Annotated in this window: 45 protein-coding genes (2 of these 45 cut by a window edge); 14 read left to right on the top strand and 31 right to left on the bottom strand. The window is 64.4% G+C overall.

Going from position 1 to position 57,671, the window contains the following annotated elements; all coding sequences use genetic code 11:
- On the bottom strand, nt 1-16,766 hold the 5' portion of the coding sequence (locus ACO056_RS10425) for a beta strand repeat-containing protein (RefSeq protein WP_421846405.1). Its footprint begins 493 nt before the window's first position; only the first 16,766 of its 17,259 coding nucleotides appear in the window; the start codon lies at nt 16,764-16,766; its stop codon lies beyond the left edge, outside the window.
- Between the two features lie 555 nt (nt 16,767-17,321).
- Nucleotides 17,322-18,440: a zinc-binding alcohol dehydrogenase family protein gene (locus tag ACO056_RS10420; RefSeq protein ID WP_421846403.1), complete on the bottom strand. Its 1,119-nt coding sequence runs from the start codon at nt 18,438-18,440 to the stop codon at nt 17,322-17,324.
- A gap of 112 nt (nt 18,441-18,552) precedes the next feature.
- On the opposite strand from ACO056_RS10420, the gene ACO056_RS10415 reads away from it, so the two are divergent.
- On the top strand, nt 18,553-19,461 hold the full coding sequence (locus tag ACO056_RS10415; protein WP_421846401.1) for an AraC family transcriptional regulator: 909 nt from the start codon (nt 18,553-18,555) through the stop codon (nt 19,459-19,461).
- A gap of 66 nt (nt 19,462-19,527) precedes the next feature.
- Here ACO056_RS10415 and ACO056_RS10410 read toward each other — a convergent pair whose 3' ends face one another.
- On the bottom strand, nt 19,528-20,100 hold the full coding sequence (locus ACO056_RS10410) for a TetR/AcrR family transcriptional regulator (RefSeq protein WP_421846399.1): 573 nt from the start codon (nt 20,098-20,100) through the stop codon (nt 19,528-19,530).
- Nucleotides 20,101-20,230: 130 nt separating this feature from the next.
- On the opposite strand from ACO056_RS10410, the gene ACO056_RS10405 reads away from it, so the two are divergent.
- A complete protein-coding gene (locus ACO056_RS10405; protein WP_421846397.1) occupies nt 20,231-21,307 on the top strand; it encodes an aldo/keto reductase in 1,077 nt (358 codons plus the stop codon).
- Nucleotides 21,308-21,321: 14 nt separating this feature from the next.
- Here ACO056_RS10405 and ACO056_RS10400 read toward each other — a convergent pair whose 3' ends face one another.
- The 11 genes from ACO056_RS10400 to ACO056_RS10350 form a co-directional block, all read right to left on the bottom strand.
- Complete coding sequence (locus ACO056_RS10400) at nt 21,322-21,912, bottom strand: NADPH-dependent FMN reductase (RefSeq protein ID WP_421846395.1); 591 nt, start codon at nt 21,910-21,912, stop codon at nt 21,322-21,324.
- 91 nt (nt 21,913-22,003) lie between these two features.
- Nucleotides 22,004-23,206: an MFS transporter gene (locus ACO056_RS10395; protein WP_421846393.1), complete on the bottom strand. Its 1,203-nt coding sequence runs from the start codon at nt 23,204-23,206 to the stop codon at nt 22,004-22,006.
- Nucleotides 23,207-23,243: 37 nt separating this feature from the next.
- Nucleotides 23,244-23,750 (bottom strand): ester cyclase, encoded by a 507-nt coding sequence (locus ACO056_RS10390; RefSeq protein WP_421846391.1) that lies wholly within the window; start codon nt 23,748-23,750, stop codon nt 23,244-23,246.
- A gap of 10 nt (nt 23,751-23,760) precedes the next feature.
- Entirely contained in the window at nt 23,761-24,672 is a 912-nt protein-coding gene (locus ACO056_RS10385) for a hypothetical protein (RefSeq protein ID WP_421846389.1), read from the bottom strand.
- Nucleotides 24,673-24,700: 28 nt separating this feature from the next.
- On the bottom strand, nt 24,701-25,111 hold the full coding sequence (locus tag ACO056_RS10380; RefSeq protein WP_421846387.1) for a hypothetical protein: 411 nt from the start codon (nt 25,109-25,111) through the stop codon (nt 24,701-24,703).
- Between the two features lie 56 nt (nt 25,112-25,167).
- Nucleotides 25,168-25,569, bottom strand: a complete 402-nt coding sequence (locus ACO056_RS10375) for a nuclear transport factor 2 family protein (RefSeq protein WP_421846385.1) — start codon at nt 25,567-25,569, stop codon at nt 25,168-25,170.
- A 43-nt stretch (nt 25,570-25,612) separates the two neighbouring features.
- Nucleotides 25,613-26,374, bottom strand: a complete 762-nt coding sequence (locus tag ACO056_RS10370; RefSeq protein ID WP_421846383.1) for an alpha/beta hydrolase — start codon at nt 26,372-26,374, stop codon at nt 25,613-25,615.
- A gap of 35 nt (nt 26,375-26,409) precedes the next feature.
- Entirely contained in the window at nt 26,410-27,162 is a 753-nt protein-coding gene (locus ACO056_RS10365; protein WP_421846381.1) for an SDR family oxidoreductase, read from the bottom strand.
- The gene (locus ACO056_RS10360; protein ID WP_421846379.1) at nt 27,159-27,578 is read right to left on the bottom strand and encodes a hypothetical protein; all 420 of its coding nucleotides are present in this window, start codon (nt 27,576-27,578) and stop codon (nt 27,159-27,161) included. The genes ACO056_RS10365 and ACO056_RS10360 overlap by 4 nt, the downstream gene beginning before the upstream one ends.
- A 1-nt stretch (nt 27,579) precedes the next feature.
- A complete protein-coding gene (locus tag ACO056_RS10355; RefSeq protein WP_421846377.1) occupies nt 27,580-28,725 on the bottom strand; it encodes an alkene reductase in 1,146 nt (381 codons plus the stop codon).
- A gap of 131 nt (nt 28,726-28,856) precedes the next feature.
- Complete coding sequence (locus ACO056_RS10350) at nt 28,857-29,558, bottom strand: alpha/beta hydrolase (protein ID WP_421846375.1); 702 nt, start codon at nt 29,556-29,558, stop codon at nt 28,857-28,859.
- Nucleotides 29,559-29,834: 276 nt separating this feature from the next.
- Between ACO056_RS10350 and ACO056_RS10345 the strand changes: the two genes are divergently transcribed.
- Complete coding sequence (locus ACO056_RS10345; protein WP_421846373.1) at nt 29,835-32,870, top strand: sensor histidine kinase; 3,036 nt, start codon at nt 29,835-29,837, stop codon at nt 32,868-32,870.
- 29 nt (nt 32,871-32,899) lie between these two features.
- On the top strand, nt 32,900-33,502 hold the full coding sequence (locus tag ACO056_RS10340; RefSeq protein ID WP_421846371.1) for a response regulator: 603 nt from the start codon (nt 32,900-32,902) through the stop codon (nt 33,500-33,502).
- Between the two features lie 308 nt (nt 33,503-33,810).
- Here the strand turns inward: ACO056_RS10340 and ACO056_RS10335 are convergent, their stop codons facing one another.
- From ACO056_RS10335 to ACO056_RS10305, 7 genes are all read right to left on the bottom strand, one after another.
- Entirely contained in the window at nt 33,811-35,280 is a 1,470-nt protein-coding gene (locus tag ACO056_RS10335; protein ID WP_421846369.1) for a YncE family protein, read from the bottom strand.
- Between the two features lies 1 nt (nt 35,281).
- Nucleotides 35,282-35,716, bottom strand: coding sequence for a CopM family metallochaperone (copM, locus tag ACO056_RS10330; RefSeq protein WP_421846367.1), 435 nt, complete (start codon nt 35,714-35,716; stop codon nt 35,282-35,284).
- Entirely contained in the window at nt 35,716-36,315 is a 600-nt protein-coding gene (wrbA, locus tag ACO056_RS10325; protein ID WP_421846365.1) for an NAD(P)H:quinone oxidoreductase, read from the bottom strand. Before wrbA ends, copM begins: the two co-directional genes overlap by 1 nt.
- 131 nt (nt 36,316-36,446) lie before the next feature.
- A complete protein-coding gene (locus ACO056_RS10320; protein ID WP_421846363.1) occupies nt 36,447-37,751 on the bottom strand; it encodes a carbohydrate porin in 1,305 nt (434 codons plus the stop codon).
- A complete protein-coding gene (locus ACO056_RS10315) occupies nt 37,748-39,118 on the bottom strand; it encodes a c-type cytochrome (protein ID WP_421846361.1) in 1,371 nt (456 codons plus the stop codon). Before ACO056_RS10315 ends, ACO056_RS10320 begins: the two co-directional genes overlap by 4 nt.
- Nucleotides 39,118-40,770 carry a GMC family oxidoreductase gene (locus ACO056_RS10310; protein WP_421846359.1) on the bottom strand — a complete coding sequence of 551 codons (1,653 nt, stop codon included), beginning with the start codon at nt 40,768-40,770 and terminating at the stop codon, nt 39,118-39,120. Before ACO056_RS10310 ends, ACO056_RS10315 begins: the two co-directional genes overlap by 1 nt.
- Nucleotides 40,767-41,330, bottom strand: a complete 564-nt coding sequence (locus ACO056_RS10305) for a sugar dehydrogenase complex small subunit (protein WP_421846357.1) — start codon at nt 41,328-41,330, stop codon at nt 40,767-40,769. The genes ACO056_RS10310 and ACO056_RS10305 overlap by 4 nt, the downstream gene beginning before the upstream one ends.
- Nucleotides 41,331-41,559: 229 nt before the next feature.
- Between ACO056_RS10305 and ACO056_RS10300 the strand changes: the two genes are divergently transcribed.
- On the top strand, nt 41,560-42,900 hold the full coding sequence (locus tag ACO056_RS10300) for a carbohydrate porin (protein WP_421846355.1): 1,341 nt from the start codon (nt 41,560-41,562) through the stop codon (nt 42,898-42,900).
- Between the two features lie 24 nt (nt 42,901-42,924).
- On the opposite strand, the gene ACO056_RS10295 is transcribed toward ACO056_RS10300, so the two are convergent.
- The 8 genes from ACO056_RS10295 to ACO056_RS10260 all read right to left on the bottom strand — a co-directional run bounded on the left by ACO056_RS10295 (nt 42,925) and on the right by ACO056_RS10260 (nt 47,876).
- Nucleotides 42,925-44,019 carry a HoxN/HupN/NixA family nickel/cobalt transporter gene (locus ACO056_RS10295; protein WP_421846353.1) on the bottom strand — a complete coding sequence of 365 codons (1,095 nt, stop codon included), beginning with the start codon at nt 44,017-44,019 and terminating at the stop codon, nt 42,925-42,927.
- A complete protein-coding gene (locus ACO056_RS10290; protein WP_421846351.1) occupies nt 43,977-44,384 on the bottom strand; it encodes a DUF302 domain-containing protein in 408 nt (135 codons plus the stop codon). Before ACO056_RS10290 ends, ACO056_RS10295 begins: the two co-directional genes overlap by 43 nt.
- Complete coding sequence (locus tag ACO056_RS10285; RefSeq protein WP_421846349.1) at nt 44,381-45,088, bottom strand: aquaporin; 708 nt, start codon at nt 45,086-45,088, stop codon at nt 44,381-44,383. The genes ACO056_RS10290 and ACO056_RS10285 overlap by 4 nt, the downstream gene beginning before the upstream one ends.
- Nucleotides 45,085-45,420 carry a hypothetical protein gene (locus tag ACO056_RS10280; protein ID WP_421846347.1) on the bottom strand — a complete coding sequence of 112 codons (336 nt, stop codon included), beginning with the start codon at nt 45,418-45,420 and terminating at the stop codon, nt 45,085-45,087. Before ACO056_RS10280 ends, ACO056_RS10285 begins: the two co-directional genes overlap by 4 nt.
- Entirely contained in the window at nt 45,420-46,073 is a 654-nt protein-coding gene (gene nthA, locus ACO056_RS10275) for a nitrile hydratase subunit alpha (protein WP_421846345.1), read from the bottom strand. The genes ACO056_RS10280 and nthA overlap by 1 nt, the downstream gene beginning before the upstream one ends.
- Entirely contained in the window at nt 46,070-46,402 is a 333-nt protein-coding gene (locus ACO056_RS10270) for an SH3-like domain-containing protein (protein ID WP_421846343.1), read from the bottom strand. The genes nthA and ACO056_RS10270 overlap by 4 nt, the downstream gene beginning before the upstream one ends.
- Nucleotides 46,403-46,575: 173 nt before the next feature.
- On the bottom strand, nt 46,576-47,598 hold the full coding sequence (locus ACO056_RS10265) for a dicarboxylate transporter/tellurite-resistance protein TehA (protein WP_421846341.1): 1,023 nt from the start codon (nt 47,596-47,598) through the stop codon (nt 46,576-46,578).
- Nucleotides 47,598-47,876 carry a hypothetical protein gene (locus ACO056_RS10260; protein WP_421846339.1) on the bottom strand — a complete coding sequence of 93 codons (279 nt, stop codon included), beginning with the start codon at nt 47,874-47,876 and terminating at the stop codon, nt 47,598-47,600. The genes ACO056_RS10265 and ACO056_RS10260 overlap by 1 nt, the downstream gene beginning before the upstream one ends.
- 137 nt (nt 47,877-48,013) lie before the next feature.
- On the opposite strand from ACO056_RS10260, the gene ACO056_RS10255 reads away from it, so the two are divergent.
- From ACO056_RS10255 to ACO056_RS10225, 7 genes are all read left to right on the top strand, one after another.
- Nucleotides 48,014-48,919 (top strand): MBL fold metallo-hydrolase, encoded by a 906-nt coding sequence (locus ACO056_RS10255; protein ID WP_421846337.1) that lies wholly within the window; start codon nt 48,014-48,016, stop codon nt 48,917-48,919.
- 117 nt (nt 48,920-49,036) lie between these two features.
- Complete coding sequence (locus tag ACO056_RS10250) at nt 49,037-50,005, top strand: alpha/beta fold hydrolase (protein WP_421846335.1); 969 nt, start codon at nt 49,037-49,039, stop codon at nt 50,003-50,005.
- A 40-nt stretch (nt 50,006-50,045) separates the two neighbouring features.
- Nucleotides 50,046-50,867, top strand: coding sequence for an alpha/beta fold hydrolase (locus tag ACO056_RS10245; protein WP_421846333.1), 822 nt, complete (start codon nt 50,046-50,048; stop codon nt 50,865-50,867).
- 21 nt (nt 50,868-50,888) lie between these two features.
- On the top strand, nt 50,889-51,611 hold the full coding sequence (locus ACO056_RS10240) for a dienelactone hydrolase family protein (RefSeq protein ID WP_421846331.1): 723 nt from the start codon (nt 50,889-50,891) through the stop codon (nt 51,609-51,611).
- A gap of 46 nt (nt 51,612-51,657) precedes the next feature.
- Complete coding sequence (locus ACO056_RS10235; protein ID WP_421846329.1) at nt 51,658-51,993, top strand: putative quinol monooxygenase; 336 nt, start codon at nt 51,658-51,660, stop codon at nt 51,991-51,993.
- A 140-nt stretch (nt 51,994-52,133) separates the two neighbouring features.
- Complete coding sequence (locus ACO056_RS10230; RefSeq protein WP_421846327.1) at nt 52,134-52,889, top strand: SDR family oxidoreductase; 756 nt, start codon at nt 52,134-52,136, stop codon at nt 52,887-52,889.
- A gap of 110 nt (nt 52,890-52,999) precedes the next feature.
- A complete protein-coding gene (locus ACO056_RS10225) occupies nt 53,000-53,521 on the top strand; it encodes a cytochrome P460 family protein (protein ID WP_421846325.1) in 522 nt (173 codons plus the stop codon).
- Between the two features lie 28 nt (nt 53,522-53,549).
- On the opposite strand, the gene ACO056_RS10220 is transcribed toward ACO056_RS10225, so the two are convergent.
- Nucleotides 53,550-54,110 (bottom strand): ferritin-like domain-containing protein, encoded by a 561-nt coding sequence (locus ACO056_RS10220; RefSeq protein WP_421846323.1) that lies wholly within the window; start codon nt 54,108-54,110, stop codon nt 53,550-53,552.
- Between the two features lie 226 nt (nt 54,111-54,336).
- Here ACO056_RS10220 and ACO056_RS10215 point away from each other — a divergent pair, with 226 nt between their 5' ends.
- Both ACO056_RS10215 and ACO056_RS10210 read left to right on the top strand, forming a co-directional pair.
- The gene (locus ACO056_RS10215; RefSeq protein WP_421846321.1) at nt 54,337-55,314 is read left to right on the top strand and encodes a helix-turn-helix domain-containing protein; all 978 of its coding nucleotides are present in this window, start codon (nt 54,337-54,339) and stop codon (nt 55,312-55,314) included.
- A 50-nt stretch (nt 55,315-55,364) separates the two neighbouring features.
- Complete coding sequence (locus tag ACO056_RS10210) at nt 55,365-56,351, top strand: alpha/beta fold hydrolase (RefSeq protein WP_421846319.1); 987 nt, start codon at nt 55,365-55,367, stop codon at nt 56,349-56,351.
- Between the two features lie 89 nt (nt 56,352-56,440).
- Here ACO056_RS10210 and ACO056_RS10205 read toward each other — a convergent pair whose 3' ends face one another.
- Nucleotides 56,441-57,671: the 3' portion of an MFS transporter gene (locus tag ACO056_RS10205; RefSeq protein WP_421846317.1), read on the bottom strand. Its footprint extends 20 nt past the window's final position; the window shows 1,231 of its 1,251 coding nt (coding positions 21-1,251); its start codon lies off the right edge, out of view — the gene reads right to left on this strand; the stop codon is at nt 56,441-56,443.

Below are 57,671 nucleotides of genomic sequence, written 5' to 3'. Positions count from 1 at the left end.
CTTCCGTCAGCGCCCAGCCCTGCTGCCGTGCGCAGCGCCGCAGCATGGACGCCCGGCCCTCCGATCTGCACCGGACCGCCAAAATCGATGTTTCCGTCTAGCGAGACAAGCGAGGCACCGCGCGCAAAGAGCCTTCCCAGCACGATATCGCCCGGGGCGCGGACCGCCAACGCACCGCCATCGATCGTGCCGAGCCGCACACCGCCTTCTGTCGCCACGATCCGGGTATCGATCCCGCGGATAATCGAGGACGGAGCGAATGCGACGCTCGCGCCGGTGACCGTGAGGACGCTGTCCGAAGTTCCGCTGATCACGACATTGTCGCCCAGCGCCACCTCGCCGCCCGCAACGAGCGCCGAGGCCGTATGGCCCGGGGGCGAGCGCAATGTGATCGAATGCGAAAGTTCGAGATCGCCGGTTGCGGTCACATGCAGCGAGTCTGCCGTGACCGTGCTCTCGAGCGTCACGTCGCCGTCTGCCACGATCACGAGGTTGCTGGTGTCGATGGCGCCGTCGACACCAGTCGTCTTGCCCATCATCGTGATCGAGGAGGCCTTCATCGTGCCTGCGACATCAACGTTGCCGTTGGCCGAGACAAGCGCAAGTGCGCCGCCGAGAATGTCGTGGGTGAACACGCCGGTATTGCCCTTCAGCGTGAAGGGCGCAGCAGCGTTCGCGCTCCCGATGAGGCTCCGGTCGATGGTTATCGAGCCTTGGGTCGATTCCACGGTGCCGCCGCCAGCAGCCAACGCTCCGAACTCGATAGTGCGCCCGGTGGTGAAGTTGAACGCGCCGCCGACGGTGAGGTTGAGCCTCGACAAGTCCATCAGGCATGCTGCCGGGCCGGGATCGGTGGCGCAGGAAGCCGGCGTTGCAATACCGCTCGCGCCCACGGTCACCGTTTGCCCGATGGCGAAGGGGCCAGCGGTCACGATAGTGGCGGTGCCGCCTACCGTGATCGGGCTTTCGAGATCGACCAGCCCGGTGCTGCCTCCAACCTTGCCGATATCGATGCTGCCGCGCGCGCCGATGAGCGAGCTTGTTCCGCCGCCAATCCGCACCGGACTGCGCAGATCGAGCCAGGCCGAGCCGCCAGCTTGTCCATTGGGCGCGGGGCCGGTGCCGATGGCCCCTGCTGGCAGGACAAGCTGGAAACCGATCGTCTGGGTGCCCAATCCGCTGAAACCATTGAACTGCAGCTGCGAGATTGCGGACACCGGGATCGAAGAGCCGTTCTTGACGAAACGCAAGCCGCCGGGCCCGTTGAGTACAAGGCTGGCGCCGGTCGGCAGCTGGGTAATCTTGATGTAGGCGGGCGTCACAGGACTGATCACCGCCGTGCCGAGCAGCTCGGCCGCGGTAAAGATATGCTGGCCGCCGCCATCGAAGCTGAAGGTCGCCGCAGGCATGGCTGTCGGCGCGGCAGCAAAGTCATACCCTGCGGCCAGAATGTCGAGCTGCGGAGTCTGGATGTCAAAGCGCGCAGGCAGCCCCGCTGCGGTGATCCCGGTCCCGCCAATGTCGCCCGCCGCGCGCAGTCGCACCAGCCCGGCAACGATCCGTCCGTTGCGGTTCTCGCTGGCAAGGCTGTAGGGAACCGCCCCCACGAGCAGCGAGCCCAAGGGATTGTCGAGCGCGAAAGTGCGGCCCGCAAACACATCGCCGACAGTGAGATCCTGGCCATTCATATAGGCCAGCCCTGCACTGAAATCGCTTGAGCCAATGGTCGCCGGTGCGCGCTTGAACAGCAGCGCATTGCCCGCTGCACGCACCACTTCGAGCGACTGCGCATCAACTCCGATCGCGCTGCCATCCGCCGATTGCAGATTTCCGTTCGAGGCTTCGAGCCGGATCAGCCCGCCCATGATCACAGCACGGCCAGCGGGGTCCGTGACGTTCTGGCGCGACAGACTGCCGTTCACGAACGTTCGGCCAGTAAGCTGCACGGCACCCTGGGTCACACCGGTGATGGCATTGGCGGTAAGGCGGATGCGGCTATCGCAGCCCGAAAGCGGCACGGCGGGATTGCTGTTGCAATCGTTTCGCCGCGCACCGGTCACCGGCTTGAGGCTGACGATCGAGCCGATGGTCATCGTGCCGACATCGGTCAGGAAGATGTCGCCCGAAAGCTGGTCTGCATTAGCGGCGGTCCAGGTGGTGCTGCGCGAGACGTAGTTGGTTGCGGCAAAGGCATTGACCACGCCGCTTACGTCGAGCGGCAAAGGCTGGTCATGACGGCTGATGAAGGTGACCTGCGTGGCCGGCGAGCCGGTGACGCTGGCAACAAGATCGCCGGGTCCGGCAGAGGCGAGATAGGCCGCAGCAAGCTGCTTCTGAAGCGGATCGGTGATCGGCTTGCCAGCCGCATCGACTAGACCCGCGCTGGTAAAGCGGAAAGCTTTGGGTGCCTCGAAGTTGCCGATCGAATTGCCAGCAACCAATGTAAGGCTGCGCGCGGTGATGACCGCCTTGCGCGTCTCGAACTGGGTATCGGCGACGGGGACGAACGCAGTCGAGGGTACCTGGAAATCAAGCTGCGTCTGCTGCCAGGTCGCCCCGTCGGTGCGCGCGGCAAGGAAGGCCGGCGCAAAGGCCAGCGTATCGATGCTCGTGCGCGAAGGCGGAAGCGCACCGAATTCCTGCAGCAGGACGGCTTTCGCATCGGCGGTCTGCGCGCCTGCGTAGGCCGCGAAGCTGCCGGCGCTCACCTTGCTGTCGATGAAGGCAAGCTGCGCAGCATCGGTCGAAATCCCGGCGAGCGTGGGCAGCGTACCGCCAAGCAGCGGCTTTATTCTGGTGGTGAGGCTATCGACGTAGGCCTGAAGACCGCGCTGGACGTCTGCCGGAGTCGGCTGGGCAATGGGGGTGATCGCAGTCGCGCCAGCCGCGGGCTTGAGCGCGTTGGTCTGCGATTGCAGCGCACTTACCGCCAAAGCGGCGAGCGCGCTGCCCGGTGCGACCGTGGCGGTCGCTGAGAGCGTGACCTTGCCGCTCGCATCGATCTGGACGCCCTGGCTGCGCAACTGATCGACCAGTTGCAGCTTGCCAAGCGCATCGGCCTCTGCCGCCGACCGGCCCTGCGCCTGCACCAGTGCGGATATGGCCGCTGCCTTGTCTGCGCTGCCCGAAAGGTTTGGAAGGCGGGTGCCGACAAGCGCGATCACGCTGTTGGCATATGTCTGCAGCGCACTCGTTACGTCGGCAGTGCTGAGTCCGCTGCGCCCGGTGAGCGTGGCAGCAAAGGCCGCCGCCGTCTTGCCGGTATCCTTCAGCGGGTCATAAACGAGCGTCCCGTCCCGCCCGATGGCGACGCCGGCCGCGGAAAGTGCGTTGAGCTTGTCGATCCGCGCCGCGATATCGGTGGCCTCGCTGGTGGGCAGGCCGGCCGAACGAATGATCGTGTCATAGGCGGTGCGGGCCTGATTGCGCAGTGCGTCGGTGATCGAGGCGAGCCGCGCCGGATCGGTCCCGCTGCAGGCCGCGCCGCTGCAACTGGCGCTCGGCGCAAGTTGGAGCGCCTGTGCCGCTGCAAGGAAACGCGCGAGCTTGTCCTGGTTGACGATCGTCGTTGTATCGAGCGCAACGATTGAGCCGGGCGCGCGGATTTGCACATCGCGGGTCGATACGATGGCACCAAGCCGCAGAACATTGGCAAGGTCCGTTGCATCGTGGTGCATCGCACCCTGCACGGTGATATCACCGCCCGCGTTGATCCACAGGCCGCCCTCGCCCACCTCGACGGTGAGCGCGGGTTTGAGCAGGGGATCGCTGCCACTGCCCGAATAGGGATTGAACCCGCCGACCGATCCGGCGGAAGTGAGATCGATTTCCTTTGCCGCGATATTCGGGCCAAGCCCGTCAAGCCCGACCAGCCCTGTGCCCGAAGTGATGACCACCTTGCCGCTGGCGCCGACGGCCGCAAGCACCACGGCATCAAGATCGCCTGCAGTCGCGGTCGACGAATTGAGCTTCAGATAGACATCGCCATTGCTCGTCTGCGCGCTCACGGTTCCGCCCAGAGACTTGCCGAGGCCTGTAACCGGATCGCCCAATGTCGAGCCGGCGACTGTCACGGCGAGTGGCTGGTCAGCCGAACCGATCGAGCCGGTCAGGCCATTGGACTCGCAATTCGAAGGCGAGGTCGAGTTCGCACAGCCACGGAAGCCGTGCGCGTAAACCAGCCCGCTCGGGGTGCCGAGGATGCTCTGCGCCGAAGTGATCGCAACATCGCCGCCGCCGTAGGTAATCCGCCCGCCGACTACGACGCTGCCCTGCGTGGACACGACATTGACCCCGCTCTGGCCGTGTCCCTGATCGAACAGGATGTTGATCGGATACGTCGCGCGCACCGCAGTGGTCAGCGTGACGTTGATTGTCTTGGGAAGCTCCCAGGTGAAGTTCTCGTCATAGTTCTGGCCAGGCGCGGCCGAGAATTGCGTGGTATCGTTGATCTTGTCGGTAACGACGCCGCTGACCATCTGGACAAAGTCCGGCGTGCTGCCGCCTAGCGCGGCCAGCAGCCTTGGATCGGTACCCTGCGTCGATATATCGACAAAGGTTCCGCCCTGCGGCTGCTGGGTCGCGTTGCCATACTTCCACGGGCTCGCAGCACCATAGCGGACGTCGACACCGTCCAGCTGGGTGCCATTGGTCACCGAGACTTCACGCGTGATCGTGCGGGTTTCGTTCGTCACGAAATAGGCGCCGCCGCGGGTGGACGGATCATACTGGAGCGGGGAGTCGGAACTGGTGTTCGTGCCTGTCTCGCCAACGCCCACCGCATAGGTCACGAGATCATCGACCTTGGTCGTGAATTGCCCCGGCTGGCCGGCAACCGGCATGCTGGTGACGTGGCTCATGGTCACGCCCTGTCCGGGCACGTCCCGATACTGGGTGGTTTCAACCGAACCATCGCCTTTGAGATCGGTCAGCTTGATCAGCCCGCTGACATCGGTGCCTGCATTGATCGTGCCGAGATGCAGATCGACCGGCGCGTTGTTGATAATCGATATGTTGGCAAAGCCGTCGAGCACCCTGAGCTCGCCTCCGCCCAGCGGATTGGTGTTGAGAATGCGGCCGGTAATATCAATGACCCCGCCTGCACCCGCATCCACATCATCGAGCTGGATGTAGCCGGTGGTGCTGATGACCTGGTTCTGGGCGTTGCGGACCAGACCGGACACTACATAGCGCGCGCCGATGTTGCCGGTGGCCACGTTGGTCAGCTGCAAAGGGGCCGAAACCGATCCGACGTGGACATTCGGATCCAGCGCCATCGAATCCTGGATGAGCATCCCCGTCGCGTCGGTGAATCTCGCGGAGATATCTACCGACCGCTGCTTTTCAGGACCGGCGACAATGCTGCCGGAAATATTCACGAACTTGGCATTGATCCGCACCTGGTTGGCGCTGATCGTGCGGTTATCGCCAGGTCCAAGCTGGCTATTGGCATTGATCTGCCGCGTAATGACAGGATCCACGAAAGCACTGCCGAGCGAGTAATAAGAGCCGAGGCCGTCATTGTCCGGATAGTTGAAGCGTACCGTCTCGCCGCTGTGGGTCTGGAAGAGGAATTCCTGCCCTGAGAAGCCATTGGATAGATCGCGATCGTTGCTTTCGACTTCGCAGACAGCGCTGCAGGACGCAAAGATCGTTGCGCCGCTGCTGTGATTTGCCGTGCCCCATTTGGCGATGCCGAATGTCGTCGCCACCGCGATCAGCTGCCCCGCGCTGTTGACGTGGTAATACTGCTGGCTCCCGGCGGGGACGAACCCTTCCTCGAACAGCAGTCGGATCGGATCGGCAACCTGCGCATCGCTGAGATTGAATAGCTGCTTGAGCGCGCTGCGCAGTCCGTCGATGCCGCTCCCCACGGTCAAGGGCTGGCCGTTCGTCAGCACCGGATGGTCGACTAGATAATTCGCCACGGCCTGTTCGGCGATGGCGGACTGCACGAAGAGCGACAGATCGTTGGCGTTTGCCTTGCAGCCCTCTCCGCTGCCGCCGGCACAGCCCGATGACTGCGGATCGTTGAGCGTCAGGCCGACATGGCCGTAGTAGAGATTGATCGGCACGCCCTTGGTGAAGGCGCCGTCGGTCGAGACGTTGAACAGGCCGTTGGGGACAGTCACATCGTACTTGCCGACCTGCACATCGCCGAACTGGCTGAAATTGCCATTGTTGACCAACGCCTTGAAGGTACCGCCGACATTGGCGATCGGGCCGAACACCAGAAGATCGCTCTTCCCGCCGAACGGCGCGCCGTTGGTCACGTCGATCAGGCCTTCGACGGTGTCGCCAATGCCCGAGGACTGCACGGTGGCAATCGTGCTCAGATTGGTCTCGCCCGCCTGACCGCCATAAGTGACCGCGCCGCTTGGCTTGGCCGGAATGAACAGATTGCCCAGCAGCAGGTTGCGCGCGCTGGTGCTGTTGATCGCGATAGTGGGCGAGGCATTGGCCACGACCCGGCTGCCGCTGCCTGTGATCGAATCCGTGTTGATGGCAAACGATCCGCCGGCAGCGAGGAGATTGTCGACCATAATGCCGGCCGTGGTCGTGTTGCCGGAAGCTGTCAGCGCCGCGCGCGTGTCAAAAGCGGCGGAAAGTTTCGCCACGAGCGCCGATTGCGCCGCCGCTGCCGCGAGCTTGGACGCCAGACTATCGTGAGCGTCACCAGCGGGCAGCAGGTTGGGATCGGAGGGGACAACGATGCCCGCAGCCTGAACCTGCGCGGTGAGGCTGGTAATCTGCTGGCCCACCACATCGAGCGCAGAGACGGTGCGGCTCGAAAACTGAGCGAGGCCGAGCCGGTCGCGATCGGGCGCCGCGGTCGTCAAGCCTGCCCCTGATGTCAGAGTATCCCCGGTGATACTGCCCGATACATCGGCAGTGATGGTGCGGGTGAGTTTGTCGGTCCCGTCGAAATCGGCTTCGACCACCTGCCAGCCGCCGTCGTTGGTGTCGGTGATCCCGATCTTGCGATTGGCGAGGAAGCCAGCGGTGATCTGGCTGCCATTGAGCGCAATCGCGCCTGACGTGGCCATATCCGCCGTGCCGCCGCTGTCGGACTTGCTGAAGATCGAAAGATAGGGATTGTGCCCCGTACCCACCGCCGTTGCTGTCACACCCTGGGCCAGCGCGCTGAACGTGACATCGCGCGCAGAACGGACAACCGCCTTGCCCACGATCAGCCGATTGGAGAGATTGGCTGTGGCATGCGCATCGTGATCGACCGTGATCGGCACCACGGTCTGGTTGAACACGTCCGTCTGGTCCGAAACGCTGATGCTATCGCGGCTCAGCCCGTCTGCGCCGATCCCGGGCGTCAGGAGGACGTCGGACAGCGATTCAATCGTCGCGCCGTCGCCGACAGTGACGAGGCCAGATGTGTTTGCCGTCGTGCTGGACGAGCCACCGCCGATCCCGGCCAGGCCGTAGATCTGCACCGCCGAACTATCGGCGATCGTCTGCTGTGCGGTGGTGCCGATGCCGATCCCGCCATCGGCGCGTAGCAGCGCATTCGTCCCGATCGCCACCTTGCTGTCGGCATTGAACGTGCTGTCGGTACGGGCGAAGGGCAGCAGCATCACACCGCCAACCTGCAGCGCGGTCGAGGCGCTGCGCGCGGTCGTGATACCCGCATTGATCTGCATCGCCAGCAGGTTCTGGCTGGCATCGCCGTATTGGCGCAGCGTGGTGCCGGCGAGCACGTCGACCGCGGCATGCTGGGTGACCTGGTTGGTTACCTTGGCCGCTGCACCGGTTGCGGCGCCGCCACCAGCGCCCTTGGAAAAGCCGCCGTCGTTGCCCGTCTGGCCAACGATGTTCTGCGCGCCGATCACGAAGCTGCTCGCGCGGAGCACGGAATTCGTGCCCGGGGTGGAGCCCTTGCCCGCCTTGCCGATAACCACGTGCGCGGTTGTGTTGACACTGTTTTCGGTCGTGCTGCCTGATCCGCCGACAACCGAGGCCTGGGTTGCATCGGCTTCGGCATGATAGTCGGCCGCAGCCGTCGCGGTCGCGGTAAGCTTGCCGGCGCGGAACGCGAAGGCGGCGTCAGGTGCGATCGTGGTCGTGACGATCCCGCTCGAATCCGTCGCCGCATCCGCCGCGACGCCAGCGCCCAGCGCGCCCGCACCGGCCCGAGTAATCGCCGTGTTGAGATCGAGGCTGCTGGCGGTGACGGTCGCATCAGGATTGCGCACGAAAGCACCCGATGCATCGACCAGCGGACGTCCTGTCACGGCATCAACCAGCACCTGCTGCGAACCATCGACGTTGAGGAGCGCGGCATCGACCGTCCCCGATGAACGCGCCTTGGCCGCCTGCACGCCGACCGAGAGCAGCCCGGCAATCGTGAGGCCGTCCGCCCTCGCCGTCTGCGCGAGTGTGCGGCTCGCTGAAATCGTGATCGAGGGACCGGCAAGAACCGTCGGCGCGCCCGGCTGGCCGTTGAGATCGGCACCGACAATGGCCGCAACGTCCGCTGTATCGGACGCGGTTGCGATGGACGCATTGGCCGCAGCCAGCGCGCCGCCCGCGCTGCCCCTTGCGCTGGCGAGCACGTTGGGGCCTGACGCAGGTTGCAACAATGCCGCCCGTACGGTCAGCGTACACCCGGGCGCGAGCAATGTGACGCAGGTGATCCTGCCGCCTTCCCCGATCCGCGCCAGAATAGTGGCATCGGCTGTGGCGAGCGCGACGCTGCCACCCATGGCGAGCCCGCCGCTCACCGCGATGCCATCGCTCTGCGCGCTGATTTGCGGGGTAGCCGAAGCATCGACCAACAGGGTGTTGCTGGCGACAACCGTGCCTTCGCCAACGCGCGCATCGATCGTGCGTTGGTCGGTCGCGAGTGCGACAGCGGCATTGCCATCGAAGAAATAGCCGCCTGAAGCCGCGAGCGCATATGCGCTGGTCGAGCCTCCGCCGGCTGCGATCACCCGGGTAATGGCCGAGAACGATTTGCCCGCAAGCTGCGCGCCGACCGTGCCTTGCTTGGTGACATTGGCGAGTGCAACATTGAGCGCGCCCGTGGCGCCTGCCGCAACGCCGTAGACATTGGCTGCCGCATCGCTGCTGTCGCTTGCCTTGATCGTCGTCGTGCCGAAACCGACTGCGCCAAGACTTTCAGCCAGCGAGACCGTCTGCAGCTTGATATCGGCAAGACCGATGTTGGCGGTCAGCGCCCCGACGGATCCGGAGACGACCAGCGCCTCGGCGGCTTTCGACGGGTTGGTGATCCCTCCGGTGAGGCGGCTCGCGTCCTGTCCGGTATCCGCGCGAACGTCGAGCGTGCTGCTGCCCGCGAGCCCGGCGGCGATAACGCCCGCGCCGATCCGGGCAATGCTGTTCGCCGCATTGCGGGTGATCGCGATAGCTGCGGAACCGCTGGCAAGGCTCGCCGCGCCCTGGAAATTGGAGCTTTTGCTGACAAGATTGGCGCTGCTCACAACGCTGAGCGCGCCGACTTTTACCTGGCTTGCCTGCCCGGCCGTGGCGGAAAGCACCTGCGCCCGGACGCGGGAGGCGGCGCCGTCGTCGGCGCTTGGTGCAGAGGTGACTGCGCCAACCTGCATGAACTGATCGCGGCTGCTTGTCTGGAGCGCGCCAGTGGCATCGCGCGTGCCGTCGGCGCCGGTCACGAGGTGCGTGGAGGCAGGGCCGGACAGCTGATCCATCCCCGCTGCGGCGGCCTGCTGCGCAGTCGTCTCACCGCTGCCGCCGCCGAGCATGGCGAGGTTGCCATTGCCGCTGCCGCTCGAACCGGCATTGGCCGCGACCTGGCTGTTGGCATCGTTGCCGCCGCTCTTGGAGAACAGCGCACCGGTATCAGCGACTTCGCCGATGCCGATGTAAGTGACATTGGCCCCGATACTGCCGGAAAGCCCACCGGCAAAACCGAGCTGCAGCGCATCGACCCCGCTCGCGCCATAAGCGTTGACCGAAACCGTGCCCGCAGTGACCAGCGGATCGATCAGCGTCGCATCGACCTTGGCTTGCGAGAGGACGACCACCGCACCGAGCGCCCCTGCACCGCTGGCGAGGCTGGCAGTGACCGCCACTTGCCCGATCACCGGCTGGAAATTGGCGATCTGGGCGGCGGTGACCGAAACCTTGCCCGCAGCATTGGTGTAATTGAGCCCGCTTGCCTGCGCCGCGATGACCTGGCGATTGACCACGCCGACCCCGTTGCCGACCAGCGCCCCGGCAACCCCGGCGGCGACCGATCCTCCCGCAACCCGCGCATCGAAACGGCCGTTTGCCGAAACGCTGATGGCGGGCGCGGTAACGGCGATGCGTTTGGCGCTCTTGTAGCGGGCCGTGGTCTGATCATCGTCAGTCACCACCACGACTGTTGCCGCGCCCGCAGCCTTGCCGAGCGCGAGGCTACCGAAAGTTGCGAAACCGCGGGAGTCGCTATCCGCGTTGATCGCAAGGCCGCCGCTGCCGAGGATCGAAACCGTGTCCGGATCATCGACTGCCGCAGTCGTCACGGCTGCAAAACGGGGGGAAACGCCCGAGACCGCCGCGCCCACGTTGCCGCCGACCGCGCCCGCCAGCACGAGCGCTGTCGCCGCCTGTCGCGAGGCTGCGCGCACGGTGACCGAGCCGGTCGTCGTCACACCGCCGCCTGACAGCAGCGCACTGGTCTGCGCGGTGAGCCCGTCCGATACGACCGGCGCGCCCACGCCGACGCCGTTGCTGCCCGCAACCGCACCGGCAAAACTTGACGTATCGATCGCGGTTCCGGCGCGGATATCCAGCGCGACCGGCTCTGCCACCGGCTTGGCGGCGGCGACATTGCCGACCTTGAACTGTATCCCGCTGGCCTTGGCGAGTGTCGTTCCGCCGACATTGCCCACAACCGCGGTCACCGCCGCCGCAAAGCCGTTGCCTGCGATCGCCCCGGTAATGGCAAGCGTACGGGTGGCATGCGTGGAGTTCGCGTTGATGGCCACTCCGTGCACCACGGTTGTGGCGGGCTTGAGCTTGCCTAGCGCCGCGCGCGAGGCGCCTGTGGTGCCCGTCGATTCGGGGACGAGCGCCGGCAAATCGAACTGCTTGAGCGCTTCGGTGAGGTCACCCGTCCGCACCGTCAGGCCGTCGCCCTGGCCGAGCGCGGTGACAGTCGCGCCGCCGGTGCCGCTCACCAGTGCCTGCGCACCGCCCGTCACGTCGTTGAGAACAAGCGCTGCACCAACCGCCGACTTGGCGCCAAATCCTGCCGCGCCAGCTGCTGCGTCAATCGCGGAATCGCGGGTCGCCAGCACTCCGACCGAGCCGGTCGCGTTCACGTTGAAGCCATTGAGCGTAAGCAGTGCGTCGGCTTCGGCGCTGGTCTGGTTGACCGCAATCGAGCCAGCCCCGCCGAACTTGCCGGCAAGGGCAAGCCCCACCGCGACAAGCTGCGTGGTCGCGGCAGACTGGCTCTGGACGAGGAGATTGCGCACCGAAATCGCACTCGCGGGCGTAAGGCTGGCGAGCACATTGGTGCTGATCCGGTTGACCGAAATGCCGGCGCCGAGCGAGTTCTGGTTGGTCGAAAGCGCGGCGGCGAGCGCGAGACTGCGGATCGAGGCGCTGTCCGATGCGGTGACGGCAAGGTCTCCGGTCACCGCATTGGCATAAGCAAGTCCGTCTGCCCGCGCCGCGATTGTCGGGGCGATGGCGTTGGTCGAGGCCGAGCCGCCGAGCGCATTGCCCGTACCCAGCGCACCCGCAACCGCGCCCGAGAGGATCGTTCCGGTGCTCGCGGCGTTGACGGCAAGCGACGGATTTCCGGCCAGGGTCACACCGCTCACCAGCGCGTTGATCCCCGCTGCCGGTCCGGAGCCCTGGCGCGCAATCGCATTGACGCTGACAGCAAGGCCCCCGGCGGCGTTCTTGGCACTGCCGATGGCGCCCGAGAGGCTGTAGATTCGCCCGTCAGCCAGCGCGGTGACCGAAGCCGGCGCCGCAGGGCCACCAGCGCTGCCGATCTCCACCACCGGGCCCTTCGTCGCCCCGGCCGAGCGGGTAAGGCTGGCAGTCGCGGTTCCGCCGATCTGGTTATAGGCCAGAGAGCCCATGACCGCGCTGCCATTGTCGCTGCCGGCAAAGCCCGCCGCGAGCGAAAGGATCGTCGCGCGGTCCACGGTCCGCAGCGCGAGCGAGCCTGCCTTGATCGTCGATCCGGTTGCGGCTGCCCCGCCGATGATCGCGGCGGTGCGGTCGTTGGTGATGAGGTTGACCGAAAGGCCAAGCCCCCCTGCCGAACCGCGTGCCGCTGCCACCGGGATCGCCACCGAGATGATCGCCGCGCCGGAAGGCAGATCGCTCGCCTGCACGGGATCATCCGCGCCGAACGTGGTCGATGCAATGTTGAAACTGCTCAGCAGGCTCTCGCCGGCATCGCAATTTATGGTGCAGCTGATGCGCGCGAACTGGGCGGACGGATTGGTTGCAGCATATTCGCCCGCCGCAACGGTAAGCGCGCCGGTCACGTTGACCGATCCCACGCCGTTATCGCCCAGATCGATAAGCGCCTTGGTGCCAAGCGCGACATCGTTGAACGAGATGCTGGCAGCCAATCCGTTGCCGCCCTGGCCCGTGCCGGTGGTGATCGCCCCTGCTGCGGCGATGCCGACAAGCCGCGCTGCATCGAGCGCCTGGACGGAGAGATTGACGAAGCCGGCCACCGGCGTGCGTGCAAGCAGCGCACTGGTCGGCGTGCCCGAGGCGTTCTTGTCGATCAGCACGGTCAGCGCTGCACCGAAGCCGCTCTGCGTGCCCCACGAAAGCCCGCCAGCACCCGCGCCGAGCGTGCGCCCGTCGAAGGCGAGGACAGAGACATCGCCCTTGCCGGTGCCGGTCACACTATCATCGGTGAGGTTCGCGCCGACGCTGTCGTTGGCAATGATCAGCGAGGCGGATGACGCGAAGGTTCGCCCGTCGGGCGTCTTGGTCGTGTCCGCCGCAAGCGCAAGGCCTGCACCGATGCGCAGGCCGTTCATTGCGGCATTGGCCGAGATCGCGTCGAACCCGGCGATAATGCTGTGATCGATGGTGAGGGTTGTCGCGTTCTTGCTGTAGGTGACGCCGTAGGCCCCCGCGATCAGCGTCGAACTGCCGCTGTATTTGACCCCGTTGGCAAGCGCCGCACCGCCAGTGATCGCCAGCGTATCTGCACGCTCGCTCGCCTTCGCGAGGAAGCTCGCCGAGGTGGCATTGGCAGACCGGGTGAAGCGGCCGAGCCCGATATCCACCTTGGTGACAAGCGCGGTGAGGTTGACGCTTGCAGAGCCCGCCACGCCCCAGCCATCCGTCGGTGCGGGCGGCTTGGCGGCCTGATCGCCCGCGGTCACGGCATCGGCTGTTCCGGCATCCTTGCGCGAGGCGTAATTGGTCTTGAGCTGCTGCGAATATGTGCTGGCGCCGAAGCTGGCGAGCAGGCCGGTGGTCATGTCGGTCAGGAAATCGACAATGCCCGTCCCGATCGCACCCTTGAACTTGTTGAACCGAGCATTGGTGTTGCTCAGGAAATCGGGCGTGGTTTCCGCATTGCTGTTATCGCGCACCCCGGCGACCGAGATGGCATTGATCGAACCGGTGGTCTGCGCGGTGATGCTGACATTGCCCGAGGTGATCCCGGCGGAAGCCGCCGCAGCAACTGCGGGCGATGCGGGATCGAAGAGATCGTGCGCGGGGCCGACGGTGGCCTGCGTCGTCAAGGATACGTAATTGAGCGCGCCAGCGATCCCGACCGAGGTATCGGACGAACCGGCGCTGCCATCAGCCTTGTTCCATGCCAGCGTGCCCGCGATGGTCCAGACCTGCTCGTCAGTCGCAGCGGATAGACGCAGCGCGCCCGCGCCGATGGCGAGCCGGGCGGTGTTCGAGATAACGGCCCGGGTCGCGCCTTCGATCTGGTTGACCGCGAAAGCGCCGCTCAGCGTGGTGCTCTTGCCGCGCCCCGCCACTGGCGCGAGCGTGAGTGCATCGATGGCAGCATTGGCAATGACCGAAAGCGCCTTGTCCGGTGCGGTGAAGACCGCCCCATCCCCGATCCCGGCCAGGGTGACCGGATTGATCGTATTGTAAGTGATCGCACCGCCGCCGGCAGCGCCGCCGCTCTTGGTGCCAAACAGCTTGGGACCCGAGATGCTCAGCAGGGCGATGTTGGTTTCGGCATCAATCGTCGAGGCATCGGCCTGCGGTCCGGCAATGGTGATCTGGCTCGCCGGATCGATCCACGCACGGCTGTTTGAATCGATACGGGCATAGGCGATCGAGCCCCCGATCGCGGCCTTGCCCGAACTGTCGCTATCGCCGCTGGCACCGGCATAGGATCCGAACAGGCCCGACTTGGGCGCAAGGATACTCGGCAAGGTGGCGACCACATCCTTCGCGAAGGAAAGGTCGGCGAGGATGGAGTTGAAGTTGTCCGGCGTGTTGAGCGTGCCCGCCTGATCGACCAATGTCCCGATGTTGTCGACAAGGCCGACCGGGCGATCCACCAGCGAACTCACGCTGAGCGAGCCGGCCTTGACCGTGCCGCCGATGTCCGCGGTCCCGGTGTAGGTAAACGTCCCCCATGCCGCGGCCCCGGATACGGAAGTGGCGGCTCCGTTCACCGCGAGCGAGGCCGCGGTGCTGGCCTGTGCGTTGTTGCGCACATCCTTGTCGCTCACGACCCCGCCAACGCTGACTTTGCCGGTGGCGGTGATCGAGCCGGTTATCTGCGCGGTGGCCGATTCATCGGCCTGCAGCACGGCGACCGAGGCCGTCGCGCGGCTGGCGGGATTGGCCGAGGTGCCGATCGTGCCGACCTTGGGCTTGGCGGGGTCATCGGTTGAAAGCCGCAGAAGATTGCCGATGAGGTCGGTCAGCGAGGCCTTGCTTGTCGGGATCGTTCCGCTGGTATCGGTCCCGGTTGCGGCCGTCGTGGTCGCGGACGTCTTGTTGAACAGGGTCGTGGTATTGGCCGCGATCGCAACAGTCGCGGTGCGCGCGCTGCCGACCGTTCCGGCCACGTTGACATGGCTGCGGATCGTCTCCTCGGTCACCGCGGCAACGCCGCCGCCCGGGCTCGTGTCGTAAGTCGAGCCGGTCGCGCTGGTGAGGATGCCAGCGCCGCTGTCGCCCTGGATGGTCTTGGCGGAAATGCCAATCGCCGTGCCATCGAGCACCGATCCCTTGGCCACGGTGACCCCGGCATCGGAATTGACTTCGTTGTACGCAACCGCCGCTGCCACGGCACTGCCGCTCGAGGCGACCCTGACCCGCACGTCGGCGCGCGGATCGCTGGAGGCGCCGATCGTCAGCGCACCGCCCGCCGAAAGAGTAGCGCCGCCTGACGCAGTGCCGACCGTGATCGCTGCGTTCGAGGTGGTCTGCGCCACCGACACCGCAATGGCGAGGCCGCCGGCACTCGTTCCGCCGGATTTGGCCGATGCCTTCGAGACGCTCGATGCCGCAGATCCCGCCGTCAGGCTGAGATCGCGCGCGGCGGTGATGCTGGCCCCGGCACCCACGCTGATCGCGGCATTGGCGCTTGCCAGCGAGACGAAGGCCCCGATGCCGAGGCCGGCCTTGCCGGTCAGCTTGCCGAGCGCGACGGAACTGAGCTTTCCGGCGAGCGTATCGAGTGCGGCAACGGCCTTGGACGCATCATCGAGTTTGGTGCTGCTCGAGGCCGAGGCGCTGATCGCGATGGTGCCGCCCCTGATGACCCCGCCGATGCTGATCCCGGCATTGGATTTGGGCATGCCGAAGTACGGGACCTGAGCGGCAAAGAGCCCGCCATAAGTCTCGCTGTCCGAGGCGGTCATGGTGATATCGCCAGCCGGGCCGGAGGCGGTCCCGTCCCAGGCGATGATCTGGCCGCCAAGATTGAGCGCAGGCCCTTGCAGCGTTACCCCGCCGACCAGCGCAGGCGAACTTGCAACCGGGCGGGCATCCAGCAATGCACCGGGCTCTGCCTCATTGGCGGTCGTCGCCGGATTGTCGGCGATCTTCCCGGCAAGCGTCACACTGTCCGCCACGATGGCGATCCCGCCGCTGGCGGTGGTAATGATCGCCTGCCCGCTTGGCAGGCCCTGGGTCGAGACAAGGCTGTTGCGCAGGTCGAGCGTGTTGCCGATGCGCGCCAGCGCTGCTGCTCCGGTCTCGATCTGTCCGCTCGAGCCCATGGTCAGGGACGCGGTGTGGATATCGACGCCGCCGGGGGCCGATATCCGGCCGTTGATCACTACGCTCGCCGCACGGCCGCCGTCGAAGACGTTTGCCGTCGTCGGCTCGTCACCTGCGTAAAGGCCCGGCGAACCGCGCACGATGAGACGGCCCGTGTCGATGCTTCCGGTCGCTCCGATGATGAGACCACTCGGCACGACGAGGAAGACATTGCCGCCGATCTGCCCTCCCACCGCGCCAAGCACGGAGCGCACCGAACCGTTGATGGTCGATGCGTCCCGGATCAGATTGACGAGATTGTTCGTGCCCTTGGGCAGGACCAGCGTGGCGCTTTGCCCGGTGTTCACATTGAAATGGTCGAAGTGGTTGAAACCGGTTCCGTCAACGACCCTGGACGTCGTGACGACAGCCGCGCTGCCTCCGCTTTGCAAGGCGACGCTCGAGGGGCCGCCAGCCGATGCAGTGACATCGATTGACTGCGCTCTGGCAAGCGCGGGCACAAGCGCCGCGGTCGCCGTGATAGAAACGCCGACCATGAGCCGCGCGTAAAGATGATGGACCCTCGGATGGAGGCTCGAACCGCGCGTCATTTGATGCCCCCAAGGTCCCGGGGCAAAGGCAAAGTCAGCGGGGAATGCCGCTAAATGCTTTCAACTCGGGCAAAATTCACGATTCGATCCCCGATATGTACTTTCACTTAGTTAGTTTGCTTTAGCAAACGAAATATCCCTTCGGATATCTCCAATATCAGGGCCAACAGAACGGTGTGCCGGGCATTATTACTGTATGATGAGTGTCTAAATTGTCTCGGCGGAATGGATTTCAGCATATCCAGCCTTGCCCGCGCATAAGCGCCTGCCGATCAAGCTAGGCCGGGCCCGGCGGATAAGTCATTTCCGATCCGCCGATCCCTGCCAGGTCAAATGACCGGATAGTCCGTATAGCCCCCAACTCCGCCACCGGCGTAAAACAGTGCCGGCTGGCGCTGTGGGGAGAAGCGGAAAGTGCCCCGGCGGTCTTGTGGGCGCTCTATCCCACCCGCCGGTTGCTCAGTGTGCGCGTCAGGGCGTTTCCCGATTTCCTGCAGGCGGCGTTTCCCACCGGCAGTCCCGAAGAACTTGCTGCTTATATCGACGCTTGAGCGTTCAGATGCGCACCACCAGCTTGGTGGCCGAAACCCCCTGCCGCTGCCGTTCCAGCGCCAGTGGTATGGCAGTCAGGTCCTCGCCGACCACCTCGACCCGGGGTGCGGCAGCATGGCGCCCTTCGGCAAGCGCCGCCGGCAGATAGTGTTCGAAGATCATCGGCCCCACCGCGTTGTTGACCGGCGCTCCGCCCCAGATGAACTTGGTCCGCACGCCCTTGACCCGCGCCCGCACGGCAAGACCTGCGTTGACAAGGCCCATGCTTGCCAGCGCAGGAAAGAGGGTGCGCCAGCGCCCGGGCCCGGCCGGGATGCCGTCTAGCGAAACCGGAGGTGTCGCCACGGCGACAAAGCGGTTGCCGGTGCAGGCGGCCAGTACGTCGATACACGCGCGGGTGGAGCCAATGCCGATAGCCACCGCGCCGCACGTCTGCCGGTCTCGCATGGCCTCGATCACTGCGGCCACACAGCCGGGATCGCGACGATCGAACACCGCGCGCGCGCCTAGCCCACGCAACAGGGCATGGTTGGTCGGCGATGCTGTGGTGACCACATCATACCCCGCCGCAAGGGCCAGTTGGATCGCCTGGTACCCGACGCTCGTCGAACCGCCCCACACCAGCAGCGTTTGCCTTTGCGGCATAATCGCCGGACCGGGTGAGGAAAGCGCAAGGAAATCTTGCTGAAACAGGGCCGCAGCTGCTGTCGTAATGGCCAGAGGCAGTCCCGCCGCCGCCTCGTAGGCCATTGCCTCAGGGATCGGTGCAATCACGTGCGCGTTCAGCAGAACATGGGTCTGGAACGCGCCTTCGGAGGCACCGCGCCCCTTTTCACTGCCACAGGCATAGCCAAACACGCGGTCCCCAACCTGAAACCGCGTCACGCCCGGGCCAACCGCCACGACATCGCCCGCGACATCCGATCCAAGGACGGCAGGGTAATCGATCCACGGCGTGATGATATCGCCCACAGTACGGATAAGGCGCTCGAACGGATTGACCGCTACCGCGCGGGCGCGGACCACGACCTGCCGTTCGCCCGGCACCGGCATCGGCGCGTCGCCCAGAGTGAAGGTGCCGCGCTTGCAGGGCAGGTACAGAGCGGGATTTTCAAACGTCATGATAAGGGGCGTCCTTCGGGATGATCAGCACTTATCCCAAATATGCTGGCAAATCCGTACGATCCATGCTTGAAGGTGCAGTTTTCTATCGCAATCGTACGGACTTTCGCCGATGGACCCGATGTCGGACATTTTGCGGCTGCTCCAGCCGAGCAGCTATGGCCTGCGCGGGCTGGATGCGGCCGGCCCCTGGGCAATCGCTTTTCCTCCGGCACCCGGGCTCAAATGCTATGCCCTGCAAAGCGGCGCATGCTGGCTGCAGTGCGAGCACGCGGCGATCAGGCTTGAGGCAGGCGACCTGGCCCTTGTTTCCGGGGCGGAGCGGTTTTCCCTGCAGACGGCCCGCGTCCCCGCGGTCGATGCAATTGCGCTGTTCGGAGCGACGCCGCCGGGAGAAACCGCCGTAGTGGGCGGCGGCGGCGAGGTGCGCGGTCTGGGCGGGTTCTTCAAATTTGCCGGGGGGCAAGCAGAACGGATGCTGGCAGCGCTACCCCCGGTGATCCATTTGCGAGCCGGCAGCGGAGCCGACGACTTGCAATGGCCGATCACCCGGCTGATGCGCGAATTGCGCAGTCCGCAACCCGGTGGTGATCTGATCGCCCAGCATCTGGCGCAAACCCTGCTGATCGAGGCCCTGCGCCTCCACCTCGCTTCGCCGGACCAGCGCGGAGTCGGCTGGCTTTATGCACTGGGCGATCCGCGCCTCCGCCCTGCACTGGCAGCGCTCCATGCCGAGCCCGGGCGCCGCTGGACGCTGGCCATGCTGGCCGCCGTTGCGGGCATGTCGCGCACCAGCTTTGCCGAACGCTTTCGCTCGGTGGTGGGTGAAACGCCGATCGACTATCTGACGCGCTGGCGAATGCTTCTGGCCGCAGACCGCCTCCGCCAGGACCCGGCCCCGATCGCCGGCATAGCCGCGGAATTCGGCTACGGATCGGAAAGCGCTTTTGGTGCCGCATTCAAGCGCGTGATCGGCAAGTCACCGGTGCGTTATGTCCAGCAGCTCAGGCAGGCGGCTTGAGGCGACGATCTTTTGCAGCAGCCAGCGCTGGGCCAAATTCAGGCCATTAACGCATCTACTGCGCCATCACGGCTTCGGCCATGCGGACATTGTGGCGTCGACAATCGCGAGCAGGGCCGCGCGCGAAGTGCCATCACGCGCCAGCACAGACATACCCTGCGTAACCGCCATGACGAGACCTGCGAGCGCCGCAGTGTCCGTGGTGGAGGGCTGCAAGCCGTTCGCTACGTCGGCTTTGATCCGTGCCTCAAGGCAGGCAGCGATGAACCTGCGAATATCCGCCACCGCGGCTTGAACATCGCAGGCTGCGGCCGAACCTGTCGCCGCCGCGCTTGCGAGTAGACATCCCCGGGGCGTCTTATCTCCCGTGTATCCGACCGCAGCCTTGGTCAGAAGCGCATTCGCGGCCTCATACGCGCTCGGCGCCTCGCGAATATCGCGGGCCATGGCATCGGGGTCGCCTGCGTAAAGGCGCATCGCTTCGAGAAACAAGCGCTTCTTGTCCCCGAAGGCCGTGTAGAGGCTGGGCGCTGTCACCCCCATCGCCGTCGTGAGATCGACGATCGAGGTCGTCTCATAGCCATGCCGCCAGAACGTCAGCATCGCTTGCTCAAGCGCCGCATCGCGGTCGAACGACAAGGGCCGACCGGTCTTGCGGCTTCGGGTGATCGGAACTTCGGCACCTTTCATAGTGATCACTCTGAATTAGATTGACTTGCCCGACGGGTCCTAACATGACTTTCGTATCGAACGCTAGGAAAGCAATCTCATGTCCCTCACCGATTTCCGCACGCTTGGCCGCTCCGGCCTCGTGGTCAGCCCTCTTGCGCTGGGGACGATGACCTTCGGCCCGGGCGAATGGGGTGCAGACGAAGCAACATCCCGCGCAATCTTTGCCGCGTATCGCGCTGCCGGGGGCAATTTCATCGACACAGCCGATATCTACTCCGGCGGCGAGAGCGAGACGCTGGTGGGCCAATTCATCGCGGAAACCGGAAGCCGCGACGAGATCGTGCTGGCGACCAAGTTCGGCTTCAACGGCTCGGCAAGTCCGCTGGTCTCAGCACAGGCGGGCGGCGGCAATCCCAATGCCGGCGGTGCAGGTGCGAAGAATATCCACCGCGCGCTCGAAGCTTCGCTCAAGCGTCTCCGCACCGACTACGTCGATCTCTACTGGATGCATATCTGGGACGGCGTGACGCCGGTGGAGGAGATTGTCCGGACGCTCGGCGATCTCGTCCGTGCCGGCAAGATCCGCTATTACGGCTTGTCTGACATGCCTGCCTGGCTGGCGATGAAAGCGGCCACAATCGCCAGCGAACGCGGCGTTCCCGGGCCGATTGCCATGCAGCTCGAATATTCGCTCGTCGCGCGTGACGTGGAGGCCGAACACTTTCCGGTCGCCCGCGAAGGCGCGATGGGAATCATGCCGTGGAGCCCGCTTGCCGGTGGTTTCCTGACCGGAAAATATGAACGCGGAAAGACCGCCAACCTTGGCCGCTTGAGCGGCGCAAACCCCTTCGGCAATAGCAAGTTCGTCGATCGCAATTGGGATATTCTCGGTGCCCTGAAAACGGTCGCCGCCGAACTGGGCCGCCCACCGGCGCAGGTCGCACTGGCATGGGCAATGGCCCGCCCCGGTGTAGCGTCCACACTGATCGGCGCGAGCAAGCTATCGCAACTGGAAAGCAATATTGCCGCGACGGAGATACGCATGAGCGGCGAACAGCTGCAGCGGCTCGACACTGCCAGCGCGCCGGTTCCGGGGTTCAGCGCCTCATTGGCGCAGCCGTCCATTCGCCGCATGGTCTTTGGCGGGCACCACGTTGCAGGCTGGGGTGAATAACGCCCCCACCCCTATCAGTAGGGCGGCGCGGCCTTCGCGCGCTGGCTGCGGGCAGCCTCCACCCACCAGGCGAGATCATCGGCGAACCGGGGGAAGGCGTGTTCGAGCGACGCGCCGCTCTCTCCGGTTGGATTGGCTTCGGCATCGAGCGCATGGCCGATACCGCCGACCGCGATCGTGCTCGATATCACCACCATGCCCATTTCCGAAAGCGTCCCGTGCCATGCGGTTGCGGCACGCGCACCCGCCAGTCGCCCGGCTGAATAGCTTGCGATCGCCGCCGGCCTCCAGAACCATTCCTCGAGGAAATGATCGGTGAGGTTCTTGAGGCCCGGCTGGATCCCCCAATTGTATTCGCCAGTGACAAACACGAACCCGTCCGCCCCGCGGATCTTCCCTGCAAGCTGCTCGAGATTGGCAGGCGCCTCGCCTTTCGGATATTCCTTGTACATGCGATCGAGGATCGGCAGCCCCACCGCCTTCGCGTCGATCAGCTCGGCCTCAGCGCCGCGCGCCTGCAAAGCGCGCACCAGATACTGCGCGAGGCGGATGCCTTGCCGGTCGCTGCGATAAGAGCCGTAGAAAACCAGAATGCGATCGGCCATTGTCTGTCTCCCACGAATATCGTGATCGCAGCGTCGCCTGGCGTCAATCCTGACCGGAGGGCTCCACCTTGTTGTTCGCCTCGCCTCGGCGCTAACCGGCCTCTCGCCCCCACGCGAAGCGCGACATCGCCATCGCCCCGCCTAGCGAAAGCGCTCCGGCAAGGCCGATCCAGACGACGCCGACAGTGCTGATGACGAGAGAGCCCAGCACGGCGCCGAGGGCAAAACCGAAGTACATGAAGGAGGCATTGAGCGAGAGGATCACCGGCGTGTTGGCCAGGCCCACGACACCGATCAGCCGGTTCTGCTGCGCCGGGAAAAAGCTCCACGCGCTGACGCCCCAGACCACCACCGCCCCGACAATCGCCGATATCGCACCAGGCCCTCGCAGCACGCCGATCGCGGTCAGCCCGAAAAAGGCCAGAGCCATCACCGGCAAGGCGATGGCCTGAACCTTGCGGGAGCCGACCCGGTCGACACCAATGCCGCCAAGCGTCACCCCGGCCAGCGCCGAAATGCCGTAAACCATCAGGACAAGGCCGATCTGGCCTGAAGCGAGGTTCGCGGCGGCGGACAAATAAGGGGAAATATAGGTGTAGACCGTATAGGCCGCGACGGCCCAGAGCGTCGTGGTGAGCAAGACCGGGAACGCCCCCGGCGCGGCGATCACGGCAAGGCGCTCGCGCAGCCCAGCTGGCGGACTCGCCCCGAAATCGCGCGGCAGCAGGACTGCCAGTACGACCAGCGCAGCGACCGATAGCAACGCAACACCCATGAATGTCGCCCTCCAGCCAAACTGCGCGCCGACGATTGCGCCCAGCGGGACGCCGATCGCGATGGCGACGGTTATCCCGCCATTGACGATGGCGAGGGCGCGTCCGCGATGATGGGGAGCTGCGAGCGCGCCTGCGAGAGCATTGGCATTCGGCACGTAGAGCCCCGCCGTCAGCGCCAGAAGCACACGCGCTCCAGCCAGCGGCCAATACCCGGGCGCGAGCGCTGCGGCGATATTGGACGCAGCAAATGCGCCCAGCGAGATCATCAGCAACTGGCGGCGCGGCATCGCAGCGGTAAGTGCAGTGAGCAGCGGCGAACTCACGGCATAGACGAGCGCGAAGACCGTCACGAGCTGCCCCGCAGCCGCAATGCTGACCGCGATCGAGCGCGAAATCATCGGCAGCAGAGCGGCGATCATAAAGCCTTCGGTGCCGACTGCGAATGTGCCAAGCGCTAGCGCATAGAGTGCGGCATGATGGAGCGGCGCGCGCTCTCCTGCATCCGCAAGGCCGGTCAAGCCGGACGCAGGGCGGGGCTTGGCGGGCCGCCCCACCTTAAGGCCCCTTGACCTGCGCCACGGCCGCTTCCCAGTTCTCGACATGATAGGCAGTCGAAAGCTTGCCGCCCTTGACCGTGAACATGTCGATCGAGATTGTCCGGAACGAACGACCAGTGGCCGGTGTGCCGAACAGCGGCGCGACTGGCGTGCCTGTCGCTTCTCCGCGCACCACGATGCGGTTTCCCGAAGTCCAGAGATCGACGATGCGCCAGTGGAGATCGGGGATGACCCCGCCGAAGAACTTGAACTGGCCGGCAAGCTCGGTGCGGTTCAGGCAGTCCTGGTTGGTTGAGCAGGACTTGTAATCCGCGTTGGTGGCGCGGGCGAGCAAGGCGACGACGTCCTTCTTCGCCGGTTCGTTAAGCGCTTCATAAAGCGGGGCGACGATGGCGCGGGCCTGCTGCGGCGTAAGCGACGGAGTCGGCTTGGCGCTGGCCGTATTTGCGGTGAGGCAAACGGCGGCAAAGGTCAGGGCAAATGCGGCAGCTGTTCTGCGGGTCATGATGCTGTCCTCAGTCTGAGAGCGGGGTGTGGTGGTGGATCGGTGCAAAGCGGGCGACGATGTCGGGCGCCAGTTGGTTCGCGGCCCCAACCAGATCGATCAGTTCGGCGGGCCTGCTGCCGCGCAGCCCTGCGGTCGTCGGGATCCCTCCGCGAACGAAAGTGTAGAACCCGGTGACGCGATAGGCACCGATCGCGTCGAGGTGGCGCGGCTGCTCACGCAGCATCTTCTGCGCGCCGCTATCGGCAAAGAACTCGGCGGCCACGCGGGCGTTTTCGAATGCGACTTCAGCCACAGCCAGATTCAGGCGGTCATCTTCGATATGGTGGCCCACATCGGGCGACGGCGGCGCCGGATTGGCGTTGTCGTAGGGAATGGGCAGATGCAGCTTCCATTTCTGGACCGCGGGATTGGCGGACAGGCTGGCGCTCGTATCTTCGAGCCACCGATCGGCATCGGTGCCTGGCTTGCGGTTCATGTAGACATGGACCCGGTGGAGCCGGTCGGGACCGTTGCGGATGCCATCCTCCTCGCGGTCGACCATCGTCAGCGAGCCGGTCGGCAGGAAATAGGCAATCGCCTCGCTGAACAGGTTGCGCTCGTCGGCGTAGAGTACGGTGCTGGCCTCGCCAAAACTTTGCTGCCCCTCGCTCGAAGCGAAGCCCAGTTCGGCTGAGCCATCGAGGATAGCAGTGATCCTGCGCAGGCCATCTGCCATGGGCCAGAGGTTGGCGGTGTGGTTCCGATCGAAGTGCTGCTGGACATAGAAATCCAGCCCCGGAAGGCGCGAACACAGCGTGGCATGCACATCGCGCCAGTAGTTGGCAAACAGGTGGTGCGGCAGTCCGTCGCGCCGGCGCACCGAGGCGTAGACATTGCGGCGGACGCGTTCGTCGCGCACGGAATAGTCGATTGTCGACATAACTTGATCCTTGAAGTTGGTGCGATGCTCAGCCGTTTGGCTGCGATGCGATCTGATCGAGCAGGATTTTCGGGTCGAAGTAGGCAACGCGCAGGCGGACGGCTTTGCCGTGTGCGATGTCCCAGTGTTCGGAGATGATGATCGTCTGGTCGGTGCCCTGCACCCCGATCTCGATCAGCGCGACAATATGGCCGCCTTCGCCGGTGAAGCTCAGGTAGTCGAGCCGGGCAAAATCGAGCACCTTGGCAACGCCGGGCAGCAGAGTGACGTAGCCTGCCTTGTCGAACTGTCCGCCCCACGGCAGATAGGCAGGGACAAACAGTTCGAATGCCGCATCGAGCTGATCGGCGAAATCCGTGATGCAGCCGCGCGCTCCGCCATCGTAGAACGACCTCACAATGGCCTTGGCGCGTTCCGTTTCGTCGGTGATGTTCGTCATGGGTAGATCCTTTGCGCATGCGGAATCTCAGCGGATCGCCGCATCGAGAGAGGAGGTCAGGAGGGGAACACGGTTCCGAACATCGGATGGCCGCCTGCCGATTGGGCCTCGCCAACCTCGTCCTGGATGACGTCCCAATGCTCGACCAGAATGCCGTCCTTCAGCCGGCAGATATCGACCACCACCCACGCGGCCGGCTGCTCGATATTGCTGAAACGTCCGTGCAGCAGGACATAGTCGCCTTCGGCCACTGCAAGCTGATGTTCGTAGCGCATCTCGGGCCGTGCGGCGGCGACCCGGGCGAACAGACCTTCACGGCCTGCCGCAACGTGGGCGCTGTGCTGGATGTAATCTGGCGACCAGAAGCGGGCGGCTCCTGCCAGATCCTTGCGATTGAACAGCGTGTCGAAAGCCTCAAGAACAATCGCCTTGTTCTGTTCAGGGGTGAATGAGGGCATGTTGGTTCCTCTTCCGCCGGGGTGTCGCGGCGATCTTTCCGGGTTAGCGGCGGGCAGTCGCGGCCTGCTCGATGACCGCTGCAACGGCCTTGGGCTGCGACATGTAGACCGCATGGCTGCCGACGATCTCGGTCGTGATCGAGCCTGCGCGCTTGTACATGAAGCGCTCGAGGTCCGGATTGATCGCGCGGTCCTGCGTCGCGACGATGGCGTAGCTGGGCTTGGTCTTCCATGCGGGCGCGGTCGCCACCCCGGTGGCAGACTTGAGCGACATCGGCACTTGCGAGCGCGCCATCAGATCGGTGACGTCTGCGGGCAGGTCAGCGGCAAAGTCATCCGCGAACTTGGCCGGGTCGATGAAGAGAAAGCCATCCGGCGAGGGCGCAACGCCGTTGGAGGCGGGCGGCGTTTTCAGGCCAAGCGAACGAGCGCTTTCCCCGACATCGGGCTGGAACGCCGCAACATAGACAAGCACTTTGACCTTCGCATTGTTGCCCGCTCCGGTGATGATCGCGCCGCCATAGCTGTGCCCGACGAGGACGACCGGGCCATCCTGACGGTCGATCATGCGGTTGGTGGCGGCGATATCGTCGTCGAGCGAGGTCTCCGGCGGCTGAACGATCGTGACCGCATATCCGTCAGCCGTCAGAATATCCGAAACCGCCTTCCAGCCCGACCCATCAACGAATGCGCCATGGACCAGCACGATATTCTTGATCGCACCGGCAGGCGCGGCCAAGGCAGGAGTGGCGAGGAACGCAGCGAGCGAGAGCGCGCTGGTCATGAGGCTTGAGAGCTTTGTCATCTTGGTCTCCTGAGGAAGTATTTGAAATTCGACGTTCAGCCGAGCGGCGGGCCGCTGGCGACGAGGTCGTTGAAGGCGGTGACGAAGGCGCCTTCGTCCGGGCCGGGGTTCGCGCGCATGGCCGGTGCGCCGCCCACCAGGATCTCGTCCGCCCCTGCGGCGAACTGGGCCATGGTCTCCTCGATGAAGGGTTCGAGCGGCATCGCCCGCTCCTCCTCCATGCTGTTGAGCAGCTCGGTGCGGACCCAAGGCGGGGCCAATTCCACGACCTGAATGCCGGAGGACCGCAGTGCATAGCGCTGCGAGAGGGTATAGGAGTGCAGCGCCGCCTTGGTCGCCGAATAGATCGCGGTGGGCACCAGCGGCACGAAGCCGAGGATCGAGGTGACATTGACGATGACCGCGTTCTCTTGCGCCTTCAATTGGCCTGCCAGAGCGGCGGACATGCGGATCGGACCGCCGAGATTGGTCGCAATGGTCGAGACCAGCAGCTCTTCATCGAGGCCGCCAGCAATGTCATCAACAAGCATGATGCCGGCGTTGTTGATCAGCACATTCAGCGCCGGGTAGCGCACGGTCAGATCGGCAGTGACGCGGGCGATGCTCGCCGGATCAGTCACATCGAGTTCGACCGCCACAATGCCGGGGTTCGCGTCCGTCGTTTCCTTCAGGCGGTCGAGCCGACGGCCGGAGATGATGACGGTATTGCCCAGCTTGTGGAACTCTTCTGCCAGACGGCGGCCGATGCCGGAGCCTCCGCCAGTGATGAAGATGGTGTTGCCGGTCATGCGCATGGTGACAGTCCTGTCGTTTCGGGGGGCGAGGTGAGGCGTTGGGCAAGTTCGCCGGCAAACGCGGCGACTTGCATGCTGGGAAGGTGGAAGAGGCGGACGCGTGAAATGAGGCTGGCTGCGTCGTGATCGAGGACCGTCACGCCCTCGACCGGCATGCCGCGGAAACTGCCTTCCCATTCGAGAAAGCACTGATTTCTGGCGCGAGTTTCGCGGATGAAGGCAATCCGGCCATACATCGCGCGGGTCGCCTCGAAAAAAGCGCGAATATGGGCAACGCCGAAAATCGCTTCCGGCAAGACCGAGGCGCTGAGCTGCGGGTCATGCGAAAACGCTGATGCGAATGCGGCCAGGTCCGCACTTGTCACGATATCGAGCCAATCCCGGCCCGGCGTTGCGGAATGCTGCGACATCCTATCGCCCTCCGCCTGCTGCGAGAGCCGGATAGTCGGTGTAACCCTGGGCGCTGCCGCCATAGGCGGTTGCGCGATCGAACCTGTTGAGCGGGGCACCGATGCGGATGCGGTGGGGCAAGTCCGGATTTGCAATGAACATCCGGCCAAATGCAACGGCATCGGCAAGGCCCGACGAGACAGCTGCTGCGCCGCTCTCCGCCTGATAGCCGCCCGCGGTAATGACCGGGCCTTCGAACAGATGGCGGAACAGCCGGGCGTTATTGGCGCTGTCGATACTGGCATCATCGGCAATGCCAGCAGACGACGCACGCGGCTCGATCAGATGCAGCCACGCCAATTTGCGGCGGCTCAGCGCCTCGATCACAAAGCCGAAATGGGGCCCGGGCGCGCTGTCGGTCAGGCCGCCAAGGTTGCCATGGGGCGAGAGGCGAACGGCGGTGCGCCCGAGTCCGATATCGCTGGCGATGCCATCGACCACCTCCAGCAGCAGGCGCGCGCGGTTTTCGATCGAGCCGCCATAGGCATCGGTGCGATGATTGCTGCCGTCCTGCAGGAACTGGTCGAGCAAGAAGCCGTTTGCGCCGTGAATCTCGACCGCGTCGAACCCGGCGGTCATCGCATTGCGAGCCGCCTGACGGAATGTTTCGACCAGCTCCGGCAGCTCAGCGCTATCGAGCGCACGCGGCGTCTCGAAGGCGACCTGCGTGAAGTCCGGTGCGTATATGATGCCCGGTGCGGCGATTGCCGAGGGTGCCACCGGCAGGCTGCCATCGGGATTGTAGAGCGAGTGCGACCAGCGCCCGTGATGAACGATCTGCAGCGTGATCCGCCCGCCACGGGCATGGACAGCAGCGGTCACATCGCGCCACCCGGCGATCTGTTCGGCGCTGTAGATGCCCGGCATCTGGGGATAGCCGCGGCCCTGCACGCTGATCGCGGTGGCTTCCGTGATGATCAGTCCGGCTGACGCGCGCTGGCCATAATACGTGGCGCTGATCGGCAGGGGTACGCCATCTGCGGAGGCCCGCATGCGGGTCAACGCAGGCATGATGATCCGGTTCGGCAGCACCATCGCGCCCAGGGTCAGCGGGGCAAACAAAGCGTCGATCAGGTTGTCGATCGGGGCATTTGCAATGTGGGCCATCGTCGTGCTCCTTTCGGCCAGCAGGGGGCATCGCCGCCGGCGACTGCCGGTGGCTGGTGAGGAGTGAGTGGGGGTGGCGGGTCGGCCGAGGGCAGAGCCGACCCGCCGGGACGGGCGGAAGGCCGGGAGGGCTAGCCGACCGCCTGGAGGAGAAGGTCGACCACCTTGCGGGGCTGGGACAGCATCGGGACGTGGCTGCTGTCAGTGTCGACCGTCTTCGCGTCCATCCGTTTGGCCATCATGGCCTGAAGTTCGGGGTGGATGGCATGGTCATTGGTGCCGCGCAGATACCAGCTGGGCTTTACCTTCCACGCCGGCGACGTGATTTCCGCGCCGAGCGCGTGAGGGCCCGATGCGGGGCCTTGCGTGGCGAAAATCAGGGCTTGTTCGGCAGGGGTCAGGTCCTGAGCAAAGGATTCCGCGACACCCTTCATCGTGAGTTTGAGGAAACCCTCCGCGTCGGGAAGCAGGTTGTCCGGCAGGCTGGTGGGCGGGCCGCCGGCTCCGAGCGATCCAGCAGACTCGCCCTCATCCGGGGCGAAGCCGTTGATGTAGACGAGACCCGTAACTTTGGGGTCGTGTCCGCCCTGCGTGATCACCGCGCCGCCATAGGAATGACCGACCAGCAAGACCGGCCCTTCGACCAGCGCGATGGCACGAGCCAATGTTGCCGTATCAGCCTCGAGCGAGGTGAGCGGCAAGGCGATGGCAATCGGTGTGGTCCCCGCTTCAGCCAGAAGCGGAAGCACCTTTTGCCAGGCCGAGGCATTGGCCCAAGCGCCGTGCACCAGCAGTATCGTTGATTCCCGTGCCATTGTGGTCGTTCCCATCATCAAGTCCGACAGCGATCTGACGGACTGTTTCTGCAGCCGTTGTCACGCGATCGAGACTGGCGGGACAGCCCATATCGAGGGATGGAAACCTGCCCATTTGGAGAACCTGTGCCAGTCGCAGCTGCCCCGAAAATTTGGCAAAACGATCACTGTCTGGTCCGGCATCCCTCCATCGAGGGAGTGGCGCATCGCTTCATAGGGGCGCTTACGGATGCACCCCGATTAGCGTAAGGTTGTGACACGCCGCAATTTTCTTCCCGGGGCGAGGAGAACCTGGTGGTTCGGATCACTGCCCACCTACCTTTGCTGGCACTGCTCCTCGCGGTGAGCACTGCACAAGCGTTGCCTCTGAACCGGAACCTGCTTCAGCTGAAGCACACGCGCTGGACGACCGACGATGGGGCTCCGGACAACATCAGAGCGCTAGCGCAATCGGCCGATGGTTACTTGTGGATCGGTTCGGGCGGGGGACTTTATCGCTTCGACGGGATCACGTTCCAGCACGTGCCCACGAGCAGTGTCGAAGAAGCAGTCACTGCCCTCGTCGGGACCCATCGGGGTGATATTTGGGCAGGCCTGCAAAACGGGCACGTCCTGCTGCTGCACCTTGGCCGCCAGTTCGACAGAACACCGGTTTTCGGCAACAAGAGGGTGCGCCAACTCGCCGAGGATCGTTCAGGCGGGATCTGGATGCTCGCTGCCGGGACCGACGTGCAACTGGCGCACTATGTCAATGGCACATGGCGCCCCTTTGGCATCCGCAACGGCATTCCGGCAAATGCATCGATCAAGGCAATGCGGGCCGCGCGAGACGGCGCCTTGTGGATCGTTGCGGATACCGGCGTTCAGGTGCTCCGCGAGGGCGAAAGTCAATTCAGGACCGTATCGCCCGGATCGCCGGGTTTAAGCGACATCGTTGAGGATGGCGAAGGGCGCATCTGGTCAGTCGACCATCTGAAGGGACTGAGAGCTCTGTTCACCCCGCCAGAGGTGGCGGCAAACCCCGCCCGTGACATGGCGTTCACGGATCAGAAGAACGAACTCCGTTGGCTGACATTCGACAGCGACGGAGGATTATGGGGCCTCGCGCATTCCAGCGGCGTCTTCCGCATCCGTCCGCCGGCTTATTCGGCAACTGGCGCGCGCGCCTTCGAAGCGGAAGCGTTCACCCAGAACGAAGGCCTTTCATCAAATTTCGCGCGCGCGATTCTGGAAGACCGTGAGCACAACATCTGGGTCGGCACATCTTTGGGCCTAGACCGCTTCCGGACCGCCAGTGTGGTGCGAGAAACCGCAATCCCGCAGTACTCGCCCTATGGCTACATCGTAATCAGCGACCATCGCGGCGTGGTCTATGTCGCTGACAGCGATACGCTTTATCGGGTATCGCCCGGCGGCGCGCCTGTCGCGGTCCTGCGCCAGATCGACAACCCGCAAACGCTTTGCGAGGACGCGGAAGGCAATATCTGGCTCGCGGCGACCAACGGCCTTTTCCGCATTCACGATGGCATAGCGGCAATCGTGCGAAATCCGCTCGTCAACGCCCACTACTACAAGCAGTGCGCCGCCGACCGCGAGCATGGCGTCTGGTTCCTGACCGGCGATGGCGATTTCAGCAGGTACGACGGGACCAAATGGACAAAGATTCCATTCAATCCAGCCGGTGAGAACAGCAATGTAAGCCTGTTTGATTTCGACGCCCAGGGGCGCCTGCTGGCATTCTACGAGAACACTGGTCTGCTGCAGATCGATGGCGGCAGATCAGTCAACCTATGGCCCGCGAAGCAAATCCCCGGCGAGCGAGTAGGCGCGCTGCAGACCGGCCCGGATGATGTTCTGGTGGGCACAGTTTCAGGCCTCGCGCGCGTTCGCGGCAACCGGGTCGACCAGCTTGGTCCATACGCCTGGACGCATCACGTCACCGGAATCGCCCGAACCCGGGAAGGCGCAACGTGGTTGCAGTCTTCGCAGGGCATTTTCCGGGTCTCGACCAGCAGGCTCGAGGCCGCGTTCGATCACCCGGGCCAGACCATCGATGGCGAATGGTTCGATGCGCAGGATGGCCTTACCGGCGCAAATCAGCTTGAATATGCCGCGAACGGCGCAGCAGTAGGCGGCGACGGCCGCATATGGTTCGCCACGGTGACCGGCATCGTCTGGATTGATCCGGCAGCCTACGCCCGCAATCGCGCGGTGCCACCCATCGATGTTCAGCGGGTGATCGCCGACGGCCATTCCTTTGATAGCCCGGTCTCGATCGAGCTTACCCCCGGCACCAGAAACCTGGAGATCGACTACACGGCGTTGAGCCTGACCATTCCGGAGCGCGTTCGCTTCAAGTACCAGCTGGTTGGGGCCGACGAATACTGGATTGACCCCGGTTCGCGCCGCAGCGCGTTCTACCAGAATCTGGCGCCCGGCGATTACGTTTTCAAAGTCATAGCAGCGAACAATGACGGTGTCTGGAACACAGTGGGAGCGACTGTCCGGCTCAGATTGCCTCCGACATTCCTGCAGTCTTCGGCTTTCAAGGTGATCTGCGCCGCAGCCGTGCTGCTCCTGTTCTGGACCATCTACCGATTGCGCCTGAACCGGATCACCACCCGCTTGCGCGAACAGATGGAAACGCGCCTGATCGAGCGCGAGCGCATCGCCCGCGAACTGCATGACACGCTGCTTCAGGGCGTTCACGGATTGATTTTGCGCTTCCAGGGCATCGCCGACCGCCTGCCGCGCGAACAGGTGCCGGGACGCCTGATGGAAAAAGCGCTCGAGCGGGCTGAAGACCTGCTCGTCGAAGGACGGGAGCGGGTCCACGGGCTTCGTTCGGTTCCCTTGGCGAACGACCTCAGATCCTCGCTGGCCGCTGCCGTGGCACACGCCGAATTGCCAGCCAGCACTACAGTTGGCGTACGCGAAATTGGCACGGTCTCCGCTATCGATGGCGCTGTGCACGAGGAGCTTGTCTGGATCCTGCGCGAGGCACTGTCCAACGTGGCTCAGCACGCCGGGGCGACCGTGGTCGATATCGCCATCACCTACCGCTGGAATCGCCTGATCGTCACTCTGACCGACAATGGCAAAGGGATCGGCTCCGATAAACCGGTGGCGGACACCCGCCGGCACTTCGGAATGATCGGCATGCGCGAGCGGGCGCGGCGCATCTCTGCAAGGCTGAAAATCGGACCGGGGCCGGACAAGACAGGCACCCAGGTAACTGTCACGGTGCCTGCAAGAACAGCCTATTCCTCCGGCCTGTTTCGCCGGGCCAGCGTCTTGCTGGGCTTTTCCAGCAGCGAGCCCACCCTATGACAACCACTACACCCGGCCAGATCAAACTCATGGTGGTCGATGATCATCCCCTGCTGCGCGAAGGCGTGGCTGCCGTACTCGATGCGCAGGAGGATATCGTTCTGGTTGGTGAAGCAAGCAATGGCCACGAGGCTATTGCCGGTTATCGGCGTTGGAGGCCTGATGTCACACTCATGGACTTGCAGATGCCCGAAATGGGCGGGCTCGAGGCCATCACGGCGATCATTGCGGAGTTTCCCGAGGCCCGGATCGTAATCCTCACCACGTATGCCGGTGACGTGCAGGCAATGCGCGCGCTCAAGGCTGGCGCCCTCGGCTATCTTCTCAAGAGCAGCCTGCGCCGCGAACTCATCAGCACAATCCACGACGTGCATCTCGGACGCCGCTACCTCCAACCCGAGATTGCCTCGGCAATCGCGCTCGGGGCGCTCGATGATGCGCTCAGCCCGCGCGAAATTGAAGTGCTGCAGCTTGCGGCCAGCGGCAACTCCAACAAGCGTATCGCGCACGCGTTGAACCTGTCGGAAGAAACTGTGAAAACGCACATGAAGAGCATCTTGTCAAAGCTGCGGGTGATCGATCGGACACACGCAGTCGCCGTAGCCGCGAAACGCGGAATCATTATATTGTAGCCCCGAAAATCAACGGCGGATCGGTTTGGCAAACTCGCAGACTACGCAGCCATACGTGGTGTTGCCGCGACTTTAGCGGTGATCACGACCTCGCCTTTCCGGTCTAGCGCTCGCCAGAGGTCATGCTTGCCAGCTGACGCCGAACATCCGACGCGAACATCATCACCACGCGGCGCATCACCGCGGGCAAGGAGCGGAAACATTGCAAGGAATTCGCTGGTTTCAGATGGCGAGGCTTACCCCTCCCCTAGGCCCGAGCGATCATCCTGATGGTATCCCATCAAGCGGATGCGCTGCGCCGCCCCATCTCATTTTGCCGCTAACTGAGGCCGCTGGATCTGGACTACCCGCCCCGTTTGCGCAGGTTTCCCTTCTGCAATCACGAGGTATTTGCTCCCTCCCGGATCCAGCTCGCGCACGATCTGCCGGATCGGTCCTGTTGCATTGACGATAGCGGCTCCTGCCGGATTGGTCGTGAATGCCGCGAGCGCTTCAATCGCGCCGCCGCCATCCGGCTGCTCCGCAAGACCGAGCAAATAAGCCTGCCCTGGTTCAAGACCGGTCACGGCGGCCTGTACGATCTGGACAAGTCCCTGATCGAACAGGCTGACACTGGTGACAGAACCATCGCGTGCGCCAGCGGGCGCGAGCACGAGATGCCATGAAAGTCCGGCTATACCCAGTGGTTGCAGGCCTTCGCGACCATCGTCCACGAGCACCGCGCCCGGTACATAGACAAGCGCCTGGGGCGCCTGCCCGATCGCCAAGGTGGTCACGACCTTGTTCGTCGCGGTATCGATAACGGCTAGCCCGTCGTCATTTTCGAGCCCGACATATACGCGCGAACCGTCTCCAGATGGCCAGATGCCGTGCGGCAGCTTGCCGACCGGTATTGTCGTGACCTTGGCGAAATCGCTGGTGCGGAACACCTGCACTTCATTTCGGCCGCCGACCGTGACGTAAGCCCGCACTCCATCGGTGGCTGCGACGAAATTGACATGGTTGGTGATCGGCCCTGTATCGAGAACCTTGAGCAGTGCGAAAGGCGGTCTGGCAGCGAAGACGGCAACTTTGCCGGTGTCCTTCAGCGTGAACCACACTTGTTCGCCATCGGGCGAAGCAGCGATATTGGGACAGAACGGGCTGGGCTGGGCAACCCTGCCGACAATCCTGTGCTCCGCCACGGCAATCACGACCGTCTCGGGATTGAACGAGGAACAGACATATCCGTAGCGGCCATCGGGCGAGAAGATCGCCATGCCTGGCCCGCCCGGCACCTTGATCCGGGCCTTCTCCGCCCAGGTCGCGGCATCGATCACGGAGACGTAATCTTCCCCGCGGATCGTCACCCAGACCTCACGGTTGTCCGGCGTGAAGAAGGCTTCGTGCGGTGAGCGCCCAAGATAGGTCGTGTGCTTCACCGTGTTAGTCGCGGTGTCGATGAATGTCAGCGAGTTGGATCCGATCGAGACGACCACCAGAGTGCGATGATCGGGCGAGAAGCCCAGGCCGTGAACCAGCACTTGGCCGCGGTAGAGGGGGCTGAAATTGGCAGGTTGCGGTTCACCGAGCCGGATCACGCCAAGCACGACATTGCTCGCGGGATCCGTCACCGAAACGGTATTGGAGAATTGCTCGGCGGCATAGACCCGGTCATGGTTGCTGATCGGTATCGCGGGCGATGACGATGAGCCGGGAGCCTGACCGGTCGGTTCTGCCGAGGCAGGCGGGGTCGCCGAACTGGCGATCAGCGCCGCAAGAACGGTGTTGCGCAGCATCTCAGTTCCCCCGTTGAGCCTTGGCATCCGGCTGGGTTGGCGCCGGGGCGGAAGGAGGTAGTGGCTGGCCCAGTGCGAGACGCATGGCGGCAATTTCCTGCTGCTGATCAATGATGATCTCCTGCGCGATGCGCTTCAGTTGCGGATTGCGGCCGTAGCGCAGTTCAGCCACTGCCATGTCGATGGCACCCTGATGGTGGGGCACCATTGCCTGCACGAAATCGCGGTCCACATCCCCGCTGCGCGGTGCCATCATGTCCTTGTGCATGCGCTCCATCGCGGCGTCGATATCGTGCCCATAATCGCGCGGAACCGGATCTCCCCATGCTGCGGATTTGCCCAGCACGAGCACGAGAGCGATTAACGCCGCCGCGACGGCAATTGTCTGACCCCGCATGACCTTGCTCCGTTCCGGGTGACCTTCGATGCTGCGCATCAGGCGCTCAGCTTTTGTGCAGCCCGCGCGACAAGCGCGCCCTGATGCCTTGCGCCCTCAAGCTCGATCTCGCTGGGCTGGCGGCTGCCATCGGCTCCCGCAATCGTCGTCGCGCCATAGGGCGAGCCGCCTGTGATTTCGCCAAGCGTCATCTGGCCCTGATGGCTGTAAGGCAGGCCGATCACGACCATCCCGAAATGCAGCAGGTTGGTGATGATCGAGAAAAGCGTCATTTCGTTGCCGCCATGCTGCGAGCCGCTGGACGTGAACGCCGCGCCGACTTTGCCGTTGAGCGCGCCCCTCGCCCACAAGCCGCCGGCCTGATCGAGAAAGCTCGCCATTTGCGAAGCCATCCGGCCAAAGCGTGTCCCGACGCCGATGATGATCGCGTCGTAGTTTTCAAGTTCCTCGATCGTTGCGACAGGTGCCGCCTGATCGAGCTTGAAATGCGCCGCCCTGGCGATTTCCGGTGGGACCAGTTCGGGCACGCGCTTCACATCGACCACCGCGCCCGCTGCGCGTGCTCCCTCTGCCACGGCTTGGGCCATGGTCTCGATATGACCGTATGCCGAGTAGTAGAGGACCAGAATTCTGCTCATGACTCACTCCGTCAATTGAGGATGCCTGCCGGAAACACACTTCGCGATGGTAGGCGCGGGGCGGAAGACTGCGAGCTAGCTGGCGTGAGGCCGGGTGAATTGATGCGAAAACGGTCCCTCCAAACCGGCGGTCACAGCGTGGCCTGAAAATGCACTGTGAATACGAGGCTATCAGGACGGCTGGCATAGGCGCCCGGGTGGATGACGTATTGCAGGCCGGGCCGCAGCAGGAACGAATGATCGAGCTGGATGCCGTAGTTCAGTTCGATCATCTGTTCATTGGTCTGCTCGGCTTGGCCCAGCGCGCGCTGTTGGTCGCGGACCCGCGAGTTCACATCGAGCCGCACCCAGCCAAGGCTGGCAATATCGTCGCCGCGCCCGGGAAGCAGCCCTCGCCAGCTCGCCCCGGCTTCGTAGGTTGTACGAAAGAGGCCAGTCTGCCGATCGTTGACAGTCACCACGCCGAACAGGGAGAGGCCCTGAACGCGTCCTCGTCGGGGCTTCCAGATCTGCTGCGCGGCCTCAACGTACATCCCGTTCCGCCCCCGGACCTGACGTCCCGCTTCGCCGAGCGCGGCAACTTTCGAGGTGTCGTGATAGATGCCCAACTTGTAAGTCCCGGGATAATCGGCGGGGGTCTTGCCGCGCACCAGCCCCACTTCGATCGGCACGATTACGCCCGTGGTGCGCGGGAAGCCCAGATCAAGGCCATGCTCCTGCGTCTTGCGCAGCGGCGTGACATCATAGACCCCCGCCGCCACATACCATCCGGCGCGGTCGCTCCACTTGGCGCGCGCGCCCCATTGCCCTGTGGGCGAATCTACCCAGCCGCTGCCATAGAGCAGACCAAGTGGATGGCCGCAGTGGCCGTTGTTATTGAAATTGCACACATAAGGCAGACCGGCAAAATCGTTGCCCATCGAATAGAAGCCGCCTTTCAGGCTGAGCCGCCGGTCAAGTAGCAGCCGCTCGTAGCTGAGTTCGTCGATCCGAAAATTGTTGCCCTGGCCGTAGTAGGCCTGATTCTGGATATAGGCCCCGGTCCGCTCGGCCTGGAGCGGATGCCCCAGCCGGTCCGAAAACAGGATGCGGACCGTGCCATCGCCGACACCGAGTTTGGACAGATTGATCTGCGCCCCGAAATCAAGGTGCTGGATATAGTCCCAGCCATCGCTGCGGTAGCCCCGGTCATTGACGGCGCTTTCGGCAATGAAATGTCCGGTCAGCGCAATGCCGCGCTCCGCCAGCCAGCGACGCGGCGCCCAATGCGCCAACAGCGGCGTCTGGACGACACTGTCGAGCGGTTGCGGGACTGAGGTTACCGGCGCAGGCGCCGTCCGAATGGTTTCGGCGAGAGCCTGCATCGGCACAGTCTGCGCGGCTGCCGGCGCATTGGTCACCGCGCAGCATGTCGCAAGCAGCGCCCGCCACTTCACCGCTGGGCCTTGCGGCGAAGCCAGAAGGCAATCGCACCCATCGGCACGAGCAGAAGCATCAGCATGAAGGCGTAGAAGAGTGCCAGCAACCGGGAGCGCGGTCCGCCCGCGCGCGCGGTCGCAACTTCGGCTGCGGTCACCACGCCCCCGGTTCCGAACCGGCTGCGGACATAGCTCGCCACGGCGGCGACTTCGTCATCGCTCAGTGCCTGAACATAGGAGGTGCTGCCAAACGCCGGCATGAGCACGTGCGATCCCCCGACGGTGCGATCAACGCCGTTGAGAATGACCGCGATCAGATTGGCCTTGCGGTCCGCACCAGCGCGGGCGGCGGGGTCCAGATCGGGATAGGCCTTGTCCCGCGTCCCGCGGCCGCCCTCGCCGTGACAACTCGCGCAGAGCCCGCTGTAGAGCGCCGCGCCTGGGCCGACCTTGTCGGTTGCACCTCGCAATCCGGCCTCGCCCTGCACCGGCGCTGCAAGGGCCTGTACCGGGCGATCCGGCGCCGCTGCGCGAGCAGGCGGCACCGTCTTGAGATAAACCGCGATCGCCCGCAGATCTTCCAGAGTCATCCGGCTGAGACTGTGTTCGACGACTTCGGCCATCCCGCCAGCCGCCCGCCCCTTGCCCGGTGCAACACCGGTGCCGAGATAGTCGATCAGGTCTGCGCTGCTCCAGTCACCGATACCGCTGCGCGTGTCCGATGTGATATTGGGCGCATACCAGGGCCCAAACGGCGCGCCGCCCAGCGCGCGCGCCTCATCTTCCTGCATCAGCAGGCCGCGAGGGGTATGGCAGGCCGAGCAATGGCCGAGCGCCTGCGTAAGATAAGCGCCCCGGTTCCACACAGCGCCCCGACCGGGTGCCTCGGCAAACCGCTGCTCGTGCAGGAACAGGGCGTTCCACGTAGCCATGGTTGCGCGAACCCCGAACGGGAACGGCAGCTGCGTGGCAGGAACCGCGAGATCGACCGGCTCCACCCCGGCCATGAAGTAGGCGTAGAGCGCGCGGACATCCTCGTCGCTCAGCAGCGCATAGCTGGTGTAGGGCATGGCGGGATAGAGATGCGCGCCGTCGGAGCGTATCCCCCGGCGCAGCGCGGCTGCGAATTGCGCCTGCGAATAGCGGCCGATCCCGAAGCGCGGCGAGGGCGTGATATTGGTCGCCACAATCGGTCCGACGGGCGACTCGATTGCCGGTCCGCCCGAGAATTCGGGGCGACCCGGTGCGGTGTGACAGGCCGTGCAGTCCCCCGCGATGGCCAGATAACGCCCGCGTGCGATCTCCGCCGGCGAGTAATGCCCCGGCGGCGGCGCAGCAGCAGCTCCGCCCACAGCAAACGCCAGCGCGGCAAGCAGAGTCCGCATCAGGCGTGCTCCAGCGCGCGCGCAATGGCGTCGGCGGCCTTGAGGCCAAGCGCTGCCATGCTGAGCGTCGAGTTGACGACGCTGGCCGAGGGCATCGCGCCGCCACCCGGCAGCCACAGATTGGCATGATCGTGGGCGCGGCAATCACCATCGACCACCGAATTGCGCCGGTCAGCGCCCATGATGGTGCTGCCCATCATGTGGTTGTTGGCATTGAGCGTCGTGGTGATCGCGAACTCTTCGGCGTTGAACAACGAACCGATATGCCGCAGCTGCTCGCAGGCCTTGTCGTAGCCCTTGCGCGCATAGCTGCCGACTTCGTAGCGGATATCAGGACAGGGCAAGCCGAGCCCGTCGCGCCGCGTCGGTGAAAGGGTGAGCCGGTTATCCGGATCCGGAAGCGGCTCGAGACTGATGGACAAGTCCAAGCCGAAGGCCGCGCGCCGCCGGATCTCGGCATCCAGCGCATCTCCGACGAGACCAAGTTTCAACGCCTGATCCGTCGCGGCGGCAAGGCGGCTGATGTTGTTGAGGATGATCTTGTTGGCCGAATATGCGGACCGGAACGCGCCGTCGCGAGGTCCAACCATGCAGCTCGATTGGGCCGGCCCGCGCCCGAGCCAGATCGGACGGTCAGCGAGGAACGTGCAGTGGAACCCGGAATGGTCCATCATGTTGCGGCCGACCTGATCGGAGGAATTGGCAATGCCGCGCGGGTTCTGCGCATTGGCCGCGATCAGCAGCAGGCGGGCGTTTTCAAGAGCATTGCATGCCAGCACAAAGGCCTTGCCCTGCGCGCGGTGACTGACATTGTCGCGGTCGTACCAGTGAACGCCGGTGACGCGGTTGTTGCCGTCGGTATCAATCCGATAGACGACCGAATCGGCTAGAAACCGCGCTCCTTTGCGCTCCGCCGCCTCAACCGTGTGGACAGCATTGTACATCGCGCCGATCGGGCAGATCGGCTGGCAATTGTTGTTGCCGCAACAGGCCGGGCGCCCTCGCCACGGCTGCACCATGCGCGCCTGCGGGATCGGTACGAGGCGGTAGCCATGGGGGTTGACCACGCTGGCCACCACCGTGTCGCCGTGCCCCCAGGGGATGCTGTCTGCAAGGTAGGGCCGGCTGCGCTCGGGCGGCGATTGGAGCGCCGGATCGTGCGGCCCGGCCACCCCCATCGCTTCCTCGGCGCGAATGTAAAAGGGTTCCAGATCATCGTAGGAAATCGGCCAGTCGCGGCCGACACCGTAAGTCGAGGCCATCCGGAAATCGACCGGCAGGTGCCGCCAGCATGATGCCGCCCAGTGCCAGGTCGTGCCGCCGACCGCCTTGATATAACCCTGCTTGTAGCTTGCGCCGTCCGGACCGGAAAGCGTGACATAGTCGTTCGGCGGATAATAGAGCGGAGCTGTCGCGTGGGCGGACTGCGGATAGAGACCCTGGAAGTCGTTGCCCAGACGCCGTTCGAACCCGATATTGCGCCAGTTCTCCACGACGGTGGCACGTGCGAGGCGCGGCCCGGCCTCGAGCACGAGGACCGACCAGCCGGCGGCGGCCAACTGCTCGGCAATCAGCGCTCCGACCACGCCCGATCCGACGATGACGACATCTGCCACGGCATCGCCCGGCGTTGGTGCAGCAGGCTCGCTCATGCGGCGCGCCCGGATTTGCCCGCGCCCGGCTCCGCTTCCACCGGCGGCGGCGGCGCGGTCCACCATCCCGGACCGCCCAGCGCATAAGTCGGCGGATAGAGCGCATCTGCAACCGGGCGCTGCATCAGCGCCTCGCGGTAAGCGACCGTGCGGGTGTGGGGCTCCTTGCCCAGACTGCCGGTATACCACGCAGCGACAATCGCCAGCACCGCAGAATCGAGGCCTTTGGCCTGAGCCGCTGCCAGCAGCGCCGCGGGATTATCGCCCTTCAGACGCGCAAGTGCGGCAAACTGGCCATGCACTGCGGGGGCGACGATTTCAAAGGCTTCGGCAAGTCTCGCGGCCGTCAGCGCATCGAGGTCCGCATGGCCGGTCAGGTCTTGCGAGAGCTTCAGGAACAGCGGCGCCGGCGGCGGCTCACTTTCCATTGGAGATCCATGCGGACCGCGCCCGCTGCAGGCGCCCGCGCAAAGCGCAACGGCGATGCCCAGCAGCACGCTTCTGCGGCTCGCAGCCGTCGCCACCTTGGTTTGGAGCAGATCCGGATGCAGGAAGGTCATTGCCAAGCTCCCAATCAGTGGAGATCGGCTGAATCTGCGAGAGTTTTGATGGATCAGCTATTAGAAATGCACGATTTTCAGCATTAAGTCATTCTAACATTTTCATTCATGAACTCACTATTGGCCCACCACAATCTAATCTAAGTAATATCTCAGAATACACCCTGCGAATATTATAAAAACCAGCCTGGTTTTCAACCTAAAGAGCGGCGAGTTGAGGCATTCGCTCATGCGAAAATTGTACCGCATCAGCTCCACTTTGCTGGCATCCCTGCTCGCAGTTCAGGCAGCAATTGCGCGCGATGCATCATCCCCTGCTCTCCCGGCTGCCTTGCCGCGCGAAGACGCAATGTTTCCCTCGCAGCCGGATGACCGCGCCTTGCGATGGTCGCTGATCTATACCGGCGATGCCAATGCCGATGTCAGCGGCGGAGCCCGGACCGGCGCGGCCTACCTGCACCGGATCGGCCTGATCGGTGAGTGGGATCTCGCGCGCGCATTCGGATGGCGCGGCGCCAGGGCCCACGTCAGCGTACATGCAATCGCGGGCACTGGCTTGTCTGCGCAGCGCACCGGGAATGTGCTCACAGTCAGCGGGGTCGAGGCGGAGCCCGCGCTCAGGCTGTTCAACCTCTGGATCGAGCGGAAGCTGGGTGAGAGGGTCACCCTGCGCGCCGGGCAATTCAATGCCGATCAGGACTTCGTGCTCAGCCCGACAGCCGCACATATGGTCAACTCGACCTTCGGCTGGCCGGGCAGCTTTGCCAGCGATTTGCCGAGCGGAGGCCCGGCTTATCCGCTTGCTACGCCCGGCCTCTCGCTGGCGGTCGCCGCGACGCCGCAAACCAGCCTGCGCATGGCAGTCTTCGCCGGAGACCCCGGCGGGCCGGGAAGCGGCGATCCGCAGCGCCGCAATCTGAACGGATTCAACGGGTTTCACTTCAAGGGCCGACCGTTCCTGATCGGCGAGCTGAGACACGCGGCGAAGGAGGCCGATCCGGCATGGTCGCTCGTTCTCGGCGGCTGGGTGCATTTCGATCGGTTCGACGATCTCCGTGTCGACCGAGCCGGAACCTCGCTCGCGGCTCCAGAGGCGTTCGGCGCACCGCGTAGCCACCTCGGCAACCTCGCCATCTACGCCATCGCGGATGCGAGGCTTGCTTCGATTTCCGGTCGGGCGTTGCATGGTTTCCTGCGGGCCACGGCCAGTCCGGCAGACCGCAATCCCATTGATCTCTACGCCGACGCTGGCCTTACCCTGAGCGGGCCATTTCGGCACCGGCAAGATGACACGCTGGCGCTGGGCCTCGCTTTTGCCCGTATCTCGCCCCGCCTGCGTGCCCTCCACCGCGATAGCTGCGCGCGCGCCGGAGCCCGTTGTCGCACTCCGGTCGGTGAAATGGTGATCGAGGCCAGCTACCAGATCAAGCTGCGTGATGACCTCACCTTGCAGCCCGATGTGCAGCTGATCGTTCATCCCTCGGCCGCGCTGCTTGGCGATCCGATGGCATTGCGGGCAGGACCGGGCAACGCGCTGATCATCGGGCTGCGAACATCGTTCAGGCTGTAACTGGCCGCCCGAGATCTTGCTGCCTCAGCGTCCGGCCTGTGCAGGGGTGGGTCCACCGGCGACGAGCCGAAACGTCACGAGCGAGGCAGCCCAAGCGAAGGCAAAGACCGCAATGATCGCCAGTCCGAGATAATCGAAGTTGGCCATCAAAGTGGTCGTGCCAGTGGCAAAAGTGCCGTGCAGGCCAAGCCCATGTACAATCAGCGTGCACAGCTCGACCCCGCCGATGAACAAGGCAACCGCGATCGACATCAGGGTGATCGTCAGGTTGTAGTAGAGCTTGCGCAAGGGGTTTGCCGTCGCCCAGTGATAGGCACCCACCATCATCACCCCGTCGGTCGTATCGAGAAGCGCCATGCCGGCGGCGAACAGGACCGGATATATCAACGCCATGCCCAGCCCTGCGCCGTGGGCCGCCTGGGTCGCCGAGATCCCGAACAGGGCCACCTCGGATGCGGTCTCGAAGCTAAGGCCGAACAGGAATCCGAGCAGCCCCATATGCCAGGGGTGCCTGACGCAGCGGAACAACGGCCGCACCAGCCGCGAAAGCAGTCCGTTGCCGGCGAACAGCACATCGAGTTCGACTTCGGCGATAGCGTGACCCGCGCGTACCCGGCGGATGGTGCGGATGATCGCCAGCAGGATGCAGGTGTTCATCACCGCAACGAGGAGCAGGAATACGCCCGAAACGCTCATGCTCACGATCCCGCCGATCTCCCGGAACGCGGGCATTCGGCCGAGGCTGCCTGCCGCCGACACGACGACGGCGGTGGCGAGCAGGATGACGGTCGAGTGCCCCAGCGCAAACCACAAGCCGATCGAGGCCGGGCGCTGCCCTTCGTGGAGCAGCTTGCGTGTCACATTGTCGATTGCGGCAATGTGATCGGCATCGACTGCATGGCGCAGACCGAGGCCATAAACGACAACGCCGACACCCAGCAGCACCGGCTGCCCAGCGAACACGACAAGCGCCCAGATCCAAGCGCCGAGGTTCAATATCCCCACGAACGCATAGACGGCGATAAGATTTGTCCGGAAGACCGGATCAGCCGGGAGCGCCCGCGCCAGCGACCACATCACGAGCGCCGCGTGCCAGCGGCAACGAGTGCCAGATCGCACAACGTCGTCGCCATCCTGCCCACAACGTCGGGCACATCGCCGATGCCATGGCGCGCCTGTATCCAGGCAGGATCGGCGTAACCAAGCCATGTCTCGCCCTGCTCGCTTTCCCAGACCAGCAACCGCAGCGGAAGATCGATCCCCGCTGTCGGGTTTGCCTGCATCAACCGCGTCCCCACCCTTGGATCACCGATCAGGAGCAGCAGCAGGGGACGCAGCGAAAGGCCGACCGAAGCCGCTGCTGCGGCATGATCAAGCCGCAGGATCGGCAAAATTCCGCGGTCGGCGAGTGCCTTGTCCAGGCGTTTGATCGTCTCCGCATACCCTGCGTCACTGGCCACCGGGACCAGTCCTTCAATGGTCATGCTATGGGCTCCTTCTTGGGGAATAGGCCTGCGATGATCGCCAGCGCGAAGAGCGTGCCCGCGATCTCGGCGGCAATGTAGGGGGGCGCCGACCCGGCTCCGAGCGCGACCGGCCCAGCGGCCACCACTGCGCCCACGACCACCGCCGGATTGGCATAGGAGCCGGTTGGTGTTGCGATGATCGCGGCGACGAGCCAGGCTCCGACTGCAAACGGTCCGGTTTCGGGCCGCCCGCTTCGGGCCGAGCCAAGGACAATCAGCATAAGCCCGGCGCTCGCGACAAACTCGCTTGCCATGCCCGCAGGTCCGAGCCCGCCCGCGCCCGCAGGTGCGGCGTGCCACAGAGCGGCGCCCAGCGCGCCGCCGGCCACTCCGCCCGCCAGCTGACAGGCGATATAGGCGGCCGCGCAAGGCAGGGTTCGCTCACCGGACAGCAGCTGCGCGAAACTGATGAGCGGATTGAAATGCCCACCCGAAAGCGTGCCCAGCGCCACGATCAGCGCCACCAGCGCGCCCGCCACCGCAAGTGCAACGAACAAGGCGGCCGCGCCCGGCTGGCCAGGCAACAGGCGCGTCGCTGCGATCCCGCCTGCGCTGGCCGCGAAGGCCAGCAGCAGCGTCCCGGCACCCTCCGCGGCAGCGCGCCGGGCCAGCGCGATCCCCGGATCGGCCTCGTGGAAGCAGGCGGGCGGCGCGCCCGTCACGCCGCGTGTTCGGCGTCGAAGCGGTCTGCCACTTCAACCATCTTGCGTGCCAGTTCGCTCGGGGCAAAGAAGCCCTTGGCGAACGACAGGTTGGCGAACACAACGATCCAGCGCTCGTAGTAAGAGAGCTCGCCGATCAGGCTTGCGCCCAGCGCCTCGACCCCTTTGCGCTTTTCCTCGGTGTTGATGATCTTGCGCAGATCGAGCACGTCGGCCAGCGCATGGCAGCGCTTTTCCCACGGCAGCAGATCATGATCGACCCGGCTGAATGCGGGTGCGTCCAGACCGCCGATATCGTTCGGCAAACGGGTGACACTTTCTGGACCGATCATCACGCGGCCTCCTGCTCGAGAGTTACGGGAATGACGCCGATCATCGCGTCGCGGGTCACGAGCGCAGCAAGTTCGGCCTCGGACCAGTTCTCGGTGCCCTCCGGCCGCCTTGGCAGCACGAGGAAGCGCACTGTCGCGGTGGAATCGCTGACGCGGACCTCGACGTCATCGGGAATGATCGTGCCGAATTCCGCCAGCACCTTGCGCGGTTCGATCACCGCACGAGCGCGGTACGGCTTCAGCTTGTACCAGTCGGGCGGCAGCCCGAGCACCGGGCGCGGGTAGCATGAGCACAAGGTGCACACGATGAGGTTGTGCACTTCAGGCGTGTTCTCGAGCACGATGAGATCGGTATCGTCGTAGAAGGTGATCCCCAGCTCCTCGCAAGCGCCGCGACCGTTTTCGAGCAGGCGCTGCCGGAACGCGGGGTCGGTCCATGCCCTCGCGACGACCGCGGCCCCCAGCGCGGGGGATCGGCTGTCGAGCACTTCAAGCTGTCGGCGGATCTCGCCCGCCGTGAGCAAGCCCTTCTCGATGAGCAGCTCGCGCAAGGCGGTTTCCATGATCTCGTAATAACCGGGCCTGACGTCAGCGGTAATCGGGGCATGATCGTGATCGTGCTCATGCACTCCTTCGGCGTGATTTGCGGTCATGGCAGGCACTCCAACCAGGTTTCAAAGACTTCGATCAAAAGCTCGTCGCGCGGCGATGCCTCGTAGTCGGGCCAGATCTCGGCCAGTGGCACCGATATCCGGTAGTAGTGCCGCCGGTTGCCCGCGTTGCGGCCATAGCCCTCCTCCTCGTTGTCGATCAGCGAGGGCTCGATGATCTTGACGACACGGCCGCGTTTGCCGCGCAGATAGCGCGGGACGCGGTAGTGGCCGATCGGAACGCGGGTCCCGACGCGGACGCGATCACCGGGTGCGAAAGCCGGAGTCTCGCCGGTTGCGGGCACCACGCGGTCGAACTGTGTCTGGGTCACGTTGGATCTCCTGCATGGCAGTCTCGCCGCCTCGACGGGTTACTTCGGCCAGCCCCGGGGCAGTTGGTTTTGGACCCCGCGCTGTGCGGGACGGACAGCCATTGTTTGCGATGAAGCCGGAAGCTGATCCAGTAAGACGCTGTTAGCCCTCGCAAACTGTTGCAAGCCGGCGATCACGCTGCCGGTTCCGGCGAATGGCGCGGACGCAGGAACAGCATGATCGTCTTGAAGCCGATCACCCCAACCAGCAGATTGCTCGCGACAAACAGCGCAAAGCCCAGCCCCGCCAGTTCATGCCCCGGCGAGGCCATCGCCAATCGCGTCACCGTGTTCGGCAGCGCGGTCGCGCCAAAGGTGATCGCCCAATACGAAGGCGCAAATGGCTGCTTGGCAATCCACCACCACATGCGCAGCAGCAGCATCGCCTGCAGCAGGCCATATCCGGCAAGCCCCAGAACAAGCGGACCAGCCGGATTCGCCCCGCCCGCAAGCGCAGCCAGCGCGCCCACCGCTGGAGGCGCAAGCAGGATACCCAGCACCGGGCGCACCTCTGGCGGGAGCGTCGCGGCCTCCAGAAGCCGGTGCAGCACGACCGATTCAAGCGCAAGCCATGAGAAGAACGCCCCGCCAAAGGCAAGCGCAGCCCATGCATGCCAGCCCAGTGCACCAGCTGTTGCAGCAATGACAAAACCGCTGGCGACGATCGGCAGATAGAGGAGGGGCGTGGTCACTTCCACCGGGCGCTGACCTTGCCAGAGCGGCCCAGAGCGCCAGATGCCGAACCCGAGCGAGAACGTTCCGCCCGCAAAAAAGAGGACTACGGCCACTTCGCGGCTATAGGGCAAGGCGCCCTGTGCCAGCAGAAGCGTCGCGACGCCGCCCAGACCGATAAAGCTGCCGCGCAAGGGGTCCGCGCACTCGCTCAGCGCTTCACCAAAGCGCCAGATCCACTTAGCGAGATAAAGCCCGGTCAGGGCGAGCCAGACGACGGCGGCCAGCGCGAACAGGCCCTCACCGATCACACTCGGCCCGCCCCAGGCGGCATGAGCTTCCCGCCAGCTGCCCGCCAGCCCTTCGAGCCCCAGCACCATGCCGAAATAGGAAACCGGAACCCGGACCAGCCATTGGCCCCGCGAGTGCTGGACGGCCCCGGAGGTCGCTCCGCGCCGGTCCAGTTCTCCAGCAACGGCAGCCATCAATCGAACCGATTGGATGCGAGCGGATCGCTCGCCGGAAACGATGCCTCAAGCGCCTCGTCCAGCACCGCCTCGCTATGCTGCGCGAGGGCGGACTGCATCTGCGGGCTATCGGTCAACGGTTGATCTGCCTGATCCGGCACTATCCTGACGCGGGACATGGAGCTTTCCTCTGCAAGCTTGCGGACACATCGCCAGTATAGATCACCCGAAGCGCGAAAAGCGTGAGAACTTGCAAGATCACGGTAGATGATAAACTCCATGCCGATGAAGTGCATCGGATCGCTATTTAACATCTCTCGAATATCTCATGCATTCTCACGGGGCTTAACTTCCCGATGTCGCCATCCCCGCGCTATCAGCATCCCGGCAAACCGGATGGAGAGACGGCATGAAAGCGCGGCAAAGACAGAGCATGATGGCAGCCTGCAGCCTTGCGGTCGGTGCCACGCTCATGGCGGGCGCGGCTGGCGCAAGTCCCTATTCCACCATCAACGCCGCCGCCGCGGCCGATCCGATCACCATTCAGAAGCTGCGCGGCGGAATGGCCATGCTCTCGGGTTCAGGCGGCAATATATCGGTGCTTGCGGGTGCGGACGGCTTGCTCCTGGTCGATGCCGGCATCGCCGTATCCCGGGCGAAAATCGAAAATGCCCTGCGCTCGGTCGGCAAGGGGCCGGTCCGCTATGTCGTCAACACGCATTGGCACTGGGATCACACCGATGGCAACGGATGGCTGCGCCAATCGGGCGCGACAATTCTGGCAGACCGCAAGGTCCGCCGCCGTCTCGGCGAGACCATCCGCGTGGTGGAATGGGAGCACACTTTCACACCGATTGCTCCGCGCGATCTTCCGAACCAGATCCTCACCGCCGACAAGCTGCTGAAGTTCGGCGGCGAAACGATCTCGATCCGCCATTATCGGCCCGGACACACCGACGGCGACATGTCGGTCTATTTCAGACAGGCCGATGTGCTCGCTACCGGCGACACGTTCTGGAACGGGATGTACCCCTTCATCGACTATGTCGGCGGAGGCAGCATCGATGGCGCGATCCGCGCCGCCAACGCCAACATCGTCGCTACCGGTCCGCACACGCAGATCGTTCCCGGCCACGGACCACTCGGCAACCGCACCCAGCTCATCGCATTTCGCGACATGCTGGTAACGGTCCGCAACAAGGTCGCAGCGCTCAAGGCACGGGGCAAATCCGCCGATCAGGTCGTCGCGGCCCGGCCGACCGCCGCCCTCGATCCGCAGTGGGGCCAGGCACTGATCAGCGGCGAGCTGTTCACCCGCCTTGTCTATCGCGGCGTCTAGGCCCGGCTCCTCGCACCATCTAACGGCCTCTCGTGGCAACTGGCTAACGCCCCCGCCCGCCCTGCTCCTAGATTTCCCAAGAACCGAGCGCGTCCGCGCCTGTCTCCGGAGGATCTCATGCCTTCTTCATCGCCAGCCTTTCCGCTAACATCGCGCCGGCGGGTTCTCGCCGGAGCTGCGGGCCTTGCCGCCGTCGGCGCCTTCGGCATTGCGCCGTTGGCCGGCACCTGGGCGGCTCCGGCGGCGACCGGCCCGCGTCCCTCTGAAGGCACCGCCACCACGCGTGACGGGGCGGCCATCTACTACAAGGACTGGGGATCGGGCCCGGTCGTCGTGCTGTCCCATGGATGGCCGCTCAGCAGCGAAGCGTGGGAAGACCAGCTGTTCTTCCTCGCCTCGAACGGGTGCCGGGTGATCGCACACGATCGGCGCGGCCATGGCCGCTCCAGCCAGACGTGGAATGGCAACGATATCGATACTTACGCCGACGATCTCGATGCAGTGTTCACCGCGCTCGATCTGCGCGGCGTCACGCTGGTCGGCCACTCCACTGGCGGCGGCGAAATCACACGCTACATCGGCCGTCATGGCACGTCCCGGCTGCGCAAGGCGGTGCTCGTTTCGGCTATCCCCCCGCTGCGCCTGTGCACGGCGGCGAATCCGGCCGGAGCCCCGTTATCTGCGTTCGACGACTTGCGCCGGACTGTCGCCACCGACCGCGCCCAGTTCTATCACGATCTCAGCGTCCCGTTCTTTGGTGCCAACCGTCCGGGTGCGCTGGTTTCCAAGGGCGTGCGCGACGGGTTCTGGCGGCAATGCATGGCAGCCGGCCTCAAGGCGGTCTACGACGGCATCAAGGCGCAGACCGAGACCGATTTCACAGACGATCTCAAGCACTTCGATGTCCCTACCCTGATCATCCACGGCGATGACGACCAACTCGTGCCGATCGCCAATTCGGCGTTTCTGCAGAGCAAGCTGATTCGCAGCGCTACGCTCAAGGTCTACGCGGGCGCGCCCCACGGCCTCGTCGTCACGCACCGTGACCGCTTCAACGCCGATCTGCTGGCTTTTGTCAGATCATGATCGCAACCAACTCCACCAAGCCCTGCTGAAAGGACACATCATGCCTGTCGTGAAAACCAAGGACGGAGCCGAAATCTTCTACAAGGATTGGGGTACAGGGCCGGTCGTGATGTTCTCCCATGGCTGGCCGCTCAATGCGGATGCCTGGGAAGACCAGCTCTTCACGGTCGCCTCGCACGGCTTTCGCGCGATTGCCCATGATCGCCGCGGCCATGGCCGATCCAGCCAGACCTGGGCGGGCAACGACATGGATACTTATGCCGACGATCTGGCTGCGGTGGTCCATGCGCTCGATCTCCACGACGTCACGCATGTGGGCCATTCCACGGGCGGCGGCGAAGTCACGCGCTACATCGGCCGGCACGGGACGGCGCGAGTCAAGGCGGCGGTGCTCGTCTCGGCAATCCCGCCAACGATGCTCAAGACCGAACGCAACCCCGGCGGCTTGCCAATCGGCGTGTTCGATGACATCCGCAAAGGCGTCGGCACCGACCGGTCGCAATATTACCATGACCTTGCCGAATTCTTTTACAGCGCCAATCGACCCGGCTCGAAAGTCTCGCAAGGCATCAAGGACGCGTTCTGGCTGCAATCGATGCAGGCGGGTCTCAAGGGGGCCTATGACTGCATCAAGCAGTTTTCGGAATCGGTGTTCTACGACGATCTCGCCAAGTTCGATAAGCCGACCCTGATCATCCATGGTGACGACGACCAGATCGTGCCCATCGATGATGCCGCGCGCCTCACGGTCACGATGGTCAAGGGCGCAGAGCTCAAGGTCTATCCGGGTGCGCCGCACGGCCTGATGGTGACGCATCGCGACCGGTTCAACGCGGATCTGCTCGACTTCCTCAGGAGCTGAAGCCGGCTGCGGGAGGCCGCCATGGGCGATCACATCGAAATCACCGTGCCGGAAGGCAGCTTTGCCGCCTATCGCGCTGTCCCGGCGGCGCTCCCCGCCCCCGCAGTCGTGGTGCTCCACGAGGTGTTCGGGGTGAACGCGGATATGCGCGAGACATGCGATACGCTCGCCGCCCATGGTTTCATCGCCATTTGCCCCGATCTCTTCTGGCGCCAGCAGCGCGGCACCGATCTCGATGTCCGCTCGGAGGCGGACTGGCAGACGGGATTGCGGCTCTATCAGGCATTTGACCGCAATCTCGGTGTGCAGGACATTGCCGCGACCGTGGGCGCGGCTGCCAGCCTTGCTGGCGCGACGGGCAAGGTCGGCGTGCTCGGCTATTGCCTTGGCGGGCTGCTGACCTTCCTCGCCGCCGCGCGCTTGCAGATCGATGCCGGCGTGGCCTTCCACGGCGCCGATACCGAGCGATACCTTGGCGAAGCGGACGCCATCTCGGCGCCGATGCTGCTGCATTTTGCAGGGGATGACGAGTTCATGCCGGAACCGGCACGAACTGCGATTGCCATGGCGCTGATCGACCACGACGACACCGAGGTGTTCACCTACGCAGGTTGCCGCCACGCATTCTCCCGCCACAACGGTGCCCACTATGACGCGGCGGCAGCAGCGCTCGCCAATCAGCGCACCTGGGCCTTCTTCGCTAAGTGGCTTGAAGCTCCCGGCGGGTCCGCACGAGCGGAATGAGGAGCGGAACCTCTGAGATCTGCAGACTGCATCGAAGGGACCGGCCATGACCGAAGAAGCCGCCAAACCAGCACTCCTCATCAGCGCAAGCTACGTCCTCGATCCAGCGGACACGGCCGCCTACAAGGTCCTCGCGGCCCGCATGGCCAAAGCCGCCCGCGCGCGTCCGGGCTGCGTATTCCTGAACGCGGCGCAGGATGTGCTCGATCCCGAAACCTTCCACCTCACCGAAGGCTGGGCCAGCGAGCACGATCTGAACGCACATTTGGCCAGCGAAGCGTTCCAGTCGGTCCTCGCGGCTGCCCTCAAGCTGAGGATCCGGGCGCGATCCGGCACGATGTATCTCATCGGCGGTGCTCAGGAGCTCGACATGCCTTCCTAGGGTGAAGACCTGACGGCAGCCCATGTAATCTAACGAGAGCTGTTTTTCCCTGCGAACAAGCACCTCGTATAGTCATGATACGCCAAGGCTAACGCGAATTTCGTTCTGCCTGTGCGCCTTATCATCAAGAGGATTTCATCATGCATACCTTTCTTCAAGGCAAGATCGCGGTGATAACTGGCGGATCGACCGGGATTGGCTTTGCCACTGCCAAGTTGTTCGCGGAGGAAGGCGCGAAGGTCTATATCACCGGTCGCAACCAGAGCGCGCTCGATCGTGCGGTCGAGGAAATCGGCCCCAGCGCGACGGGTATCCGCGCTGACTCGGCCCGCCTGGGCGATCTCGACGCCTTGTACGGCCATGTCCGTTCGGATGTGGGGCGGATCGATATCCTCTTCGCCAACGCCGGCGGCGGCAGCCTGCTGCCGCTTGGACAGATCACCGAAGAGCAGGTCGACGATACGTTCGGCCGCAACGTCAAGGGCGTCATCTTCACGGTTCAGAAGGCGCTGCCCCTGATGGGGCGCGGCGGCTCGATCATCCTGACCGGCTCGACCGCCGCCTCGGGCGGCACGGCGGCGTTCAGTGTCTACTCGGCTTCCAAGGCCGCCGTGCGCAATCTCGCGCGCGGTTGGGCGACCGATCTTCAGGGCACCGGCATCCGGGTCAACGTCCTCAGCCCCGGCCCGGTTCGCACGCCCGGCCTGGTCGGGCTTGCAGGCGATGATGCCGCGCGCCAGCAGGAATTGCTCGATCATTTTGCCGGAGCAATCCCGCTCGGCAGAGTGGGAGAAGCCGAGGAAATCGCGCAGGCTGCGCTGTTCCTGGCGTCCGACAAGGCAAGTTTCGTGAATGGCTCGGAGCTGTTCGCGGATGGCGGGGCGGCTCAGGTCTGACCCGCAGGCGCCCGGCTGTTTTGCCCCCATCCCTCCCGGCAGCCGGGCGCCCACCCCCTCTCGTACCGCACCGTAGCCTTTCCCCTGCCAAGGGAGCACATGGGATGAGAGTGAACGCCGTCTGGCTTGCCGCCGCCGCGGCGCTTGTCTTGCCATTCGGTGTGGCCGGCAGCGCGAACGGGCCCGATCAGCCAGACAACTCGCCGATCTACGGCGTCGCCTTGCCCGCAGGATACCGCCAGTGGCAAGTCATCAGCGCTGCGCACGAAGCCGGCAATCTCGACGATATCCGCGTCATCCTCGGCAACCCGCTCGCCGTAAAGGCCTATCGCGCAGGGAAGCGTCCTTTTCCCGATGGAGCGATGCTGGCGCGGGTCGCCTGGAAGCTCGTGCCGTCTGCCCGGAACAATGCGGTGTTCGGCAAGGCGCAATCGTTCGTCGCCGGAGAAGCCACCAACGTTCAGATTTCCCGCAAGGATGCGAAGCGATACGCCGCGACGGGCGGCTGGGGTTATGGCCAATTCGAAAACGGCAAGGCCAACCCCGATCCGAACCTGATGCAGACATGTTTTGCCTGCCACGCCAAATTGCCGGCTGCGGAGGACTTCGTCTTCACGCGCTACGCTCCCTGAACGGCCGGGCCGACAGCGCCCACCATCCTCACCCAGCCGGCAGGAACGGATGGCCCTGGTGCGCTACCAGCAGATCATGCATGTCGGTCGCGTGCTCTTCCTCTTCAGCGAGGATGCGCTCGAGCAGAATGCGCGTGGTGGGATCTCCCGCACCGAAGTACGCAATCAGCTCGCGGTAGTGCTCGATCACCAGACGCTCGGCGATCAGGTTTTCGCGGACCATATCAATCAGGCAGGCGGCATCGCCGTACTCGGTGGCGGAGCGCAGTGCGAGGCCCTCCGGATTGAAATCGGGCGTGCCGCCGAGCTGATCGATCCGCTTGGCCGCCGCCAGCATGTGCCGCCGTTCCTCTTCGGCGTGTTCGGCAAATTCAGCCCCGACACTTTCGCTATGGATGCCCGAAACTGCGATGGCATGCATCGAGTAGCGCAGCACGCACACCAGCTCCGTGGCAACAACGCCCTGCAGCAGCGTGATTGCAGTAGCGACATCACCGCCATAGCTAGCAGTGACCGCGCCACGCTCCAGCAATTCGCGCGCCCGTTCGCGCAACGTTTGCACATCGGTCAGAAACAGATCCTGGGCCATCGAAAAACTCCGTGAACTGGTCCCGCAGTTCTAGGCCCAGATCACACACAATCTTTCAATTTCGCACGAACTGATGCGTTCGCAACCTTCCCCGAACTAACATTTTTCGCCGACTATTCACGTGCCGCTTGAGGAAAAATCCATAAACTGCGAAATATAGGCGAGATTTGGAGGCCAATTTATACCCTTCCTAATCTCAATATACTTTGTTCTCAAAATAACGAGGATGATGATGATTGAAATGAACGTAGAAATTATTGCACAACCCTGCTCACCAGCTCACGCTATAAATATTTGGGCCGCACCGTCCGCCTCATCCGCCATTAAGGGTATCGATGCATCGGCAGTTGCAACCGGCCGCTCACCTGCCGTCACGCCGGGATCGGAGAATGCCCGCCAGCCCTCAGGCATTTGCGCCGCGCGGACCTACTGCAGCGACGCACAGCGAACAATCAGGCTCAGCTGCCCGCCCGACTGCTACCTCGTAACCCTGGTTCTGGCCAACGCAGCGATGGCCCTTGCGAATGGCCGCCACCGGCTTCTCGATGGGCTCGTCCCGCCGGGGACTGCCTGTGTCACCGGCCCGGGCCAATCCCTCCTCATCAGTCCTCGCGGCGGCTGCAGCCTCCTGCATCTCGCAGTGCCCGTGGAACTCGTCGATCTGCCGCGAAGCGCGCTCCGCAAGTTCGGATCCATGGTGGTTCGCGATCCTCTGCTCGGCACGATTGGTGCGCTGCTGACGGAAGCGCCCGCCAGCTGGCTGCACGCCAATGCCGATGTGCTGAGCCAGATCGCTCTCGTACGCCTGCTGCATCTGGCGCCAAGGCATTCGCCGGGATGCCTGACGCTGTGGCGGCTCAAGCGCGTTCACGCTTTCGTCGATGGGCATATCGATGAACCCCTTCGGCTGGCCGATCTGGCGGCTGCCGCCGGCCTTTCACGCATGCATTTTGCCGCGCAGTTCCGCGCCGCCACCGGAATGCGCCCCCACACCTTCGTGGTGTCGCGCCGCATCGACCGGGCAAAAACGCTGATGGCGACGACTGACAGCACGCTCGTCACCGTGGCGCTGGAAGCGGGCTTTCAATCCCAGGCGCATTTCTGCGCAATTTTCAAACAGCAGACCGGGATGACCCCGTCGCGCTGGCGGCGCCGCCACCAGCCGGGCTGGAACCACGCCCCCACGGTCTCGTCACTCCAATAAGAGCGTGCCGACACTGTTCTTCCTCCCACCAAACCGAAGGTGAAACTGCCATGACGAGATATCGAAGCATTGCTCTGGCGCTTGCATCATCCGCGCTCCTTGCCGGCAGTGCGCTTGCCCCATTCACCGCAGCGGCGCATCCCGTGCTGTCTGCCCATGCCGCGCCGGTCGTGATGGTGCAGTACCGCACGGCGAGGATCGAGGGACGGGACATCTTCTATCGCGAAGCTGGCCCAGCCGATGCGCCGGTCGTCCTGCTGCTCCATGGCTTTCCGACCTCGTCGCACATGTTTCGCAACCTGATCCCGCTGCTGGCCGACAAATATCATGTGATCGCGCCGGACTATCCGGGCTTCGGCCAGAGCGATGCGCCTGATCACACGGCATTCGCCTATACCTTCGCTCACTTCGCCGAGATCGTCGATGCGCTGCTCCAGCAGAAGGGCATGCAGCGCTATGCGATGTACGTGATGGATTACGGCGCACCCGTCGGATACCGCCTCGCGCTCATGCATCCCGAGCGGGTCAGCGCGCTGATCGTCCAGAACGGCAATGCCTATGACGAAGGCCTTGGCCTGTTCTGGGATCCGATCAAAGCCTACTGGTCTGGCGACACGCCCGAGCATCGCAAGGCGCTCGAAGGCCTGATGACGCTGGCAACGACCAAGTTCCAGTACACCGACGGCATGAGCGACCTTGCCCATATCGATCCCGACAACTGGGTTCACGACCAGGCCCTGCTTGATCGGCCGGGCAACCTCGATATTCAACTCGACCTGTTCAGGGACTATGGCAGCAACGTGCCGCTCTACCCTCAGTTTCAGGCCTTTTTCCGCAAGTACCGGCCGCCGACGATCATCGTCTGGGGGAAGAACGACAAGATCTTCCCGGCGAGCGGAGCAACCCCCTATCTGCGCGATCTGCCCGATGCCGAATTGCATCTGCTCGACACCGGCCATTTTGCGCTCGAGGACAAGCTCGACGTGATGGTCCCGCTTATCCGTGATTTCCTTGATCGCAAGCTGGCCCGCCGCTGATCAGGCTCTCCTCTGCCAGACTGCACTAGGGGCGATCGGGTGGTGCAAGCACCCGTCGCCCTGCGTCAGGCGACCCCGTTTCAATCGATTCACCCGCCGGGGGAGGAATCGTCTGCCTTCACGGCAAGGGGGTAGGGTCCAAGCAGAACGCACAGAAAGCTCGATAGCCCAAGCGCCCCCGCGCTGAGCGCAAAGCCGAGCCGGTAATCTCCTTGCCCGTCGCGCAGCGCGCCAACCAGAACGGGGCCAATCGCAGACCCGACCGATACCATGCCATAAGTCCAGCCGAAGATGGTCGCGTGTGCGCCCAATCCGAAATAGCGGCTGCTGTAGTACGCCAGCATCGCAAGCTCGGCGCCGATCACGAAGCCAAGCATCGCAATCGCGGGCACGGCCGTGTGCAGATCGGGATGGCTCAGGATCCCGACCCCTGCGGCCCCCAGCGCCAGCAAGGGCACGCCCGGCAACGGCGTATCGAAGCGGTCGAGTGCGGCGCCCGTTAGCAGGCGGCCGATCACGCTGGCGAGGCCGATGACTGCCGCAAGTCGGGCGGCAGTCTGCGCGTCCAGTCCCTGATCGCCCAGCATCGGAACGAGGTGTGCAGCCGGCCCCGACATTCCAAGCCCGCCGCACAGCGCAATCCCCGAGAGTATCCAGAACACGCGCGATCGCGCGACGTCTCCCAAGCGGACACTGCGATCGCTGGCGCGGGGCCCGCCGGCACGCTCCATGGCAGGCGCGCTCTTGCCCAGCAGGAACCAGACTGCAGGCGCAGCGATCAGAGCAAGTGCGCCCAGGCCGGTGTAACCCGAACGCCAGTCGCCACGCGCGATGAGCGCAGCGGCCACTTGCGGCAGCACGAACCCGCCAATGCCGGAGCCGGTCAGCGCCAGAGCTATGGCAAGCCCGCGGTGCCTCGAAAATGCCGCGACCAGCGGCCGGTTGATCACCACGGGGGACGTTCCAAGCCCGAGGATCGCCACAAGCGTATAGGCCAGCCACAGCGACTGCACACTGCGGACGAACAGCGGCAGCAGCATCAGCGCAAAGCCGAACGCGACGAAGCTCATCACGGCAATGCGGCGCGGATCGCCAAGATCGGAGGCTCGTCCGATGAGGGACGATCCAAGGAACGCCACAAGGGTAAAGCACGTCATTGCAACGGCAATATCGGCACGCGACCAGCCATAGGCCGCATGAAGTGTGCTGATGAAAATGCCGAAGGTGAACGTCAGCGCCGTGTTGACGCTCACCATATTGCCCAGCATTCCACCGGCGATCATGCGCGTGGCGGACGCGCGGAGGCCAGCCTGGGTGATG

Origin of the sequence: Novosphingobium sp., from assembly GCF_965228995.1 — a bacterium.
Lineage (GTDB): Bacteria > Pseudomonadota > Alphaproteobacteria > Sphingomonadales > Sphingomonadaceae > Novosphingobium.
This window is presented reverse-complemented; position numbering and strand designations above follow the sequence as displayed.

What these genes read in the sequence shown, in the direction of transcription:
- ACO056_RS10420 (WP_421846403.1), bottom strand. Translation starts at nt 18,440, where the DNA reads ATGACGTTTGAAAATCCCGCTCTGTACCTGCCCTGCAAGCGCGGCACC.
- ACO056_RS10415 (WP_421846401.1), top strand. Translation starts at nt 18,553, where the DNA reads ATGGACCCGATGTCGGACATTTTGCGGCTGCTCCAGCCGAGCAGCTAT.
- ACO056_RS10405 (WP_421846397.1), top strand. Translation starts at nt 20,231, where the DNA reads ATGTCCCTCACCGATTTCCGCACGCTTGGCCGCTCCGGCCTCGTGGTC.
- ACO056_RS10400 (WP_421846395.1), bottom strand. Translation starts at nt 21,912, where the DNA reads ATGGCCGATCGCATTCTGGTTTTCTACGGCTCTTATCGCAGCGACCGG.
- ACO056_RS10390 (WP_421846391.1), bottom strand. Translation starts at nt 23,750, where the DNA reads ATGACCCGCAGAACAGCTGCCGCATTTGCCCTGACCTTTGCCGCCGTT.
- ACO056_RS10385 (WP_421846389.1), bottom strand. Translation starts at nt 24,672, where the DNA reads ATGTCGACAATCGACTATTCCGTGCGCGACGAACGCGTCCGCCGCAAT.
- ACO056_RS10380 (WP_421846387.1), bottom strand. Translation starts at nt 25,111, where the DNA reads ATGACGAACATCACCGACGAAACGGAACGCGCCAAGGCCATTGTGAGG.
- ACO056_RS10375 (WP_421846385.1), bottom strand. Translation starts at nt 25,569, where the DNA reads ATGCCCTCATTCACCCCTGAACAGAACAAGGCGATTGTTCTTGAGGCT.
- ACO056_RS10370 (WP_421846383.1), bottom strand. Translation starts at nt 26,374, where the DNA reads ATGACAAAGCTCTCAAGCCTCATGACCAGCGCGCTCTCGCTCGCTGCG.
- ACO056_RS10365 (WP_421846381.1), bottom strand. Translation starts at nt 27,162, where the DNA reads ATGACCGGCAACACCATCTTCATCACTGGCGGAGGCTCCGGCATCGGC.
- ACO056_RS10360 (WP_421846379.1), bottom strand. Translation starts at nt 27,578, where the DNA reads ATGTCGCAGCATTCCGCAACGCCGGGCCGGGATTGGCTCGATATCGTG.
- ACO056_RS10355 (WP_421846377.1), bottom strand. Translation starts at nt 28,725, where the DNA reads ATGGCCCACATTGCAAATGCCCCGATCGACAACCTGATCGACGCTTTG.
- ACO056_RS10350 (WP_421846375.1), bottom strand. Translation starts at nt 29,558, where the DNA reads ATGATGGGAACGACCACAATGGCACGGGAATCAACGATACTGCTGGTG.
- ACO056_RS10340 (WP_421846371.1), top strand. Translation starts at nt 32,900, where the DNA reads ATGGTGGTCGATGATCATCCCCTGCTGCGCGAAGGCGTGGCTGCCGTA.
- ACO056_RS10335 (WP_421846369.1), bottom strand. Translation starts at nt 35,280, where the DNA reads ATGCTGCGCAACACCGTTCTTGCGGCGCTGATCGCCAGTTCGGCGACC.
- copM (WP_421846367.1), bottom strand. Translation starts at nt 35,716, where the DNA reads ATGCGCAGCATCGAAGGTCACCCGGAACGGAGCAAGGTCATGCGGGGT.
- wrbA (WP_421846365.1), bottom strand. Translation starts at nt 36,315, where the DNA reads ATGAGCAGAATTCTGGTCCTCTACTACTCGGCATACGGTCATATCGAG.
- ACO056_RS10315 (WP_421846361.1), bottom strand. Translation starts at nt 39,118, where the DNA reads ATGCGGACTCTGCTTGCCGCGCTGGCGTTTGCTGTGGGCGGAGCTGCT.
- ACO056_RS10310 (WP_421846359.1), bottom strand. Translation starts at nt 40,770, where the DNA reads ATGAGCGAGCCTGCTGCACCAACGCCGGGCGATGCCGTGGCAGATGTC.
- ACO056_RS10305 (WP_421846357.1), bottom strand. Translation starts at nt 41,330, where the DNA reads ATGACCTTCCTGCATCCGGATCTGCTCCAAACCAAGGTGGCGACGGCT.
- ACO056_RS10300 (WP_421846355.1), top strand. Translation starts at nt 41,560, where the DNA reads ATGCGAAAATTGTACCGCATCAGCTCCACTTTGCTGGCATCCCTGCTC.
- ACO056_RS10290 (WP_421846351.1), bottom strand. Translation starts at nt 44,384, where the DNA reads ATGACCATTGAAGGACTGGTCCCGGTGGCCAGTGACGCAGGGTATGCG.
- ACO056_RS10280 (WP_421846347.1), bottom strand. Translation starts at nt 45,420, where the DNA reads ATGATCGGTCCAGAAAGTGTCACCCGTTTGCCGAACGATATCGGCGGT.
- nthA (WP_421846345.1), bottom strand. Translation starts at nt 46,073, where the DNA reads ATGACCGCAAATCACGCCGAAGGAGTGCATGAGCACGATCACGATCAT.
- ACO056_RS10265 (WP_421846341.1), bottom strand. Translation starts at nt 47,598, where the DNA reads ATGGCTGCCGTTGCTGGAGAACTGGACCGGCGCGGAGCGACCTCCGGG.
- ACO056_RS10260 (WP_421846339.1), bottom strand. Translation starts at nt 47,876, where the DNA reads ATGCACTTCATCGGCATGGAGTTTATCATCTACCGTGATCTTGCAAGT.
- ACO056_RS10255 (WP_421846337.1), top strand. Translation starts at nt 48,014, where the DNA reads ATGATGGCAGCCTGCAGCCTTGCGGTCGGTGCCACGCTCATGGCGGGC.
- ACO056_RS10250 (WP_421846335.1), top strand. Translation starts at nt 49,037, where the DNA reads ATGCCTTCTTCATCGCCAGCCTTTCCGCTAACATCGCGCCGGCGGGTT.
- ACO056_RS10245 (WP_421846333.1), top strand. Translation starts at nt 50,046, where the DNA reads ATGCCTGTCGTGAAAACCAAGGACGGAGCCGAAATCTTCTACAAGGAT.
- ACO056_RS10240 (WP_421846331.1), top strand. Translation starts at nt 50,889, where the DNA reads ATGGGCGATCACATCGAAATCACCGTGCCGGAAGGCAGCTTTGCCGCC.
- ACO056_RS10235 (WP_421846329.1), top strand. Translation starts at nt 51,658, where the DNA reads ATGACCGAAGAAGCCGCCAAACCAGCACTCCTCATCAGCGCAAGCTAC.
- ACO056_RS10230 (WP_421846327.1), top strand. Translation starts at nt 52,134, where the DNA reads ATGCATACCTTTCTTCAAGGCAAGATCGCGGTGATAACTGGCGGATCG.
- ACO056_RS10220 (WP_421846323.1), bottom strand. Translation starts at nt 54,110, where the DNA reads ATGGCCCAGGATCTGTTTCTGACCGATGTGCAAACGTTGCGCGAACGG.
- ACO056_RS10215 (WP_421846321.1), top strand. Translation starts at nt 54,337, where the DNA reads ATGATGATGATTGAAATGAACGTAGAAATTATTGCACAACCCTGCTCA.
- ACO056_RS10210 (WP_421846319.1), top strand. Translation starts at nt 55,365, where the DNA reads ATGACGAGATATCGAAGCATTGCTCTGGCGCTTGCATCATCCGCGCTC.